Below are 57,409 nucleotides of genomic sequence, written 5' to 3'. Positions count from 1 at the left end.
GTCCAGCCCGTCAAAGAAAAAATTAAAATTAACTTATCCATTCCCGGTTGAAAAATTGTCACTAAGGTAATAAGCAGAAAAATATCCGGAATTGATAAGACTACATCAACAGCCCTCATTAATACAGCATCTACTATCCCTTTAAAATATCCTGCTAAGGCACCAACAACGGTGCCTATAGTGATGGCACCAATTACTGAAACAAAACCGACCAATAGAGACACACGAGCCCCGTACAATACCCTTGTAAATATATCGCGCCCAAACTTATCTGTCCCCATTAGATTTTTAGGACTTGGCGGCTTCAGTTTATTTAAAAGAGATTGACTCTCAGGCGAGTAAGGCGCAATAAAAGGGGCAAAGACTGCCATTAAAATGATAACTGTTAAAATGATACCTCCAACAACTGCAAGTTTATTTTTGAAGAACTTTTCAAAAAAGATCCTAGTCATTGTTTCTGGTTTTTTTCTAATATTTTCTTTTAGCTTTACCTCATTAGAGGGAGCTACAGTGTTTGGTTGTGCCATATGCGTCTCCCCCTTTTAATATTCAATACGCGGATCAACTAATGCATACAAAATATCCGCAATCAAGTTCCCCAAAACAACCAAAACAGCAGAAATAACAGTCATGGCCATAATAACCGGATAATCTCGAGAGAATGCCGAATCAATAAATAACTTCCCTAATCCCGGCCAAGTGAAAATCTGTTCAACTACGACAGCACCACCAATAAATGATGGAATCATTAATCCGAAAATTGTAATAACAGGCAGAAGACCATTTCTCAAACCATGTTTGAAAATCACTTTATTTTCTTTAAATCCTTTTGCTCGGGCTGTTCTTATATAATCCTGCTTCAATACATCGAGCATACTTGAACGTGTATATCGAGTAATACCGGCCATATCAGCAGTTGCTAAAACAAATGCAGGCAGAATTAAATGATGGAGCCTGTCAAAAATGCTAAAGTCAGCGTTTAAAGTGCTGACACCCCCCGTAGGAAACCAGCCGAGATTTACGGAAAGAACCATAATAAGAATTAATCCGAACCAGAAGTTTGGTATGGCCAGCCCTAAAAATGATGTGACAGTTATCCCATAGTCAAGTTTAGAATAAGGGCGTTTCGCGGAAAGAACTCCGAAAGGAATTGAAATCAGAAGAGCAACAAGAGTTGAAAAAACCATAAGCACCAGGGTATTCGGCAAACGTGAAAGGATTAGATCAGAAACTGGTGTACCCTTTTTCACAATAGATGTCCCAAAGTCGCCTTGGAGCATATTGCCAAGCCATTTTAAGTATTGAACAGGTTCTGGGTCATTGAGTCCATACTTCTCAATAAATTTCGCTCTGTCAGCTTGACTTATTGTCGGGTCCATCATTAGTGACATCGGGTCACCCGGCGCCGCTTTCATGATTGCAAATGATAAAATTGTAATGCCCAAAAGAATTGGCAGAGACATTAATGTTCGACGAACAATATATGTAACCATATTCTTGTCCCCTTTTCTAAAATAGGATAAAGAGGAAAGGATACTGGATCCTCACCTCTCTAGGGATTTCATTATTATTGTTCAAGCCACCATTTTTCAATATGATACAAGTCATTCTTTGGATGGAATACATAGCCGTGCATGTTTGCCGGGATTGCCCTATGATAATTGTAATAAAATAAGAATGAATAAGGCTGATCCTCTGCAATCAATTTATAGATTTCTTCGTATTTTTTCTGATATTCTTTTCTGTCTGTAATAGATTTAGCTTCTTCCAAAAGTTTATCGACTTTAGGATTCTTATACCATATGTTGTTTAGTCCGTTCTTAGATTGACTGGAGTGGAAAATCGAAAATTGATCTGGGAATGTAGCCAAGCTCCAACCAAGCAGTAAAGCATCATAATCCCAATTTGGTGAACTTGTTTGTTCAATAAGAGCGCTAAATTCAACAATTTGAGGCTTTGCTTCAATTCCTACTTCTTTAAGCTGTTGCTGAACGACAACTGCTAAATCCTCCCGAATTTTATTACCCTGGTTCGTTTTAATTGTAAATGAGAATTTCTTTCCGTCCTTATCAAGGTAGCCGTCTCCATCTGTATCCTTCCATCCTGCTTCTTTCAAGAGCTTTTTAGCCTTTTTAGGATTGTAATCAAATGTAGGTATATCACCTTTCGGATAGTTCCAAGAAAGCGGACTTTCAGGAACGTTTGCTACTTCACCATCACCGTTTAATACCTGATCCACCATTGCTTTTCGATCAAGTGCATGTGTAAGAGCTTGGCGGACTTTTTTGTCTTTAAATAATTCATTTTTCTCATTCCAACCAATATAGCTGTAGTTCAAACCAAGATCTGATTTAACTTGCACATTATCAAATGTCTTGACTGTCTCGAAATCAGTACCCGGAACAACAAAGAAATCAATATCTCCAGCCTTTAACTGGGCTACAGCTGCATTTGAATCCGGAATTGTTTTTACTGTTACTGTATCTAAATACGGTCTTCCGCCATAATAGTCATCATTGGCTTCAAGTTTTACATAATCACCTTTTTTCCATTCTACAAATTTGAATGGGCCTGAACCAATCGGATTCTTTCTATTAAATTCATTTTCGCCTAAATCTGCAACTGGCACTTTCCCTAAAATGTGTTTAGGCAGGATACCGTAACTATCTAAAACAACATTGTAAAAATACGCATCCTTTTTCTTTAATTTGAATTCAACTTCATAATCACCTTTCTTTGTAACAGATTTTAATGATTCAAAACCCGAGCCGCGTTCACCATTATAGTCCTTATTTAAAGGTATGCTATAAGTGAAAACAACGTCATCCGCTGTAAGTTCTTTTCCGTCATGAAATTTTACACCTTTTCTAATTTTGACATCATAAGTCAGGCCATCTTTGGATTCTGTTACTTTCTCAGCCAAAGCAGGCTTTACATTTAATTTTTCATCTGTTTCTAATAAAGTACTATAGATCATCCCTTCAATATCCGAACTGGAAACATCTGTAGAATAGAGTGGATTAAACAAAGTTGGCTCCCCAGTTGAACCAATAACCAAATCCCCGCCTTGCTGCGGTTTGCCTGCTGGTTTTTTCTCGCTGCTGCTCGACTTTGATCCTGAGCAGGCCGATAAAAAGATGGCCATAACCATCAATACACTTAGCATCATCAGTGCGGTTTTCCGTCTTTTCATTTAATATTCCCCCTCTTGAAATGTTCGTGCTTCTCAGCTGTTGTTTATGTAGTGTGCATACCCCCTCTCAAAGCGGTGCGGCAACTTTAGCTATAAAGGTGACAAGCCACAAAATGGCTGGGAGCAGCTTCTTTGAATTCTGGTGTTTGTTCCTTGCATATCGGTTTTGCAACAGGACATCTTGTGTGGAAAACGCAGCCTTTTGGCGGATTGGCCGGACTTGGCAGTTCTCCCTTCAGGACGATGCGTTCACGTTTGACAGATCCTTTTCTTCTGGTAACCGGAACGGACGAGAGAAGTGCTTGGGTGTAAGGATGAAGCGGATTATTGTAAAGCTCATGCTTGCCGGTCAGTTCCATCATTTTGCCAAGATACATGACCCCGACTCTGTCGCTGATATGGCGGACGACACTTAGATCATGAGAGATAAATAGATAGGTAAGATTAAATTCTTCCTGCAATTCTTCCATTAAGTTAATCACTTGGGCCTGAATGGATACATCAAGTGCAGAAACCGGCTCGTCGGCAATAATCAGCTCGGGGTTTAACGTGAGCGCTCTGGCGATGCCGATCCGCTGTCGCTGACCGCCTGAAAATTCATGGGGATAACGGCTGGCAAACGACGGGTGAAGCCCTACTCTTGCAAGCAGTTCTTCGACTTTTTCGTTTCGTTCACGCATCGTATACATGTGATGCGTATTAAATGGTTCCTTAATGATAGAACGCAGCGTCTTTCTTGGGTTTAAAGAGGCAAATGGGTCTTGGAAAACCATTTGAATATTTTTGCGGACACTTTTCCGCAGCTTCTCTTCTGACAGGTTGGAGATATCCTGCCCTTTAAAAAGGATTTGGCCTTCTGTCGGTTTGTACAGCCTGATCATCGTTCTGCCGGCAGTTGATTTTCCGCAGCCCGATTCTCCAACAATTCCGAGTGTCTCTCCTTTTTGTAACGAAAATGAAACACCGTCTACCGCTTTTACATCGCCGACTTTTCTTTGAAAAAGGCCTGAGCGGATCGGGAAGTATTTTTTCACGTCACGAAGCTCTAAGATTGTTTCTTGATTTGCTGCTGTCATGATTGTTCGGCACCCTCTTCCTCATATAAAAAGCATCTCACCGTTCTTCCGCTTTTGTGTGTTAAAAGCGAAGGCTGATGTGTCCAGCATTTATCCATGGCTTTCGGACACCTTGGGGCAAAACGGCACCCCGGCGGCAGATTATCTGGTGTCGGCACGCTGCCTTTAATCGCATTTAATTTATCAATCTCTCCATCTATGACTGGAATCGATGTAAGCAGGCCTGCTGTGTAAGGATGCAGCGGTTCTAAAAATAAGTCGTCAACGGTGGCGTTTTCTACGACTTGTCCGCAGTACATGACAATCACTCTGTCGGCTGCTTCCGACACGACACCTAAGTCGTGTGTGATCAGAAGAATCGAAGTATTGAACTTCTGACAGAGATCTTTCATGAGCTCCAGAACTTGGGCTTGTATGGTCACATCCAGCGCTGTTGTCGGTTCATCGGCAATGAGCAGTTTAGGGTTACAGCTGAGTGCGATAGCAATCATCACCCTCTGTCTCATCCCGCCGGACAGCCTGTGCGGGTATTCCTTCATGATTTGCTCGGCCCGGGAGAAACCGACCATCTGCAAGAGTTCAACAGCTCTTTGATGAGCTTCCTTTTTCTTCATATTTTTATGGTAAATCAGCACTTCGGTAATTTGTTCTCCGATTGTCAACACCGGATTAAGGGAGGTCATTGGTTCCTGAAAGATCATGGATACTTCATTTCCGCGGATTTTGCAATAGTCGTTTTCAGTGAATGAGGTGAGGTCTTTGTCTTCGAGTTTAATAGAGCCGTCCATGATTTTTCCGCCTGAGCTTTGGACAAGGCCCATAATTGATAACGAAGTAATGCTTTTTCCGGAGCCCGATTCACCTACAAGCGCGACGGTTTCGCCTTTGCTAATGTGAAAATCGACTCCGTCTACCGCAGGGATCGGCTCCTTTTTTCTAAAAAAATAAGTCTTTAAATTATTCACTTCTAAAAGTGTGCTCATGCTAGCTCCCCTTCCCCCTCTTGTTTCCAAACGTTTTCAAGAGAAAGCAATCCCTTTATTCAGAAATAATAAATAATATTGAATTATCGAAAAATTTTATAGTTGTATATTATTACAATCATTTTGCAAAATCAAGAATTTTTTAGGATAAATGTAATAATATTAATGAAATTCCATTATTTTATTCTTTTAAAGCGCTGCACTCAAAAAGGCTTCTGCAGGAATGGACAGCCCATCTGCTGTGTTTGCTTTGTTGGCTATTAAATATTTTTTTACAATATTGAATCCGACTGCGTATCCAAGCATTTTTGGCTGATATCCTTTGCCGAATAACAGCTGGGAGAATAACCGGTTATCCCGTTTGATATCCTGATAGGGGGCAATCTTTTTTTCATACAAAGCCTGTAGCTGCTCCGGGGTATACCAAGACGTCCATTCAGCCGTTTGACTTCGGCCGAACCTCTCATAAACAGCATATTCTGCAAGCCCTTCCATGATGATTGTATCAAGTAATGTGACATCCTTTTCCTCTTTTGTCAGATGATCTAACCGGCAAACGTGATGATATTCATGTGTCATCAGGGCTGATACCGATGCAAAATCCAAATCTGACGAGAGAAAGAGGAACATTTTGTCTTGAAAGGCGAGTCCAGATTTTGATCCGAATTCTAAACGAATTCTTCTGTTTCGTTCATCAACAGGCAGCGGAACAATCGGTACATCAGGACCTTGCCATTTGTTTTTCAGGTACTGTTCTTCCTTTTGAATATGCTCGTAAACCCCTTTTTCTTTCATCACTGAACCCGTATGAATCCCCTCCTTTATGTTTTTAAACATCCCATGATGCTGAAGATGCCCCAAAATGCCTTTCCAATTCTTTTTTTCCACACCTGAAAAAAGCGGAACAATGTAATCCGCCAAATCATCTATTGAACCAGCCTTTCTGAGCCAGCTATATGTTTGTTCCACACTCATGTGATCGCCTCCTCTTTTTATCCTATGCGCACATAAAAAAACCGGCTACCCTTTAAGGGCAGCCGGCTTGGCTTAATTATGATTGGTATTTCTTAAAGATTAATGTTGCGTTGTGTCCTCCGAATCCCAATGAGTTGCTGAGGACATAATTGAGATCCTGTCTGCGGGCTTCATCAGGCACATAATCTAAATCGCATTCTTCGTCAGGTGTTTGAATATTAATTGTCGGCGGAATCACGCCTTCTTTAATGGCAAGGATAGAGAAAATCGCTTCAATACCGCCAGCCGCTCCTAAGAGATGGCCTGTCATCGATTTTGTAGAGCTTACCGCAAGTTTATGCGCATGCTCGCCGAAAACGGTTTTAATCGCCATTGTTTCGTATTTGTCGTTGTAATACGTGCTTGTTCCGTGAGCATTAATATAATCGATGTCTTCAGGCGCAATGCCAGCATCTTTAATGGCTTCTTGCATCGCTCTTGCTCCGCCTTCACCATCTTGTGCCGGCGCTGTGATGTGATAAGCGTCTCCCGTTGAGCCGTAGCCGACAATTTCGCCGTAAATCTTAGCGCCGCGGGCCAGAGCGTGCTCAAGTTCTTCAAGAACGATAATTCCTGCACCTTCACCCATGACAAAGCCATCACGGTTTTTATCAAACGGGCGGCTTGCTGTTTTCGGATCTGGATTCGTAGACAGCGCTTTGTTGGCGCTGAAGCCCGCGAATGACATTCTTGTCAGTGGGGCCTCTGTTCCGCCTGTAACCATAACATCTGCATCGCCGCGCTGAATGACTTTAAACGCGTCACCGATGGAGTTCGTTCCTGTAGCACATGCTGTAACCGTACAAGAGTTAACCCCTTTTGCTCCTAAAGCAATAGAAATCTGGCCGGTCGCCATATCAGGAATCATCATTGGCACAAAAAACGGGCTTACGCGTCTTGGGCCTTTTGTTAAGAAGATTTCAAATTGAGACTCAAGTGTTTCAAGTCCTCCAATTCCGGAGCCTACCCAAACACCGACTCTCGGCGCGATCTCATCGGTAATGTTAAGATCTGCATCTTCAACTGCCATTTTGGCAGCTACAACCGCATATTGTGTAAAGCGGTCCATTTTTCTGGCTTCTTTTTTATCCATATAATCTTCAACATTGAAGTCTTTTAATTCAGCAGCTACTTTTGCCGGATATTCTTCAGCATCAACACGAGTGATCGGACCGATTCCGGACACACCGTTGATTGCGTTATTCCAACTTGTATCGACATCGTTGCCAAGCGGAGATAATGCTCCAAGTCCTGTAACAACTACTCTTTTTTTACTCATCTTGTGTGCACCTCACCTTTTTTTATCGGCCCCAGCGGATTGCAATGGCGCCCCATGTTAATCCTCCGCCGAAACCTACCATAACGACCACATCGCCGTCTTTGATTTTACCGGCTTCCAATTCTTCTACAAGAGAAATCGGAATGGATGCGGCAGAAGTATTTCCATATTTATGAACGGTTTTAGACATCTTTTCGACAGGAAGCTCTAAACGTTCGCGAGCGGCTTCCATGATGCGGATGTTCGCTTGATGCGGAATCAAAAAGTCGACATCCTCTTTTGAGAGACCGGCTTTTTCAATAACATTTACACATGATTCTCCCATTTGGCGGACTGCAAATTTGAAAACTTCTCGTCCATTCATGATTGTATGACCTTTTTCATTTAGATACAAGTGCTGACCGCCTGTGCCGTCTGCCCCTAGTTCAAATGAAAGGATTCCTCTGTCATCGCTGACTGGCCCGACTACCGCAGCACCTGCTCCGTCTCCAAACAGAACGGCTGTATTGCGGTCTTCCCAGTCTGTAATGCTTGAGAGCTTTTCTACACCGACAACAAGAACATGCTTGTAGGTTCCGGATTCAATAAATTGTTTGCCGGTTACAACCCCATACATGAAGCCCGCGCAAGCCGCGCTGATATCCATAGCACACGCTTTCTTCGCGCCGAGCTGTTCTTGAATCATACAAGAGACCGTAGGAAATGATTGATCAGGTGTAACAGTTGCAACCAGGATCATATCCAGGTCCTCAGCAGCCACTTCAGCTTGTTCCAGCGCATTTTTCGCTGCTGCAACTGCCATATGTGATGAATACACATCATCCGCGGCAATTCTTCTTTCTTCTATTCCTGTTCTGGTACGAATCCACTCATCAGAAGTTTCAACCATCTTTTCAAGATCGTGATTTGTTAAAACCTTCTCAGGAATGTAACGTCCAACACCAAGTATTCCAGCTTTCATTAGGGAAGACTCCTTTATATCGTAAATTTAGAAGATCAATCTGGTTGAGATCAATTATTAGTATCAGGTACTAATTCTATCCTATTTTTTTTCACATGGCAATATATTCGTCTAAACTATCAGTTCATCTTACTCATAGAGTATGGTATATAGAAAGGAGGCGTATGCAGTTGGATGTGTTCTCAAGGATGATGTTCGGCGATTCCGCAAAGCAAACAGCAGAGAAGGAAGAACAGCAAGAGGAGGTTTCCCAGCCAAACGAAGAAGAAACGATTAATTACATGCATATTATGGATCAAATCGGATCAATTATGAACTCTCTTGATCAAATCAAGCCCGCTTTAAAGGAGCTTGCACCGATGATTTCCGCTATTAAAAAGAAAATCATGTGAAAAGCCACTTTCAAAAAGTGGCTTCTTCTTATTCGGTTTCAGATTTTGCGTCAGATTTGCCGAGCTCATACGCTTCCGCCATCACCGTTGTGAATAGATTCATAAACGGCTGGATGGCCTCCATGGACAGCTCAATGCCCGATTTCTCAAGCTGCTCTTTCGCTTCAGGCAGATATTTCATGGCAATTTGCAAGAATTCCATTGATTTTTCGTGCTGCATGTGAAGTCACTCCATTACTCATTTTTTGGCAGTTCACCTGTTTTGTTATAGGTTTTGATCAGCTTGGCGATTCTCTGCTGAAAGTCTTTATCGACAAGCGGACTGAATGTTCCCATTTCAACAACTCCCGTTTTCAGGTCGTAGTAATGATCGCCGCCTTCAAGGGTGCCTTTGTTGAATTGCTCAGCGATGATTTCATAGGCCTTGTCCACATTTTGCACCGTGCTGGTTAATACGGTATTCTCGCCAAGGTCTGATTGATCTGTGACATAACCGATGGCATAAAGGCCGTCTTTTTTGATTTGTTGAATGACAGGAACATTATACCCGTCTCCAGCAGGATACACAACATCCGCGCCTTCGTTCTTCATTTTCTGATAAAGCTTTACTGCTGTCGAATCATCATCCCAATGATCCGTATATTTCGTGTTTACTTCTATATCAGGATTTTCATATTTGGCCCCTTTGATAAAGCCGTCAACCTCCGGCTGCCACGTAAAGGAAGCAATTACACCGACCTGATTTGTTTTCGACATATGGGCAGCTGTCATTCCCCCAAAAAAGCCCATTGCTTCTCCGCTGAAATGGACACTCGTCACATTATCACCTTTCGCTTTCGCATTAGAAATGACAAATTCCATATCCGGATAATCTTCGCTGACTAAGTTAAATACCTCTGCATATTCACTTCCATGGCCGTAGAGAAGATTGACGCCCCGCTTATGAAAATCCTCAATCGCATTTATAATATCTTCATCTGTTTTAACGCCTTCTTTATAGTAGACGTCCACATTGTATTTTGATTGAATATTCAGTAATCCTTTGTACCCTTTTGTGCCCCATACGAGGTCATTAATCGTATCAGGAAAGAGCATGCCGACCTTCTCAATTTTTCCTTTAAACGGAGTTTGTCCACATCCGCTCAATAAAAGGAGGACAGAAAAGATCATGACAAGCCTTGTGATCAAGTCATGTTCAACTCCTTTTGACAAGCTATAACATGTATTATTTTTATACGTTTATTGTATCTAGAAACCTCGAAACATGGAAGGTTTTTCTTAATATTTGTCGAAAATTGATGAAAATTGTCTTTTCCACTCGATAATTTTTGTTTTTGCTTCTTCTTTCGAGGTTTTTTGTGTGACTTGCAAATTAAAAATCTGATTATTGTTTTTATCACGGCTTGGTTCAAGCAGAAACCTCAGCAGTTCGTCTGCCACATCGTCTGTGTAAAAGCCGTCTTCCCCGGTGTCTTCTTTCCACGGCCCATACATTTTCGGCAGGATCACCGCTTTTTCTGAACCTGTCTTTTTGATTTTTTCCCATTCTGTTCGATCTTGTTCATATACCAATACATAGGGGGAATCATATCGGTCTAAGGGCAAACCGCCGAACTGGATACAAATTGTATCATATTTTCGCTCCCCAATGTGCTCAAGCTGGCGAAAGAGTTCATTTCTCCCAAGCCACATGAGTCTTTCTTCTAAGTACATTTGCCTCATTTCATCTTCTGTTTCCGCCAGAATAACGTCAACATGTATGCCTTCTTCCATCATTCGCTCGCATAATGAAAGGCCGAAAAATTCGTCCGCACCTACAATCAGTGTTGATTCCATTGCATCTGCCGCCCTTCCGGTTTCTCATTTCCAAAACAAAACAGCCTCCGCAAAAGAGAAGGCTGCTGTTATTGTATTCTCTATAACTCTTTTTCATGACTGTGAAAGAATTTACAAATTGATGCATAAATTCTGCTTGGATGCTCAAATAAGTGAAATGTCATATCTACCGGTGACCCTTGCCTTTGTTGTTTTTCCTTGAATACCTCCGCATGTACGCTGTATGGATAGGGAGCTCCGGTCATCCGCTGCCATATATGAACCGGCACACGGCTTGAATAGCTTTCAATTGTTTTGTAACGGAGCGCTTCCGCTTCTTTTTCAAAAATGCCGTAGCTTTCCGCTATCTCTTTTACAAATTGTTTATAGAAAAATTTATTCTCTTTCTCTGATTCATAATGTGCATGAAGATCGAGACAAGGATTCAACATTGCGGCTGAGCGGATATGATCCGGGGAAAAACGAAGCAGTTCATCGGCCACGAGAGCACCCATGCCTTCTGCTAAAATATGAATCTTCGGATTGAGTATTTCCTGCTTCAGCACGTAATGTATCAGCTGTTTGGCATAGGCGACCGCTTTTTCCGCGCCCCAGTGCCTTCCGAACAAATTGCTGTTAAAAAGGGTATATCCTTCATTCCTCAGCATGTTCAGAAGCTGATTTCTGCCGTAATGCTGAAGCCAAAAGCTTGAATCATTCCCGACAAAGTGGGTCCTGTCCCCTAAGATAAAGATGCCGAAGCCGTTCGGGCGATAGGGCAGATGAATGACATTATGCTCCGTTCCCAATTGAAAATACCTTTCCGTTATTCCCATCGCTTGCCCGCCTCCTTTCACACTTCATCTCACGCTATCTTATGTAAAAAGAAAAGAAACGAATAAGGTAAAGCCCTAGCCTTTTACAGTTTTGGCTATTATACCGATTGGCGATTTTTTATATTTTACCATTAAAATGTGACGAATCAGACTCTTTTGTCACCTCACTTTCTTCTAAAATTGGATTCCCCCTTCGCTTTTTGTATGGTATGATAGCTTCTAGAATAGAATGAGAAGGACGAGGTGGAAACGTGCGATTTATTATTGCTTTTATTTGGACGTTCCTTTTATCACATATGGCATGCTACTTGATTGCCAGCATGAACAGTGCTGCGTATAATGTCAAAACATCATCAGTAATCGCTGTTGTATTGTATGTCTTAATCATGGTTTTAGCGGAAATCATGCCTATGAACAAAAATGCAAGCCAGCATTAAAATGCCAAAAACCCAAAACATTTCATTGTTTTGGGTTTTTTTCGTGTTCACGGCTTTCTTTTATATGTCCATAGCCGATTGTGATTTGATGTTTCTGGAAACATATCCCCTGCTGACAGATGGATTTTTTGAGGGTTTTTAACCATGCTCCCCGTCTCGCCGATTTCAACGTAGACACCATTATTGGGCGCTTTCTGTCCCGGCCGGAATTGATGCTGCTGTCCCACTGTTTTTCCTCCTTTTCCTTTTTCGTGTAGTATGCGCCTAAGCGGCTGTGAATATGTTGCCATCAAAAAACTGCTGAGTCTGGCTCAGCAGTTTTTGATTACTACCCTTTGTATAAAATGGCCTTCAGCAGGGCTTTTTGCACATGGAGACGGTTTTCCGCCTGCTGGAATACTGCGGAATTCGGCCCGTCTATAATCTCAGCTGTCACTTCTTCCTCACGGTGCGCGGGAAGGCAATGTAAAAATGTATAATCGGGCTTGGCATGGCTGACAAGCGCCGCATTCACCTGGTAAGGCGCAAAGACAGCGAGACGCTCTTGCTCTTCCGCTTCCTGCCCCATGCTTGTAAACACATCAGAATAAATCACGTCTGCGTCTTTTACAGCTTCAATCGGATCAGCCGTCAGCGTGATAGAAGCACCGGATTGAAGTGCAGCTGATGTTGCCGCTTCAACTGCCTCATCTAACACTTCGTATCCCTTTGGCGAAGCGATCGAGATATCACAGCCCATTTTCGCGCAGCCGATCATTAATGAGTGCGCCACATTATTTCCGTCACCGATGTATGCGACTTTCACGCCTTTAAGCTTCCCTTTTATTTCCTTAATCGTCAAAAGATCCGCCAGCGCCTGGCATGGATGGTATTTATCAGTAAGACCGTTGATGACCGGAATGTCAGCCTCTTTGGCAAGCTCCTCCACCTTTTCATGCTCGAATGTCCGGATCATAATGGCATCGACATAGCCTGACAGCACTTTTGCCGTATCAGCGACAGTTTCACCGCGCCCCAGCTGCAGATCTTTCTGGCTTAAGAAGAGGGCGCTCCCGCCCAGCTGCGCCATGCCGGCTTCAAATGAAACTCGGGTCCGCGTTGATGATTTTTCAAAAATCATCGCCAAGGTTTTTCCTTGAAAAATAGGCTGGATTTTGTTTTGTTTCAGTTCACCGGCTTCTGCGAGCAATGCGTTTATATCCTGTTCATTAAGATCCTTTAACGTTAATAAGTCTTTTCCGTATAAACTGGTCTGCGTCACTGTGTGCATGATGCCACTTCCTTTTTATAGAGGTCTTTGAGAGATACAGGCTGAGGATGGCCTGAACCGCTTTGTAAAAACGCCCGCACGGTTTCTTCTTCTGTAAAGACTGGGATGCCGTGCGTCATCGCTTCCAAACGTTCTTTACGCGCTTCTTCAGAGCCGCTCAAATTGATGTGGAGCCCTTTTCCTTCCTGTTCCATCCACGAGGCAAATGTTCCTTTATGAACCGTAAAACCAGCGTTTACTGCTAGCTTTTGCAGATCTTCCGGCCCGTTCTGCAAATAAATGCTTCCTTTTTGATTCCAGACACGTGTATAGATTTTTTTCAAGGCGCTGTCGGCATCATATGCAACACACATGCCTTCTCCTGTCGATTTCATTTCCGGCCCCGGCTTAACGTCCACATCCTGAATCGCATGAGAAGAAAATACAGGGAACTTCACGGCAACGCCATGATGATTTTGAACTGAAGGGTTTACATCTTTTAAAGACGCACCCGCCAGCAGCCGTGTGGCAAGCGGAATCATCGGAACCCCCATCACTTTGCTCACAACGGGAACTGTGCGGCTCGCTCTCGGATTCACTTCAAGAACAAGAATGTTTCCATTATCAATCACAAATTGAATGTTCATAATGCCTTTAAATGAAAGCTTTCGGGCAATTTTTTGCGCGGCATCTTTTATTCCCTGCTGCAGCACGCTTGTGATGGATGGTCCAGGAAGAATGGCAAAGCTGTCTCCCGAATGGACACCAGCCCGTTCAATATGCTCAGTATAGGTCGGGATAAAGACGTCCTCACCGTCGGAAATCAAATCAATTTCGACTTCCTTTCCAGATACATACTGATCAATTAATATCGGGTACGGCATGCTGTCTTCACCGTTCAGCAGCTCAGAAAGCTGAGCTTGCGAGTCAACAATGATCATGCCCATTCCGCCAATGACGTAAGATGGGCGGATCAGCACCGGATAGCCGATCTCATCTGCTTTTTCAACGGCCTCCTCTTTTGTATAAGCGATTTCTCCTTTTGCATGGTTCAATCCAAGCTCATCAAGAAGCTGATAAAATTGATCCCGGTCCTCTAACACGTCGAGCGTTTTAAATGATGTGCCGAGAAGGGTAATGCCGGCTTTTTCGAGTGCTTCAGCAGCATTGATCGCGGTTTGGCCGCCAAATTGCACGATTGCAAAATCAATGTTTTCCTGCTCCGCCACATTTAAAATGTGCTCCGTGGTCATCGGTTCAAAATACAGGCGGTCCGCAATTTCATAGTCAGTGCTGACCGTTTCCGGGTTATTGTTAATCATGATCGTCTCGAATCCAAGCTCTTGCAGTGTCAATACACCGTGAACAGCACTGTAATCAAATTCAACGCCCTGGCCGATCCGAATCGGGCCTGATCCGATAATCAGCGCGCGTTTTTTCTCTTTGCGGCTGATGTCTCCATCGGTCTCCCCGAAATATGTGGAGTAAAAGTAGTTTGTTTTTGCATCAAACTCAGCCGCGCAGGTATCTACGATTTTAAATGAAGGGGTAATGCCCATCTCCTTGCGAAGCGTGCGCACCTCTTCTTCTGTTTTGCCGATCAGTGCGGCAATCATTGCGTCTGAAAATCCCTTTTCCTTTGCTTTTTTCAATAATTCAAAAGAGAGTTCGCTTCCCGCTTCCATCAGGCGGTTTTCCAGTGTGATGATGTTGGCAAAGGTATGCAGGAAAAACGGATCAATTTTTGTTTTTGCATGAATGTCCTCAATCGCCACGCTGCGGCTAAGCAGTTCCATGACTACGAAAAATCTGCGGTCGTCAGGAGTGACTGCCAAATCCCATAGCGCTTCAATCGACAAACCGCTGAGTTCCGGGAGGTGCGTACCGATATTTTTTAGTTCAAGTGACGCCGCTGCTTTTTGTATCGCTGCTTCTAAATTCCGTTCAATCGCCATCACTTCACCGGTGGCTTTCATTTTTGTGCCGAGCTTGCGGTCTGTGTTTTTGAATTTATCAAACGGCCAGCGCGGAAACTTGACGATGACATAGTCCAGCGCTGGTTCAAAGCTTGCGTAAGTCGATCCTGTAAGCGGATTTTTCAGCTCGTCAAGGATGTATCCGACCGCCAGTTTCGCAGCCATCTTTGCAATCGGATAACCGGTTGCTTTAGACGCGAGAGCAGATGACCGGCTTACCCGCGGATTGACTTCAATGACATAATATTGCTTGCTCAATGGATCAAGCGCGAATTGAATGTTGCAGCCGCCTACGACATCAAGCGCTGAGATGATTGTCAGACTTGCCGTCCGGAGCATTTGGTAATCTTCATCTGTTAACGTTTGTGACGGCGCCACAACGATGGAGTCACCTGTATGCACCCCGACCGGATCGATGTTCTCCATGTTGCACACGGTAATGCAGGTATTATTGCTGTCACGCATCACTTCATATTCGATTTCTTTAAAGCCGGCTATGCTTTTTTCAACAAGGCATTGATTGATCGGACTGGCTAGTAGCGCCTGCTTGATCATGGCTGTAAAGGCCGCTTTATCAGGAGCGATGCCGCCGCCCTTTCCGCCTAATGTGTAAGCGGGCCTAATGATGACAGGAAAACCGATGGATTCCGCAAAACGCAGGGCGTCAGCCTCGTTATCAACAATTTCACTCTCTGGCACCGGCTGGTTCAATTCATTCATTAACGAGCGGAATTTTTCCCGGTCTTCTCCTTTTTGTATCGTCTCAACAGATGTACCGAGAAGTTTGACGCCGTGCTCTTTTAAAACACCCGTTTCTTCAAGTTCCACTGCTAAATTCAGCGCGGTCTGCCCCCCTAAATTGGCAAGAAGTCCATCGGGCTCTTCTTTCTTAATGATGGCTGTCAGGCTTTCTGCTGTCAGCGGTTCAAAATAAATTTCATCAGCAAAGGCTTCATCGGTCATAATTGTCGCCGGATTATTGTTGACAAGGATTACCCGGTAGCCCTCCTCCTTCAGCGCGATGCATCCTTGAGTGCCTGAATAATCAAATTCCGCCGCCTGCCCGATGATGATCGGACCTGAGCCGATTACTAATATGCTTGAAATACTGGTGTCTTTAGGCATGCGCGATCTCTCTCCTTGCTGGTATCACATTCTTTAAATAATCATCAAAAATCCATTCGCTTTCCGCTGGTCCGGGATGGGCTTCCGGGTGGAATTGAACACTCATGACAGGCAGTTTTTTATGGGAAAGCCCTTCAACTGACGTATCATTGACATGATGAAACCTGATCGTGAGCTCTTCTTCATTAATCGACTGTTCATCTACCACATAGCTGTGATTTTGGCTTGTCATGAAAACACGTTTCGTTTTACGGTCGATAACCGGATGATTTGCGCCCCTGTGTCCGAATGGCAGCTTAAATGTATTCCCTCCGAACGCGAGCGCAATCAGCTGATGGCCGAGACAAATGCCGAGAGTCGGATAACGGCTTACGATGCTTTTGATCCTTCCTAAATACGGCTGAATGGCTTTCGGGTCTCCAGGCCCATTTGATAACACAATGCCGTCCGGCTTTATGTCGTATACAGATTCCATTTGCTGATACGGCACCACGGTGACCTTGCAGCCTCGTTTGACGAGTGATGATGCTATTGACTTTTTATAGCCGAAATCGATGAGGGCGATATGTTTATTTCCGTCTCCTAGGGTGCTGATTTTCTGTGCGGATGCCTGCTCTGCCACGTTCTCAGGCTGTAGGGCGATCTCAGCTGCTTCTTTAGAGACTGTGACAGTCGCTCCCATCGTTCCGTTTGCCCGGATTTTTTTCACGACAGCCCTCGTATCAACATGGGTTAACAGCGGGATGTTCCATTTCTGCAAATACTCCCTGAGGCTGTATACCGCTTCATGATGGGAAAAATGATCACACGCCTCGTAAACAACCGCGGCTTTCACTTGCGGTTTTTTGCTTTCAAAATCCTTTTCATTAATGCCGTAGTTGCCGATCAGCGGGTAGGTAAATACGATAATCTGCCCTTTGTACGATGGATCTGTCAGCACTTCCTGGTAGCCTGTCATTCCTGTAAAAAAAACAGCTTCTCCCGTGCAGCTTTCATGACCGTCCAGCTCGCCGCTGAACGCTGTTCCATCTTCTAACACTAAATAACCTTCCATCTAACAGCCCACCTCTTGATGAATAATTAATTATAAAAATGAATTTTTATGCTTTTTTACCGAAAAAAAATTACTGGTTTACTGCTGAATGCTGTGCGATTGCCTGTTTCAGCTTACTGACAGCTTCTGCCATTTCAACCTTTGTCACGGTGAGCGGCGGCAGCAGCCGAATGACGTTCGGGCCGGCCGGCAATACAAGCAAGCCTAATGTCTGCAATTCAGTAATGATGTCAGCAACAGGGCCATCACACTCAATTCCAAGCATTAATCCTTTACCGCGGATTTGTTTGACAAAAGGGCTCTTTAGTTCAGCTTCGAGCTGTTCTTTTAAAAATGACCCTTTGTCATTAGCCTCTTGCAGAAAGTCAGGCTGAAACACAGTTTGCAATGTGGCATTCACTGCAGCCATCGCCAGCATATTTCCTCCGAAGGTTGTTCCGTGAGAACCAGGGGTAAATGCTTCTCCCAGTTGTTTCTTGCCGATGACAGCGCCAACCGGAAAGCCGTTTCCCAATCCTTTTGCGACTGTGATGATATCCGGTGAGAGTCCGAAGTGCTCGTATGCGAAGCCCTTTCCTGTCCGTCCGATGCCAGTCTGAATTTCATCAATGATCAAAAGGGCATTCTTTTCCTTGCAAAACGACTGTACAGCTGTTAAAAATTCAGCGCTCGCCGGGTTGACCCCGCCTTCTCCCTGCACTGTTTCAAGCATCACCGCGGCAATATCGCCTTCCTGCCCAAAAGCCTCAAAAGCAGAAGGATCATTGTATGGAAGGTAGTGAAAGCCTTCAAGCATCGGGCCGAAGCCTGTTTTGATTTTATCCTGACCGGTCGCAGCCATCCCTGCATACGTGCGGCCATGGAAAGACTTCAGGAAAGTGATGATTTTTGTTTTTCCAGTTGCTTTTCGGGCGAGCTTTATCGCGCCTTCATTCGCTTCCGCACCGCTGTTGCAGAAAAAGACGAGATCTCCTGCACTGTGCTCCGCCAGCTTTTGTGCCGCTTGCTCCTGGAGACTGTTTTGAAACAGGTTGGAAACGTGCCATACGCTGTCGAGCTGTTTTTTGACTGCTTCTGTTACCGCTTCATGGCAGTGGCCTAAGTTTGATACTGCTATCCCCTGAATGAAATCGAGGTATGTTTTGCCGTTTTGATCCTCAACGTACGCTCCCTTTGCTTTTTTGATGTTAATATCCCAGCGTCCGTAGGTTTGAAACAAGCTGCTCATGAAACAGCCTCCTTTGCTTTAACGATTTTTGTTCCATGAAAGGTTTGGTCTGTGAAGATTGATCCTTTTCCGTTTACGATCATGACTTCAGACACCTGATCTGATAAAGCTGACAAGGCTGAATTAACCTTCGGAATCATCCCCCCTGTGATCACTTCCTGTTTGATCAGCATCTGAATCTCCTCAGGGGTCAGAACGTCAAGACGCTGCTTTTCCTTCATGATTCCATCTACATCTGTGACGAACATTAGCTTTTCAGCTTCCAGCGCTCCGGCAACTGCTGAAGCAGCAAGGTCGGCATTTACATTCAGCGTCCTGCAGTCACTCGTCATAGACAGCGGCGCAATAACAGGGATGATGCCCTTTTCCATCAGCGCGTTCACCATGGACGCATCGACTTTTTTGATTTCTCCGACTTCCCCGTATGTTCCCTGATCGAGATAATCCGCCTCCAAAAGACCGCCGTCCTTACCAGAGATGCCTGCGGCCCGCAGTCCGCGTTTGGCAAGCTCGGCAACGAAAAATTTATTAATAGAACCGGATAAAACCATTTCCGCCACTTCCAGTACCGGCTTCGTTGTTTTCCGCTGTCCGCCCGAAAACTCTGTATTGATATTTAACCGTTTCAGCATCTTTGTGATTTCCGGGCCGCCGCCGTGAACGATTGCCAGTTTCCATCCAGACGCCTTCAATTCTTTCAGGTTATGAAAAAATTCCTCCGACAGCTCACGTATGACGCTTCCCCCGCATTTAAAAACGATGGTTTTCTTCATTTCGCTCCCCTTTATTACGTGCGATAGCTCGCGTTAATTTTGACATAGTCATAGGTCAGGTCACAGCCCCACGCTCTTCCGTTCCCGTCCCCTTCATCCATCTTGATAACGATGGTGATTTCATCTCCTTCAAGGTATTCCTTGGCGAGAGATTCAGAGAATGGCTGAGGTTCGTTATGCTTAAACAGGCATTGGCCGCCGAGATAAACCTCTACTTCTTCTGCCGTCACCTGTGCTGCGCTGTGTCCGATGGCTCCGATGATCCGCCCCCAGTTGGCATCTGTTCCATAGACTGCCGTTTTCACGAGACTTGAGCCGACTATTTTCTTGGCAATCACGTTTGCATCAAGATTGTTTTTTGCGCCTCGCACTTGCGCCTCGATTAGTTTGGTCGCGCCTTCTCCGTCTCTGGCAATCTCTTTAGCCAAATCCTCGCAGGTAAGCAAGAGCGCTTTTTTAAAGACAGGCCAGTCTGGATGCTCTTCTGTCAGGCACTCATTTTCCGCGCAGCCGTTTGCCATAACCAATACCATATCGTTCGTGGATGTTTCTCCGTCAACTGTAATTTGGTTAAATGAAACGTCAGTGACCTCGCGAAGCGCCTTTTGCAGCGTTTTGTCTTCGATTGCCGCATCTGTTGTCACAAATCCCAGCATCGTGGCCATGTTCGGGTGAATCATTCCCGAGCCTTTAGCCGCTCCACCGATCGTGACTGTTTTTCCGCCAATTGTCAGCTCATAGCACGTCTGCTTGATCACCGTATCGGTTGTTAAGATCGCTTCCTCAAAATCTCCCGAGCCCGCAGGTGTTTCTTTCAGCAGCTTGATGCCCGCCTGGATTTTTTCCATATCTAAATGTTCTCCGATGACGCCGGTTGATGAAACAGCGACAAGTTCCGGCTCAATGCCAAGCTGTGAAGCAAGGCACTCCCGCATTGCGTATGCATCCTTTAAGCCCTGTTCACCCGTGCACGCATTGGCAATGGCGCTGTTGACGATGACGGCTTTCAATGCTGATCCATGCTTTAAGCTGTCCTGTGTGACTTTGATCGGAGCAGCCTGAAAGTGGCTTTGGGTATAAACTGCTGCACTGACTGCCGGTGTCTCGCTGATAATGACGCCGAGGTCTTTTTTCGAGTATCGCAGACCGCAATGCACACCCTTTGCCTGAAACCCTTTTGGCGAGGATACATCACCTGTTACTTTAACAATTTGATCTTCACTTAACTGAATCATGGTTCGATTCTCTCCCGTTCTATGGATAAATTGGCATCATGGTGAGTCCAGTCTCTTCATTCCAGCCATTCATTACATTAAAGTTTTGCACAGCCTGACCGGCGGCACCCTTCATTAAATTATCGATTACCGAGACGATTGTAACTCTGTTCGTTCTTTCGTCGAGGGTAACGGCGATATCACAGAAATTGCTGCCGTACACTTCCTTCGTTTGCGGATACTGCCCTTTTGGCCTTACTCTCACAAAATATGAATCTTGGTAAAATTCCGAATATAAATCATGCAGGTCATCTGCCGATAGATCAGAGGTTAATTGTGTATACATCGTCGCCATGATGCCCCTTGTCATCGGAACCAAGTGAGCTGAAAACGTAATAGGCCCGAGCCCCGGCTGCCATTCCTGCAGCGCCTGTTCAATTTCCGGCGTATGCTGATGTTCATTGACTTTGTAAATTTTGAAATTGTCGTTCAGCTCAGAAAAGTGAGTTCCCATGGATGCTTTTCTTCCTGCTCCGGAAACACCGGTCTTCGCGTCAACAATCACAAAGGACTCATTGAGCAGCTTCTTTTGAGCCAATGGCGCGAGGCCAAGCAAAACAGCCGTTGGAAAACAGCCCGGATTAGCGATGAGCTTTGCCTGTTGAATTTGCTTTTGATTCAGTTCTGCCAGGCCGTAAACCGCCTCTTGAATCACCGCCTTCGGTGCCGCTGTCCGTTTATACCATTTTTCATATTCAGCCGGCTCTTGTATCCTCAGATCACCTGACAGATCAATCACCGGAATTTCCGCATCTGCCAGCTGCGGAGTCAATTCACTTGATACCCCGGGCGGTGCAGCAAGAAACATGATATCTACTTCATGTTTGATCGTATTCATATCAATGGGCTTCAGCTTCTGATTCGCTAAGCCGGCAAGATGAGGATAAACCTCGCTATAGACATTTCCTCCACCACTGGATGAATAAAGTATACATTCCTCTGCATGCGGGTGGTGGGAGAGAATCCTGACAAGTTCGGTGCCTCCATAACCCGTAGCGCCTACAATTCCTATTTTCAAAACAAGTTCACCTTCTTGGTCTTTGTGAAATTATTTAACATTATAACATGAATAAAAATTAATTCAATCGTATATTTAATATTTTTATTCATTTATACATTTTCTGTTCAATGAAAAATCCGTTTCGAAAAAATGGTGCTTTTGCAGCAGAAAACGTTGATTTTCCGCTATTTTCAATCGCATAAAAAAACAGGCTGACCGCGTCAGCCTGTTTTCATCATCATCAATCCGCTCAAAAAGTATAGAATAGAGCTTGCATAAAAAATCATTTGCACCGTGAAAAAGTCAGCGAGAAAGCCGCCTAGCATAATCGCTGCCGCTGAAAAGACCGCTGTCCAAAAATGGTAATTTCCAATTTTCTTTCCGCGCTCCCCGCTGTCTGTAAAATCGGCGATCAGCACTTTTTCTCCGTGCTTCTGCATTGCTCCAAAGAGCCCTAACAGCACTTGGACAAAATACACTTGAACGACGCTTCCGATATGCGGGACATACAAAAGCAGCACGGCCATGCCCCAAGAGTTCGCAAGCAAAAAATAACGACTGTCGAGCCTTTCAGACAACCGTCCGAGCAGCGGAAAAATGAGCGCTCCGCTCAGTCCGAACAATCCGTAGGAAAAACCGAACTGCGTGTAGCTTGAGCCGATGTTTTTCACAAACAAAATATAAAACGGAAAGATTAAGCTGCTTGCGAAAAACACGCCGCTTTGTGATAATGTCAGCCATTTTAATCTGTTTTTCCCCATCATTTATACCTCTGATAAAAATAATTCATAAAGCGTTCATCCGGGTCATACGCACGTTTTTTCTGAAAAAACGCTTCGCTTTTCGGATACGCCTGTCTCATTTGCGCTTTCGTCTGATATGTCATGTACGGCAAATAATAGCTGCCGCCATGCTTAATGGCAACGTCTGTCATGCGTCTGATGATTCGGGCAGTGTCTGCCGTGTCTTCTTTTGAAAAGCCTTCATTTATTAAAAGCACGAGCGAAAACATATCATCCTTCGCGTAAGAAAGGTCGGCTTTTTCATTTTTCTGTACGTAGCGGATCGTGATGTTCAGCAGGTTTAAGTCCTCAGCCGAAAGCGTTTGTCTCAGGTCGTCAATATAGGATGCATACTCCTTTACCGGCACAAAGTATTCCTGCAGAACATCTGTGTTGTCATTGTTTTCATATTCGAGAAATTTGGATTCGGACCGCATCACGTTGTTGCGTGAGATCTCTGTGCCGTTTTGGCTCAGGAAATAGGATTGCTGCGTGTTCCACAGCCAATTCCTTCCCCATTCATACCGTCTTGACAAGCCGAGTGCAAACTTTGTGACTCCTGTATACTCGTCTTCTTTAAGTTCGCTGTATGAGGACAGCTGATCCTGATGATTAGCCAATACGTAATTCGTGACATACATGTCTTTCAAAAATCCTTTTTTCGCTGTTGAAATTCGCGCCAGATGCATCCGGACATCCGGATTGCCTTTTGCATGGTTTGTAAAATAGTCTGCATAGGTGCTGTAGTTGATTTTTTCAGTCTTCATGACATATAACTCATCATCCGTCAGCTCAAGCGTGACATCGAGAATCACGCCAAAAAGACCGTATCCTCCGATGACTGCCGTAAACAAATCATCTTTTGGAGTAACGGTGACGATTGTTCCGTCCGCTTTTAAGAGCCGAAATGATTTGACGGTATCAATCAGCGAACCATAGCGGATATCACGTCCGTGGGCATTGGCGCTGAGAGAGCCGCCAATTGTAAAAATGTTTTGTGACTGCATGACTTTTACCGCAAGCCCGTATGGATTCACGTATTTCTGAATGTCATTCCATGTGGCACCGCTTTGCACTGTGATGGTTTTCTTTTCTTGATCGAGTGACAGGATTTTGTTGTACCCTGTCATGTCGAGAACGATGCCGTCCTCATAATATGTATGGCCGCCCATGGAGTGCTGGGCCCCGGCAATTGAAATCTTTATGTTTTTTCGATTTGCTTCTTTGACCGTGTCAATGAGCGTTTCCTCTTCCTGCCCTTTCACTGTCTGCTTAATTTTCACAGGCATCAGGCGGCTGACATCCGTCATCTCGCTAGTGTCTGTATTTTGATCTGAGTGAACAGAATACGCAAACAGGGCTGCATACGCGCCTGTACAAAGCGCGAATGCAAGCAATTTCTTTTTCATGGCGCTCTCCCTGCTGTTTTTTTATGACCATTATACCATGTCTGCGCCCTCATTTTTCCAGATTATCTTCTTGCCCGTTTTTCGGCACGGCGGTCGGCGACGATAAAGCAAGCGTGAATGGCACCCGGCAGCCAAAAAATACAGGTCAATATGAGATTCAGCAATGCCTGAAACGGTCTTCCCGAAAACAAAACAGCGAGCGGCGGGCATAAGACAGCCAGCAGGTACATCATTTCCTTTCATCTCCTTTCAGCTGTAAAAAAGGACAGCCTCACATGTCAGGCTGTCCTCTTTTGTTTTGTTTTATTGAATGCCAAGCGCGATTTTTGCGTATCTGGACATTTTATCTCTTGTCCAAGGCGGATTCCATACAATGTGAACTTCTGTCTCTTTCACTTCCGGAAGGTCCGCTAACGCTTTTTTTACTTCATCCACGATAATCGGCGCTAAAGGGCATCCCATCGATGTCAGTGTCATCGTAATGTGCGTCAAGCCGTCTTCATCCATATCAACGTCGTATACCAAGCCAAGGTTCACGATATCAACGCCAAGCTCAGGATCAACAACCTGTTCCAGGGCGCCCATGATGTTTTCTTTTAATGCTTCTTCCACGTTCCCTCACTCCTTTTTTTATACAGTATAACGTAAATTCAGCCCTTGTTAATAACTTCGTGCTTTATAAGTGCGTTTCAAACCATTCAATCGTTTTTAACACTGCTGCCCGCGGGACTTTATGGTCGGCGTTTTCATCCCCGATAAATTGCAGGCGTTCCGGCTGCTCGCTGTAGTGGGATTTGATGGTGTCGTAAAATTTCCGAGTCGGCGCGTAAGGCACGACTTTATCTTTTACGCCGTGCCAAAATAATAGCGGGCGCTGGCGCAGTTTCTCCGGCTGAAGACTGAGATCACGCAATTCGAGACGCTTCATCAGCTCCTGCACCTTCTCTTTTGGCACATCAATTTCAATGCCCTGAGATTGAATATGGTCAATCTGCTGCTGAAACAGTTCCACGTAATTCGGGCTTCCCATCAGGCTGACGCCGGCTTTTATCCAATCATAAGCAGTCAATGCGCCAAGCGTTGTGATGCCGCCCATTGACGTGCCTGCCAGACCGATGCGGCCGCCATCTATCAGGCCCTCTTTTTCAAAATGGGTTTTGAGTACGCCGATTTCTTCAATCTCGTTGAGAACAATGTCCCAAAAATGGCCGGCCAGCTCTTCAACAGCCATTTGCTCTCCCCGTTCGCCATGGTGCAGAGCCTCCGGCAGTACCGCTCTAAAGCCCTTCTCCGCAAGCAGATAAGCGATATGAAGGTTATGTTCCTTCGCGCTCGTAAAACCATGTATAAAGATCACGAGAGGAACAGCGCGGTGCCTGTTCTCTTCCTTTACAATATGTAAAAACGGAATACCGGAAACGGTTTGATTTTCAATTTGAATCACAATGTGCCCCTCCTTAGGATAACCATAATCATAAGTGTAACATGTAGACAATAAAGATGGTAAAAAGCTACACTGTAAGTAAGGCAAAACAAGCAAAATCTAAGGTTAAAGGAGCTTTTCATGGAGACAAAACCCTATTTAATCGCATTAGACTTAGATGGAACGCTATTAAAGGATGATAAAACCATATCAGAAAACACCCTTCAGACCATACAGCGCCTCAAAGATGACGGGCATTATGTCTGCATCTCGACGGGCCGTCCGTATCGTTCAAGTTCCATGTACTACCAGCAGATGGGGCTGACAACGCCAATTGTCAATTTTAACGGAGCGTTTGTCCATCATCCGCAGGACGACAGCTGGGGACGTTATCATACCTCGCTGCCGCTTGATGTTGTCAAACAGCTAGTGGAGATCAGCGAGAGCTACAACGTACATAATGTGCTTGCTGAAGTCATTGATGACGTGTACTTTCATTACCATGATGAGCACCTGATTGATGCCTTTAACATGAACACAACGAATGTGACGGTTGGAGATCTGCGGGAGACTCTCGGTGAGGATGTTACGTCTGTGCTCATTCATGCAAAAGAAGAAGACGTCCCGGCTATTCGCTCCTATTTATCGGATGTGCATGCCGAGGTAATCGATCATAGAAGATGGGCCGCCCCGTGGCACGTCATTGAAATTATTAAAAGCGGCATGAACAAAGCGGTCGGCCTGCGGAAAATCAGTGATTATTACGGCGTGCCGAGGGAGCGGATCATTGCTTTCGGAGATGAGGATAACGATTTGGAAATGCTTGAATTCGCCGGCTGCGGCGTTGCAATGGGAAATGGAATTGACGCAGTCAAGCAAATTGCCAACCGAACAACGGCTGCAAATGAAGAAGACGGCGTGGCAAGGTTTTTGAAAGAATATTTCTCACTTTGAAGCCCGATTTTTCCCACTCATAAACCTTACTTCGCCCCACCATACTATTGAAGACGACTCATCTCGTCAAAGTATGGAAGGAGGCAGTCTCAAAATGGGTAAACGAAGCAAATCCAGAAGGTTTATTCACCAGGGTAAAGACTCCATCGGGCAACACGCCGCAAGATTTCCATATCGGTCTACATTAGAAGAAGCTCACCAGCATGCCGCAGCACGAGACTCGGCCGAAAGGCAGTATGAATATTAAATGAGAAATGAACTGTTTCAGCAGGCAAAATCATTTGTTCAACAGGCTGTCATGGTGACAAACGGCTTTGAGGAAGGCGATCAGGAGCAAGCGATTCTGAGAGCCAGAAATGCTGTATCTTCTGCGTATGCCAATTCGACAGATGCAGAACGTCGCCAGCTCCATCAATTTCAGGATCAGCTGGACAAACTTCAATAAAAAAAGGCTATGGCGAATCGCCATAGCCTTTTATTTGACTTCAAACTGCTGAAGAGCCTGAACCTGCTTGAGATTTTCCGCTCTGCCCTTAAATGTCACCTTCACTTCATAGGTTCCGGGCTCAGGGACTTCCTTCCACACATCAGAGAAATCATATGTTTCGCCAGATTCAAGCGTGAGGTTTTGAAAAGCCTGCGTAAACATTTTGTCTTTCGAATAACGGTATCTTTCTTTGTGCTCAGAATCATACACGACAAGTTCAAATTTTTGTCCTGTGCTGAATTGAAACTCGACAGCACGTTCGCTTTGGTTCTTCAGCGACATATTAAACTTGATTTGTTCAGGCTCCTGAATTGCGTCAATAGATAAAACAACCTCTTGATTCTCCATTCCGCCTGATACCTCCTTATCGGGTTCTGTCTGCTCATCTTTCCCGCAGCCTATCAAAAGCAGCACGGGGAGGAGCATCACAAGCAGCCGTTTCACGACTTCCACCTGCTTTCGTCAGTCTTTTCTAAAGAAACCAAAAATCCCTGTCGTTTGAACGATGTTCGTAAATGCTTTTGGATCAACTTCTTTGACGATCTTTTCTAAATCGTACAGTTCATATCTCGTGATGACGATAATCATCATTTCTTTCTGTTCGTTCGTAAAAGCTCCCTTTGCCGGAACAGTTGTGATGCCGCGCACCATTTTTCCGTAAATGGCTTCCTTGATTTCGTCCGCTTTTTTCGTCACAATCATTGCCGTAAGCTTCATGTGGCGAGTGTGAATGGCGTCGATCACCCTCGTTGTCACATATAGTGTAACCAGGGTATATAATGCTTTCTCCCAACCTTGCAATAATCCTGCCGTCAAGATGATAATCCCGTTCAGAATGAAGAAATACGTGCCGACGGGTTTATCCTTCCACTTTGCAAGTACCATGGCGACGATATCAAGCCCGCCTGTCGAAGCGCCGTATTTTAATGTTAAGCCGATACCGACTGCGGAAATGACGCCGCCGAACACCGCGTTCAGCAAAATGTCATGTGACAGGCTTGTTTCCGGCAGGATCCCCATAAACAGAGTAGTGAGTGCGACACTTAAAATGCTGTACACTGTAAACGATTTGCCGACCTTCAGCCATCCTAAAATACCGACCGGAATGTTTAAGAGGAACAAGAGCGTTCCCGTCGATATGTAAAAGGGGGCATATTGATCAACGACGCTTGATAAAAGCTGTGCCACACCCGTAAATCCGCTGGCATATACATCTGCAGGTATCAAAAATAAGTTCAGCCCGGCAGCATTGAGTAAAGCGCCGATGATGACGATGAGTAATTTTTTTGTTTGATCTAGTACCATGGCATGTTCCTCCGCTCTTTCTTCTTTATTATGTTTTCCCTTAAAACAAATATTTGAACACGATTTTGGCAAATTAATATGATATAGTTGGCTTAACTCTCATGATAACGAGCGATAACGGAAAGAAGGGAAGCAATATGACAGTTCATCTCATCGCTGACAGCGCTACTGATTTGCCTCGTTCTTATTTTGAAGAAAAAGGCATTGGCTTTATTCCGCTCAGGGTTTCTCTCGGCGATAAAGAATTCGAAGATGCAGTCACAATTCATGCGGATCAAATATTTGAAGCGATGCAAAATGGAGAAACGCCTAAGACGTCCCAAGCCTCACCGCAAACAATTAAAAATGTGTTTTTGCAATATGCCGAAACAGGTGATCCCGCTCTTTACATTGCCTTTTCCTCAGGTCTCTCCGGCACGTATCAGACAGCTGTAATGATCGCCAATGAAGTGAAGGAGGAATTCCCCGATTTCGATTTGCGGGTCATTGATTCCAAATGCGCTTCATTAGGATACGGTCTGGCTGTCCGGCATGCTGCCGATCTCTGTATCAACGGGAATACAATACAAGAAATTGAAACGTCTGTAAAGAACTTTTGCAGCCAGCTTGAACACATTTTTACCGTTGATGATTTAACATATCTCGCGAGGGGCGGCCGGATATCCAAAACGTCCGCTTTTGTCGGCGGCCTGCTGAATATTAAACCGCTGCTTCAGATGGAGGACGGCAAGCTTGTGCCTCTGGAAAAAATCCGCGGACAGAAGAAACTTTTCAAACGGATCATCGAGCTTATGAAAGAGCGCGGGGATGATTGGAGCAATCAAACCGTAGGGATCAGCTACGCCGCGAACGAAGAAAAAGCCGCTGATATGAAACACTTGATTGAGGATGCGTTCAAGCCGAAAGAGATTATCATGCATTCAATCGGTTCTGCAATCGGCTCGCACGCCGGCCCCGGCACATTGGCAATTTTCTTTTTAAAAAAATGAGCAAACAAAAACAGTCAGGCTCCAGTGTCCCGACTGTTTTTTGATTGCTATTGAATGCCGACAGCCTCATACGCTTTTTCAACTGAAGCTGATTGCTTTGAGCCTTCACCATATAAATCATTGGCGGCTTCGATCGCTGCTTGCTTCATCATGCTGAAATCTGTAGATGCCGTTACATAATACGTTAAAGCCCGATAGTAAATTTGTTCACATGCTTCACGCCCAATGCCTTCAACCTGTATATTGTGGTGTACGCCTCCTTCTGCCAGAAGGTAAGCTGCTTTATTGTGGATGGACGAATTGATATGGACTCCGCCATAATCCTCCGTTCCTGTGTAACGGTTCGAGTAATGATCTGGATTGCCCTGCTTAGACGGATCTTCTAATGACCGTAATGAATCTCCTGCAATACCCGGGGTATAGACATCCTCGCCGATTTCCCAATCATCGCGGTCTGCCATTGCCCCCATAATGTCGGAAATGGACTCGTTTAATGCACCGGGTTCTCCTTGATATAACAGGCCGGCGGAATACTGTGTGACTGCGTGTGTGATTTCATGCGCGACAATGTCGAGCGATCCAGACAGCGGCTTAAATTTCGAACCGTCTCCATCCCCGTATACCATCTGGACACCGTTCCACGCCGCGTTGTTCCATTGTTTGCCGACATGCACGGTAGACGTAATCCTTGCTCCGTTTCGATCAAAAGAATCACGGCCAAATGTCTTGCTGTAATAATCGTAAACGGCTTGCGCATTTGCGTGTGCGTCTACAGCCGCAGGTTCATTAAATACGGACGTGCCGCTGACTATTTCTTTGCCCGTATACCCGATCAGTTGAGACAAAAGCGTAAACAAGGTTTCGTTCAGGTTCTTCGCGTCAAACGTATTGATCCCTTTTCCCCTTGTTTCGTCAGCCAAATAAAAGCGCCCATTTTGTTCTGTGACGTCAAAGCTTTTTTCATCACCTGACACGCCGATTCCTGTACCTGCCGCTTCATGAATGGCATTAAAGGACTCAATGACCTTTCCGTTTTTGGCATCGATGAAATAATGCCAATAGCCAGGATCAGGTTCAGATGTCGAGAGTCTCACAAGGTAGGCGAGATCATATTCACCGTCGTGTGGATAGATATATAATTCGCCTTTTGGTTCCCCATCAAGATATTCGATTTTTCCAATGGAAGCCTCGAGCTCACGCCTTGCTGTATGTATTGCTTTTTTCTCAGAAATAGACGGTGTGACGGAGACGTCCTTGATTTGCGGATGCACCTTTCCAAAGAAACTTTTCACTTGTTTGTTTTCCTTCATCGCGACCGCTTGTTCAAAGCCGTAAATCGGAATTCCTTTGTAAACCTCCGTTAAATTAAAAAACGTTTGTTTTGTCTTTGGATCCTTTATGGTTTTCGAAACGCGAAAATGGCTGTTCGCATTCCCTTTGAGCTTAAACTGCGTTTGATGCTTGTCAAGATAGGAAAATAGCGATTCTTTCTGGGTTGTGTTTTGTACCGGCTTCTGCGATGACTTTTCGATGATGTATGAAGGGGTTTGATACGTATGGTCGTATTCGATGCTTTGATCAGCTGAGGCATGTGTTACAAAAACCATTTGGACCGCTGTGCATAAGCCGGCCAGTAATAGAGAGGTCTTGGCCAGATTGTGCAAAAAACCACTTCCTTCCTGTTTTGGAATCTATCATTTTTTCTTCATCCTATCAAAAAAACAAACACTTGTATGTGGTGCTTCGTTCTTATTTTCCCAAAAAAGAAGGGCAGAGATATTTCGCTCTGCCCTTCTTTTTCTACTCTACTAATTTTTTATTCACATAAATAATAACTCCTGCTCCATATGCCAATATAAGCGGGGGTATGAGCTGCTCCTGGCCTTGGAATGAGATAAAGCTATTCAGCAATATGAACAAACCGGAATTCAAGAAAAAGTAGCCCGCTATTCTGGCCAGCCGATCTTTATCCCGGATACGCGCCTCATTAAATCCGGCCAGCATCCAGGTTTGTTTTTTGATTCCGACAAAATAGGCAACCACAAAAAATAAAAGCGCGATGACGATTAACAGATAATTGATGCTGATTTCCATATTACAGCCTCCTACAACATTACTTGACGTTTAGAAAAAGAAAAAAAGCGGCACAGCTCCCAGCAATCAGCAGCAGGACGACGACAGCATTGAGGAACGGCTGCAACAGAAGCAGCACTGCCAAAAACAGCAGATAAGCCGCACCGACTCTCGAAATCGTGTCAATCTCCTTTTGAGAGCGCATTTTGTTTTTTCTGACGCCGGCAAACATCATCAGTTTTTTCCGCTTCCACACATATCCGGCAAGCACCGCTAAATAAACGGCCAGCGGCACATATCTGTAATCGGGCGGCAGCAGCGGCAGGGCGATCATCACGGCAATGAGAAGGACCGAAAGCCAGCTTTTCCCCAATAAAGACCTCCTCCTTTTCGTTTCTCCCCTATCACCCATCACAACTGCTGCAAGCTCCTTCGGATGAGAAAATTCGGTTTCGACAGCTTCCTGCAGCTCCTCTTTACTAAAGCCGGCTTTGATTCTGTCTTGAACGAAAGCAGTTATATGCCCCTTTAATTCGTCGATAGCGTTTTCTCTCTCTACATCAGGCATATTCGCCAGCTCTGCATTTAGTTCCTCCATGTACCGGTCAATGATATGCTGTGTATTCATAGCAAATCCTCCGATAAAGACAGTAAGGCTTGATGGGTTTCCAGGTACTTCTCCAGCCGTTCTTTTAACATTTCTTCTCCTTTTTGCGTCATTTTGTAATACTTTCTCTTCGGGCCGTCCATTGAATCCTCCCAAAAAAATTCGATCCATCCTTTCTCGGTCATTCGTTTCAGAATCGGATAAATCGCCCCCTCTGAAATAGCAAGTGCCGAGGTGGTTTTTAAGGATGACGTCAGCTCATAGCCGTACATCGGTTTAGAGCGCAGCAGGGAAAGAATGGCCAGCTCGAAAATCCCTTTTCGAAATTGAACAATCCAGCGGTCATTAACTTGATTCGTTTTCATGGTTTAAATATATCGAAAAAAACACTATATATCAATCACATATAGCTGAGTAAAATGTCCTGTTTTTCTCTTTTGGAAAAAATGGAATTTCTCATACCTTTTAACCTTTTTATTACATAAATGTTTTTATATTATGAAAAGTGAAAAAAACGATTCTAGAGGTTAAAAGGAGCAGTCGAATGCAGAAATCGATATCATTTTTTGTCATTTTTTCAGTGCTTTGGGGTTCGTTATTTCTGTTTTCTATTATTGGCAGCCTAGGGACAACCCCTATTCCGCTGACAAAGGACTCCAAATTTCTCATGTCCAGCATCCTCCCGCAGGGCTGGGGCTTTTTCAGCAAAAATCCGCGTGATACTGCAATCGGCTTATATGAGGCTGAAGATGCCAGCGCCAAGGTCAGATGGCCCAATATGAGGGCTGACAACCTCTTCGGCCTGTATCGGTACGGAAGGTCACAAGGTGTTGAAATGGGCGTGATCTACGGCCAGGTCGGCAAGGAACAGTGGACAGCATGTAAAGAAAAGGACCTTGGCGCCTGCAAAAGCACAGCCAAAACCGTGCAGTTAAAAACGCCTGCTCCCCGCCCGCTGCTTTGCGGCAGCTATTATTTGACGAAAGAGGATATTGTGCCTTGGAGCTATTCTAAATACACCCCTTCGTCTTATCAGGTAAAAAGCATAGTCAAGGTTGTGATCTCATGCTCGAAAACATAAAACAAACCATCACCGGATGGGACGAAAGAAACCCGTGGACAAATGTATACGGCCTTGCGAGAAGCATTATCGCGCTATCCAGCCTGCTGACGCTGCTCGTCAATCATCCGAGCCTCATCATGAAGCCAGCCAGCGGAATCAGCAGTTACCCTGCTTGTAAAATGAATCTCAGTCTCTTTTGCCTTGGCGAAAATAACTATATGATGTTAAATCTTTTCAGATGGGTCTGCATTGCCATTCTGGTGCTTGTCGTCATTGGCTGGCGACCCAGAATTACAGGAGTTCTCCATTGGTATGTCAGTTACAGCCTCCAGTCATCACTAATCGTCATCGACGGAGGCGAGCAGGCAGCAGCTGTCATGACCTTTTTGTTGCTTCCCATCACGCTGACTGATCCGAGAAAATGGCATTGGAGCACGAGGCCTATAGAGGGCCAAAGAACACTTGGAAAAATAACAGCTTTTATTTCTTATTTTGTAATCAGAATCCAAGTGGCGGTGCTTTATTTTCACTCTACCGTCGCTAAGCTGTCCCAGCAGGAATGGGTGGACGGAACAGCCGTCTATTATTTCGCCCAGGAAAAAACCATTGGCTTCAACGGCTTTTTTCAGGCGTTAACGAAGCCAATTGTAACAAGTCCGTTCGTGGTGATTCCGACATGGGGGACGCTGTTGGTTCAGACTGTCATCTTCGCGGCGCTGTTTGCGCCGAAAAAGCATTGGAAATTGATTTTGATCATCGCTGTTTTTATGCATGAGATTTTTGCAGTCATGCTGGGCCTCATCAGTTTCTCGCTTATCATGGCCGGCATTTTGATATTGTATCTCACTCCTATCGATTCCACGATTCAATTTACATATATTCGCAGACTGTTGTGGAATAAAAAACAAAAGAAGGGAGAGGTTTCAGTTTGAAGAAGGCGTTTCTAGTGTTTTTGTCGGTTGTATTGGTGACGACTGTGTTTTTGGTGAAGCAGCAAGAAAGTGTAGCACAGGCAAAGCAGCTTGAATACTCAGGTGAAGAGATTTTTAAAGGGTTTGTGTTTGCTCAGGGGGAAGTCGGCAAACAGCTTCCAGAGGTCTTTAATAAAGCCATGACTGACAAACTCAACACAAAAGAGGCAAAGGCATTTGCCAATCAGGTTGTCGCTGATATTAAAAAAGAGGATGCTGACTTTTTTGACAACCTGAAGAAAGCTGTGTACAGCAAAGATGCATTGAAAGTGGATGAACTGCTGAAAAAAGCGGGACAAATCGTTGAAGAAAAAGTAGAGGCTGCAAAGGAAATCGCAGCTTCCAAGGATGATACATCCAGAGTTCAGGCCGAGCTCGTCAACACGGTTGAAACCGCAAACTATTTCTATTATGTTTCCTATGTTGCTGCAGCCGGTGCCCTGATTTTGGTCATTCTTGCTATTGATATTACGCCGATCGCGATTTCAGACAATGTGGATCGCGAAATGGCAATCAGAACGCTGGTTGATGAATTAAACTAGACATCAAAAAAGGCTCGCTCCGCAGTTCTGCTGCAGGCGAGCCTTTTTCATGCTATTTTTTCTCGTATGTCCAGCCGTCTTCCTGATACACCTTTCCGTTTTTCATTAAATGGCCGAGCGCGCGTTTAAAGGCAGCTTTGCTCATGTTGAAACGTTCTCTGATATCGTCAGGCTGGCTTTTGTCGCTGTACGGCATGGCACCGTTTCTCGTTCTCATATAGGTAAGGATATACTCAGCATCGACAGACAGCGCATCCTGCTTTCTAGGGAGAAGCGACATATTGACTGAACCGTCCTCTTTCACTTGAATCACCCGGCCTGTGACTCTTGAACCGAGTCTTGGCTCCTCTTTTCTCTCTGAAGAATGGATAAAACCGCGGATCCCGTCATCCGTGATGATGAATGAGCCCGATGCGATCAGCCTGTACACCGTACCTGTCAGCTCTTTATTCATCAGATCGTCTGAAGCGTCGGTAAACAATTCGCTGATGATATCCTCTGGTGCTGGCTTCGCAAACATGCGCCCCCGGTTCGTCACCTTCAGCATACAGTAAAGCTTATCCCCTTTTTGCGGCCAGACATCCTCGTATGGCGGCAAATGCTCGGTTGCGACAAGCGCGTCCTTCGATAAGCCGACATCAACGAAAACGCCCATATCTTCCACTGTATCCACCACTTCGACCCAGCCGTACTCATCCGCGCTGATGACCGGAATTTTCATCGTGGCCGCAAGCCTTTCCTGCTGATCGACGTATATAAAGACCTCTACCTCGTCTCTGTCTTCGATATCCTCAGTTATTTCACTGTTATGTAAGAGAATCGTATCTTCTCCGTCGGTTAAAAAGTAACCGAAGTCGGTTTGGTGATCTATACTCAAGGTTAATTGCTGCCCTGGTCTCATGCTACCGTCCTTCCTTTCCGCTTATTTTCTGCGGATTTTGTTAACATTTTTTCCAATCATCACAAATTGATTCTTTGTTCTGTTGGAAGTTTCTCTTTATTCTACTATAATCAACACATAAGTTAAATGTTATGGAGGTTTTCATATGGCAAAAGAAAGTTCATTTGACATTGTATCCAAGGTGGAATTGCCTGAGGTGCAAAACGCAATCCAAATTGCACTGAAGGAAATCAGTACAAGATATGACTTTAAAGGAAGCAAAAGCGACATTTCTTTAGATAAAGAGGAGCTGGTCCTTGTTTCCGATGACGAGTTCAAATTAAGCCAGCTGAAGGATGTGCTGGTCAGTAAATTGATTAAACGAAACGTACCGACAAAAAACATTGATTACGGCAAGGTGGAAAACGCATCAGGCGGAACGGTACGCCAGCGTGCAAAGCTTGTTCAAGGCATTGACAAGGACAACGCCAAAAAAATCAATACGATCATCAAAAACTCCGGACTGAAAGTAAAGTCTCAGGTGCAGGATGATCAAGTGCGCGTCACTGGAAAAAACAAAGATGACCTGCAGCAAATTATCTCAGCTGTGCGGGGTGCGGAGCTGCCAATTGACGTTCAATTTATAAATTTCAGATAAATTTTCTGAATCCTATTGATTATTGTCTTTATTTTCGGTAAATTTGGAGAAAGGGAAAAGGCCCGGCATCTTGGCATTTCCTGAACACAAAACTTCATTTCCGTTCTTATCAAGAGAAGCAGAGGGACTGGCCCGACGAAGCTTCAGCAACCGGTGTAATGGCAATCGCCATGACCAAGGTGCTAAATCCAGCAAGCTCGAACAGCTTGGAAGATAAGAAGAGACAAAATCACTGACAAAGTCTTCTTCTTAAGAGGACTTTTTTTATTTCTCTTTTTTCCTTGCTGAATGTGAATAAAGGAGGCAGACAATGGGACTTTTAGAAGATTTACAAAAACAGGTGCTAATCGGTGATGGCGCCATGGGGACGCTCCTCTACTCCTATGGCATTGACAGGTGTTTTGAGGAGCTTAACATCTCGAAGCCGGAGGAAATTCAGCGCATACATAAAGCGTACGTTGAAGCGGGAGCCAACATTATTCAAACGAATACGTACGGCGCCAATTATATTAAATTATCCAGACACGGCCTTGAGGATGACATCAAAAAAATGAATCAAGAGGCAGTAAAAATCGCGCGGGCTTCAGCTGGCGACGCGTACGTGCTTGGGACGATGGGCGGCATCCGCACGTTTAATAAAAACGCGTACAGCCTTGACGAGATCAAACGCAGTTTTCGCGAGCAGCTGTACCTGCTGCTGCATGAAGGGCCGGATGGCTTGCTGCTAGAAACGTATTATGATTTGGAAGAAGCACGTGAAGTACTCAAAATCGCGCGGAAAGAGACTGATCTTCCGATTATGCTGAATGTGTCGATGCATGAGCAAGGTGTACTGCAGGACGGAACACCGCTTTCCGAAGCATTGCGATCGATTGCGGATCTCGGAGCTGATATCGTCGGCATTAACTGCCGCCTTGGCCCTTATCACATGATTGAAGCGCTCAGCGAAGTGCCGATTTTTGATGATGTGTTCTTATCAGTTTATCCAAACAGCAGTCTTCCGTCGCTTGAAGAGGGACGGCTCGTCTATGAAACAGACGACACGTATTTTCAAAATAGCGCGTCAGAATTCCGCAAGCAAGGCGCACGGATTATCGGCGGCTGCTGCGGCACCACGCCGAATCACATCAAAGCCATGGCCGAAGCGGTTGGCGGACTTGCTCCGATTACGGAAAAAGAAGTCAAAACCAGGGAAAAGGAATTCATTTCCGTTCAGCACGAGCGGATGGAGCCCGGATTGAATGAGATCGCGGCGGAAAAACGCTCCATCATCGTAGAACTAGACCCGCCGAAAAAACTGAGCTTTGACAAATTTCTATCAGCGGCTGCTGAATTAAAGGAAGCGGGAATTGATGCCCTGACACTCGCCGACAATTCTCTGGCGACCCCGCGGATCAGCAATGTCGCCTGCGGTGCCCTTGTGAAGCAGCAGCTCGATATGCGGTCCCTTGTCCATATTACGTGCCGGGACCGAAACATTATCGGCTTGCAGTCACATTTAATGGGCCTGGATACATTAGGGCTGAATGATGTGCTGGCCATTACGGGTGACCCATCTAAAATCGGGGATTTTCCGGGTGCAACGTCTGTGTATGATTTAACATCCTTTGATTTAATCAGGCTGATCAAACAGTTCAATGAAGGGCTGTCCCTGTCAGGAAAGCCGCTTGGCAAGAAAACGAATTTCTCAGTGGCCGCCGCATTTAATCCTAACGTCCGCCATCTGGATAAAGCCGTAAAACGGCTGGAGAAAAAAATAGATTGCGGCGCGGATTACTTTGTTTCACAGCCTGTTTATTCCGAGCAGCAGCTTGTCGATATCCATAACGAAACCAAGCATCTGAAGACACCGATCTATATCGGCATTATGCCGCTCACAAGCAGCCGGAATGCTGAATTCATCCACAATGAAATTCCGGGCATTAAGCTGTCTGACTCTATTCGCGAAAAAATGGCCCTCGCCGGCGAGGATAAAGAGAAACAAAAAGCGGAAGGCCTTGCGATTGCACGCTCTCTGTTGGATACGGCATGCGAGCTGTTTAACGGGATCTACTTGATTACGCCTTTTCTTAGATCTGACTTAACCGCCGAGCTCACTTCGTATATTCAGCAAAAGGATGAGCAGCGCCAAAATATCTATTTGCATTAATGCCTAGAAGACTGCCTGAGCCAATCGGGCGGTCTTTTTCAGCGTAATTCGTGTTACGATAAAGAAAATCAGTTTATAAGGAGGAACATCATGCTCGAAGTTAAAACCATTTCTGCGGAAGATACATACGGCATCCGGCACCGCGTCCTGCGTCCCCATCAATCCATCGAACAATGCAAATATGAACAGGATCATACAGAAGGCTCCTTTCATCTCGGTGCATTTTATGAAGGGAAGCTAATCAGCATCGCTTCTTTTTCCCCTCAAAATCAGCCTTTATTAACGGAGTCCCCTGCGTACAGGCTGAGAGGCATGGCAACGCTTGAAGGATATCGCGATCAAAAAGCTGGAAGCACACTGATCAAACACGCGGAGCAGAAACTGGCAGAGAGAGGCGTGCAGGCGGTCTGGTGCAATGCAAGAGAACATGTCAAAGGCTACTACGCAAAACTTGGCTGGGAAGAACGCGGCGAACCGTTTGAGATTCCTGGCATTGGCACTCATATCGTCATGTGCAAAAAAATCGGAACAAGCAGGTGATCTGATGAACGTAATGGATGAGCTGTTTGAGTTTCATGAAGAACATGTCCCCGGCTTATTGCGGCTTTGCAGGCAGGCCGGATGGCCGGATTATGGCGAACAAGAACTGAAACTGCTTGTCCGGCAAGGACGCTTTTTCGGTTATCAAAACATCCGCGGTGAGATCATCTCCTGTATCGGCTTATTTTTGTTTGGCCGTCTCGCTTCTATCGGCCTCGTCATCGTCGACATAGAATACAAACGGCTCGGTCTCGGGCGGCGGATGGTAAACGCGTGTATCAGCAAAACGGATGAAAGCACCGCCATCAGGATTTGCGCCACAAAAGAAGGTTTGCCGCTTTATGAAAAAGCTGGTTTTCATCACGCAGGTTCAGTCCGAAAATACAGCTGTCACAGTTTTCAGCCTTTTGCAAAGCAGCCCAACGCTGAGCTCGCCTCCTTTAAAGAACAAGACTTTCAAGACATAGCCGCAGCAGATCTGGCAGCCTTTGGCGGAGACCGATCAAACCTTCTGCAGCAACTTATTTCCAATTCAGAGGAATGTATCGTTGCCAGAAACAACAAGGGACATCTCATTGGCTACGGCCTAACTGTACAAACACCAGCCAATCTGAAATTCGGCCCCATTGTCGCCCCATCATCAGACGTTGCTGCACGATTAATCAGCAGGCTGGCCGCCGGCAAACAAAGTCCGATGCGAATCGACATACCGGCTGAACACACCTCTCTGCATGACAGCCTGATAGAAATGGGATTTCAAGCAGACGATGAGCCTCCGCTTATGCTTTACCAGAAAAAGAAGCTTCCTATCCAAAATGGACACTTATATGCTTTAATATCACAGGCCCTCGGCTAATCCTCTTTTTTACCGAACAGGTATTTTCTGTTCGGTTTTTTGCGGTCTGATCGTTGAATAAACGGAGCCATCAGGGACATTCTAAGCAGAAGAAAAGGAGTGTGCTCTGAGATGGAATCATCAAAACAAAATAACGGAATGACGATTGTTGCAATCGGTTCAATCCCTTTAATATTAACCCTAGGAAACTCAATGCTTATTCCGATTTTGCCAAAAATGAAATCTGAACTTCATTTATCACAATTTCAAGTCAGTCTCGTGATCACAGTGTTTTCCTTGATTGCGGCGTTTGCGATTCCGATTGTCGGTTATCTCGCAGACCGTTTTTCCCGGAAAGCCATCATTATCCCCTGTTTATTTCTATATGGAGCGGGCGGTTTGTTAGCCGGGTTTGCCGCAGGTTTTTTTGACAATGCATACCCTTGGGTTATGGCTGGCCGGGCGCTTCAGGGACTCGGAGCAGCCGGGACCGGCCCAATTGCCATGGCGCTGTCAGGGGATCTGTTTAAAGGCGCCCAGGAAAGCAAGGTGCTTGGCCTTGTTGAAGCTTCAAACGGCATGGGGAAAGTGCTTTCGCCGATCATTGGCTCGCTAATCGCCCTGCTTGTCTGGTATGGCGCGTTTTTCGCCTTCCCGGTGTTTTGTATCATTTCAATCGTGCTGACTTGGATTTTTATTAAGGAAAAGAAAAAGGAAAAAGAACCGCCCCCGATTGGAAAATATGCAAAAGGGCTATTAAGTGTTTTTAAACATGAGGGCAGATGGCTGTTTACTGCTTATTTAGCAGGGGCAACTTGTTTATTTACTTTATTCGGCATCCTTTTTTACCTTTCAGATGTCCTAGAAAAAACATACGATACCGACGGCGTTAAAAAAGGCTTGATTTTGGCAATTCCCCTTTTGGTCATGTGTGTGACATCTTATACAACCGGAAGCAAAATCGGCCAAAAGCAATCGCTAATGAAAAAGCTGATCGTTCTGGGATTGGCGTTTATGACCGTATCTTATGCGGCTTTATCTTTCATTGAAAATCTTGTGCTCTTTATCAGCGTTCTCGTCCTGAGCAGTATCGGTTCAGGCCTTGTACTTCCTTGTGTAAACAGCTTTATAACCGGAGCTGTCGGCAAAGAAAGACGTGGATTTGTAACCTCGCTGTACGGATCAGTTCGATTCTTAGGGGTTGCCATCGGGCCTCCGATTTTCGGACGCCTGATGGAATGGTCCAGACCCGGCATGTTTTTAAGTATTGCCGGATTGACGCTTGTTGTCGGCATACTCGTGATCATGCTGATCCATGTCAATCAAAACAAAGAAGAAACAAAAGAAAAAGAAGAAGAATCTAAAATGGCTGGCAACCGGCTACAGCCTGCTGAGGAAAGGTAGCATCCAGTTTGAAAATTGAACGGGTTGAGACCTTTCCGCTTTTGCACCAATTAGAAAATGCATACGGAGATGCAAACGGGTTTAAACGATATCGAACTTGCTATCTCATCAGAATTGTCACAGAAAGCGGGATCGACGGCTGGGGAGAATGCGTCGATTGGCTTCCGGCTCTCCATGTCGGTTTTACCAAACGGATTATCCCGTATCTTTTAGGAAAACAGGCCGGCAGCCGCCTGCCCCTGGTGCGCACGATTCAAAAATGGCACCAGCGGGCGGCCTCTGCTGTAAGCATGGCACTGACAGAAATTGCGGCCAAAGCTGCGGATTGTTCGGTTTGTGAACTATGGGGCGGGCGATTTCGAGAAGAGATCCCTGTATATGCCTCATTTCAATCATATTCAGACCAGCCGCAATGGATCAGCCGTTCAGTTTCCAACGTTGAAGCCCAGTTAAAAAAAGACTTTAAGCAAATCAAAGTCAAAATCGGCGGGACTTCATTCGAGGAAGATCTTCGGCACATCAATGCGTTGCAGCATACGGCCGGCAGCTCTATTACGATGATTCTGGACGCAAACCAAAGCTACGACGCTGCAGCCGCTTTTAAATGGGAACGCTATTTCTCAGAATGGACGAACATCGGCTGGTTTGAGGAGCCTTTGCCCTTTGATCATCCGCAGGATTACGCTTTGCTGCGCAGCCGTTTATCTGTGCCTGTTGCCGGCGGAGAAAATATGAAAGGCGCGGCTCCATTTGCGCATCTCCTTTCACAGCGCTGTTTGGATATCATTCAGCCCGATGTCATGCATGTCAACGGAATCGATGAGTTTCGGGACTGCCTCCAGCTCGCCCGTTATTTCGGCGTCAGAGCATCCGCTCATGCATATGACGGTTCCCTTTCACGGCTGTACGCTTTATTTGCGCAAGCCTGTCTCCCTCCATGGTCAAAAATGGAGAACGATCAAATTGAACCGATCGAATGGGATGTCATGGAAAATCCTTTTACCGATCTCATCAGCCTTCAGCCTTCAAAAGGAATAGTGCATCTCCCGAAAGGAAAAGGCATTGGAACAGAAATCAATATGGAGATCGTTAATTGCTACAAATGGGATGGCTCAGCATATTAAGCTGGGCCATCTTTTATTTGCAGACATAAATCATGGACAGCCTCATAAAATGGAAACAGCGGACAAGTCTTTTCATAAAGGAGCAAATGACTTAATGGCTGAACTGCTGATGAAAGCAAAACTTACGTTTATGATTATCGTAGGCGGCGTACTGCAGGGACTCGGCATGTCCTTGTTTTTATTTCCGCATGATATTCCGACAGGCGGGGCAGCAGGTATTGCGGTGCTATTGCATTATCTGTTTCAAATTCCCCATGGTTTTTCCGTGTGGGCTGTAAATGTGTCGATGCTTTTTACCGCTTTAAAATGGCTGGAGATGAGAACATTCACCGGCACCCTCGCTTCGATTACGGTCACCTCTGTATCGGTATTAATTTTTGATGCGGTTTTTCCGGATATCACATCAAACCTGTGGCTTGATCTAGGCAGCGGCGCAGTGTTATTGGGACTCGGCATTGGACTTTTATACAAATACAAAATTTCAAACGGTGGATTCGGGGCCCTTGCTCTGATGATTTCCATTTACCGCGGCGGGAATCCCGGAACGATCCTGCTCATTATGAATTGCATCATTTTTATGGTAACCGCGTCTATTATCGCTTGGGGCATCGTCATTCAAGCCCTGATATGCCAAGTGATATCAACAAGAGTCATCGACTTCATCTATAACATCCGTCTGACTTCACTCCCCTATCTCACGCCTATGTACCGCCATAAAAAATAATAGGCAGAGGCTCTCTTCATGACGAGAGCCCCGCAGCCGCGTTTTACAAATAAAAGGTATCGGAACGCAGTCCTAAACGCAGCGTCTCTAATGCAATCGCATCCTGAAATGGGATATTAGCCAGATTTACATTCGGCCCGATCCGTTGAATGAACCCTTGCTGGAGCGTTTTATTCGGCGCTTCAAAAATCAGCCGGGTGATATCAATATCCGAGGAAAGGATGTCATCGACAATTTGAAACCTGACATCGCCGCTGCTCGAGCAAATACCTCCTGTCCCGCTTTCCCTTGCCTCTGTAATCACTTTTTCCGCTCCCGCTTCCATATCCTCTACGATATATTCAAGCCAATCCTCAGAGCTTTGCCGGCTTGATAATTCCGCATCCTTGCTTCCCACCTCGCTGAGCACAAGAAATTCATCAGAAAAATCGGCTATATAAGCTGCTTTCTCTTTATTTGTCATTGGAAGCGTGCCGTTTGAAATCTCGATATATTCACAGCCGAAATAAGTGCAGTACCGATGAAATTCATTTACTTTTTTCTGGCTTACATACTTCTCAAACAATGTGCCGCCAAAGAAAAATTTAATGTCATGCTCTTTCAGCGTGCTGATTTTTTCTTCAAGATCTTTCGTAAGTAAAGATGTGCCCCAGCCGAATTTCACAAAATCAATATAGTCGGACGCTCCAGCTATCACATCTTTGAAAAACTGCAAGGGATAGCCGTTATCGATTAAAATGCTCTGCCCAGTTTCTCTCGGCTTGCTTGTTCTCACTGGCAATTCTAGTGAAAAATCATTCATATTATGACCCTCTCTATCGTTGGAACTTCTCTTTCCTGTTTCACTTTCATCACGAAATCGCCTGTCTGTTCTTTTGTACAATATGCAATGTCTTCCGGATCAAACAACGGCTGGCGGCGGTCAAAAAATTTCTCCGCAACAGAAGAGCGTTTTATTCTTTCAGCCGCCTCCGAAGCCTTTACCGCGTTTGTCCCCTCGATGATGCCTTTGATATATTCCGCACACGCCATATCGTCATCACCTGATGGATGGGAAGCGACAATGTTCAAAACACAATCCTTTGCAGCCAGCGTTTTTACATGCTCAGCTGTTGTTCTGGCGTTGGAAAATCCAGTCACGAACAGATGCTTGGCGTTCAGCGCCCCTAATGCCGCTGTGACGCCGTTTGTTGTTTTCTGAATCAGGCGTTTATCCTCCATATCCTGCTCTGCCATGCGTTTTGGCGAATTATCCAAATCAAACCCGCTGATACCGACCCCCTTTTCCTCTCCCGTCAACACATAATCCGGATACGTTTTTTTCAGCGCAAAGGCTTCTTCTGCTGTTCGGGCTAATAAAATCTCTTTCGCCCCGCCGATAAACGCATAATGGGCGACCGTAAAGGCTCTGATGACATCAATGACGATGTTAATATCCGCCGGGGCAAGCGAATGATGATGCCCCTGATAAATGGTAATCGGCATACTATCTCTCCTTGGGCATAAAAACCATTTTGCTTAAAAGCATATTCAGCCGGTCTCTTAATGGTTCCGGCCCCTTATTTTAGGCGGCGCCACACCTAAAAACCCTGAACGTTTATGTAAAAAATGAATAGTCTGCCTATAACTCGATCAATAGATAAGAAAACAGACAGATGCAAACGGGGGGAAAATCTTGAACGAACAAATCATCACATATGACACATGGAACAACACGCTGTCCGAACAGATAATGGATCAATTGATCGATGAGCTCGATGTGTTGAAATGGGCTTACCGAACGTACGGGGATAAAATAGTGTACGCATGCAGCTTTGGCGCAGAAGGGATGGTGCTTCTCGACCTCATATCAAAAATCAACAAGAACGCGCACATCATCTTTTTGGATACAGGGCTGCATTTTCAGGAAACATATGAGCTGATCGAGACTGTCAAGGAGCGATATCCGTCATTTACAATCCAGCTGCTCGAACCCGAGCTCAGCTTAAAAGAGCAGGAGACGCAATACGGCGGAGAGCTGTGGAAGCATAACCCGAACCTCTGCTGCCAGTTGCGGAAAATCGAGCCGCTGAGAAAACACCTGTCCGGCATGACAGCTTGGATTTCAGGGCTGCGCCGGGAGCAGTCTCCTACGAGAAAGCATATTCAATACGTGAATTTGGATCAGAAATTTCAGCTCATTAAAATTTGCCCGCTCATCCACTGGACATGGGATGACGTTTGGACGTATATCCGCCTTCACAATTTGCCTTATAACAAACTGCACGATCAACATTACCCGAGCATAGGCTGTGAAATGTGCACGTTGCCATCCTCAGATCCAAACGATGAGAGGGCCGGAAGATGGGCCGGACGGGAGAAAACAGAATGCGGCCTGCATCAGGATTAATGTCCGGCATCCATGCCAGGGAACGAAATGATGATGGGGCGCTGCTTTAAAGCTTTCAGCCAGCGCAGAAAAGCTAACAAAGGACACATAAAAATGGAGGTTGAACGCGTTGTATGGAAACGAGCCCCATGGAGGGGTGTTAATCAACCGCTGCGATCCCGCATGCCATTTTGAAGGGTGCATGTGCGAAGCGGAGCTGGATCAGCTTGCACTGAGCGACCTTGAACTTATCGCGATCGGCGGCTACAGCCCGTTAACTGGTTTTTTGGGAGAAAAAGATTATCATTCTGTTGTGAAAGAGATGCGGCTGGACAACGGCTTGCCATGGAGCCTGCCGATTACGCTGCCTGTCGGAGAAGAAACAGCAAAACTGCTGTCTGCCGGAGATCGCGTCAAGCTTGTGAAAAACGGCGTCACCTACGGCGTGATGACAGTCACTGATATTTACCAGCCCGATAAAACACAAGAAGCACTGTCTGTTTATAAAACAAACGACTCAGCCCACCCAGGCGTAAAAAAATTGCTGGCGCGCCCGGATTACTATATCGGCGGGCCAATCACTGTCAGCCGCCTTCCCGACAAATCCTTCGAACAGTTTTACGCAGCGCCCGCAGAAACAAGGGCGGCCTTTAAAGAACTCGGCTGGAAAACGATTGTCGGTTTTCAAACAAGGAATCCTGTTCACAGAGCGCATGAATACATTCAAAAAACAGCGTTAGAAACGGTCGACGGTCTGCTGCTTCACCCGCTTGTCGGTGAAACGAAATCAGATGATATTCCGAGCGATATCAGAATGGAAAGTTACCAGGTGTTGCTTGATCATTATTATCCAAAGGATCGGGTTATGTTATCGGTTTTCCCTGCCGCCATGCGGTATGCAGGTCCGCGGGAAGCGATTTTCCATGCGCTCGTCCGCAAAAACTACGGCTGCACCCATTTTATTGTAGGCCGTGATCACGCAGGTGTCGGCAGCTATTACGGAACGTACGACGCACAAAATATTTTTCAATCATTCACAGAAGAGGAGCTGGGCATCAAGCCGCTGTTTTTCGAGCACAGCTTTTACTGCCGAAAATGCGGAAACATGGGCACCTCGAAAACCTGCCCCCACAGCCCGAGAGACCACATCCACTTATCAGGCACAAAAGTGAGAGAACTTCTCCGCCACGGCAAAAAGCCGCCAAAAGAATTCAGCCGGCCTGAGGTCGCAAACGTACTAATCAAGGGTCTTCATCAACAGCCCGTTGCCATCGAGCAAAACAGCAGGGGATTGCAATGAGTCACAATCGGAACATCGTTTGGCATCCCGCTGCAATCTCAAAGTCTGACAGACAGTCCTTAAACGGACACAAAAGCTGCGCCCTCTGGTTTACCGGGCTGTCCGGCTCAGGAAAGTCGGTGCTGGCCAATGCTGTTGATGAAAAGCTTTACCACATGGGCATTCAGAGCTATGTGCTTGACGGCGATAATATCCGCCATGGCTTAAACAAAGATCTTGGATTTCAGACTGACGACAGGATTGAAAACATCCGCCGGATTGGTGAAGTGGCGAAGCTGTTTGTCGACAGCGGGCAAATGATTTTAACGGCTTTTATTTCTCCATTCAGAGAGGATCGGGACATGGTCAGAGCGCTCTTTCCTGAAGGAGAGTTCTTCGAAATTTATGTGAAGTGTCCGCTGCATGTGTGCGAACAGCGCGATCCGAAAGGCCTTTATAAAAAAGCGCGGAACGGAGAGATCAAGCATTTTACCGGGATCGATTCTCCGTATGAAGCGCCGCTTTCACCCGATTTCATCATTGAAACAGACCAGACATCTATTTCCGATGGAGCTGATCTGATCATTACAGAACTGCAAAACAAAGGAATCATATAAAAACCCGATTCATATCGGGTTTTTTCTTATGAGCCGGCAAACTGCGCAATCAAACGGTTGATCTTCTCTTTTTCTTCATAAAAAGCTCCGTGCCCGCTGTTTACAAACGGAACCAATTCCGACTGTTTGATGCCGCGCTTCAATTCCCTCGCAAAATCAAACGGCGCAATTTTATCCTTTCCGCCGTGCAGAATCAGTGCCGGCACCTTAATTGCCGCAAGATCCTTTCTGAGATCCTCATCTCTTAGTGCAATGCCGGAGTGGATCGTCCCATAGGAAGAAGCCTCCAGCATCAGATTGAGAAACCACTGTCTGAGCTCTGGAGACACTTTTTTCTCAAAAAACTGTTTTCCTAAATCAGCAAGCGTTTTTGGCCGATCACTTTTGAATTGTTCAATCATGTCGTCAATATCCTGCTTCCTCATCCCGTACGGATATCCCGGACGTTTTGTAAATGCGGGCGCCGCTGCAGACAGCAAAATCAGCTTACTGATATCGGCTCCCTCATGTCTTGCCATGTAACGGATTGCAATTGCGCCGCCCATCGAAAAACCGGCAAGGACCGCATTCTCAAGCTGCAGCGTATAAATAACAGCTTTGACATCATCGGCCATCGTGTCATAGTCGTAGCCTTCCCACGGGCGGTCAGATTGCCCATATCCACGTAAATCAACGCCGATAAAACGGAATCCTCTTTTCGGAAGCTCATTCATTTGATATTCAAACATCTTATGATTCAGCGGCCACCCGTGCAAAAAGATGATCGGCCTTCCATGCCCAATATCCTCTACAAACAGTGTCACATGCTCCTCTGTCTTGACGTAATGCCCCATTCCGCATTCCTCCTGTTCCCTTTTCTTTCCCGGCCTGTAAACGCCTTGACGTACAGGAATCTTTCCATTTATGCTTACAAAACAAGCAGGTTGCTGTACCAAGAAAAGGCTCTTCACGATTTACTATATGTATCAATTCCCATAACAATCTATTAAATTGATCCCGAAGGCGCCTCGTTTTTCGGGCAGTAAAGGATGTCACCACATGAATAAAACAGTGATTCAAAAACCGCACATACCGGAAAACCTGCAAACCGCAGATTTTCATGAAACCGCTGCGCAGGATGAGGTCATCAGCATGCATTTGTTTGAAGATTGTACAATCTGCGGCGAAGATATCGAACGACTTTGTGTTGAAAAAACAATATTCAGAAATGTCGTGTTTATTGACGTGTCTTTTCGGCATATTGAACTGACCGATGTGATCTTCGAAAAGTGTGATTTGTCAAACGCCGATTTCAGCGGGGCTGTCGTACACAGAACCTCCGTAAAGCAATCAAAAATGGTTGGAATGAATGCAGCGGAGTCAACGCTTCGGAATGTTTCATTCGAGGAATGCCACGGACATTTCAGCTCATTTTCATACTCAAATATGAGACAAGTTCGATTTGACCGTTGTACACTGGTGCAAAGTGAGTATACAGCAATATGGCGCTCCAGCAGACACACTTTGACGCGTGCGAACTGGAAGGCGCCAGCTTTTTTGGCACGTCCCTTCAAAACATGGATCTCAGCACATGCCGGTTTGAACAGCTTCACGTCTCCCTCGACAAATTGAAAGGCTGCAAAATCGCGCCGGAGCACGCGATTGCTTTCGCCAGGACGCTGGGAGCTGTCATTGTATAACAAACGCTTAGGACATCAGGCGGCGGGCTGTATCAGCTGCCGCTCTAATGCCTGTTTCCAAATCGGCAAGAGTTGCATAGGAATATGACAGCCTGATGCTGTTTCGATCTTCACCGTCATAAATGGAACCGGGATTCACCAGCACCTGCTGTTTCAGCAATTCATGAAAGAAACGGGCGACAGGCAGGGATCTATGAAATGTCACCCAAATATAAAAGCCTCCGGCGGGAGTTGTCCACGTCGCGATGTCCCCTGCATACTGCTCAAGAAAACGAAGCGCCGCGTCTCTCCTTTGTTTTAGCTCCCTGCGTATCCATGTCAGATGCTCTTCATAATATCCCTGTGACAGCCATTCGGCAGCCGTCCACTGAGACAGGCCGCTCGATCCGTAGTCTGTCTGCATTTTAATGTCGGCCAGCCTTTCAATGACCGGCTCCGGTCCGGCCAGCCAGCCAATTCGAAGGCCGGGACTCACTGTTTTTGAAAAAGTGCCCAGATACAGAATATTGCCTTCTTGATCCATTGCTTTTAACGGCTGCGGCGGTTTTTCTTCAAACCATAAATCACCGTACGCATCATCCTCAATGATCGGCAGCCGCTCTTTTTTTGACAGGCTGATGATCTCTTTTCTTCGCTGCTCTGAAGTGACAGCGCCTGTCGGATTAAGAAATGACGGAATCGTGTACAGCAGCTGTCCTCCGTATTGTTTTCGATAAGGAGAAACAAGCGCCGCTTCGATTCCTGCTTCATCCATCGGCAAGCCGCGAAGCCGCATCCCCGCTGATTGAACTCAGCTAAAGATCTCTTTTCTTTATAGAATGTTAGGCTTTTTAATAGGATAACGGACTCAGAGGGGTTCAGAAAAACATAAGTGTACAGTGTAACAATATGAATTTCATTTGCACGTGTTTTCAATTAAAGCCGAAGGTGAGGCTTATAAAGCCGCTCCTTCATCTGTTACTGAATTAAATCATTTGGAGTTTCATTTAGTATTTAAACATCAGATGAATAGAAGCAAAACATCAAAAGTAACTTTAACAACCCTCTGTCGTAAACATCAGATGAATTTCACAAAACAGTTATTTATCACTTAGTTGTTTAGGTACTTAAAACAAGAAAAAATTATTATTGACTGATTTTACCTTGTTATTATACACTTGATTCAAAGTTAATCATCGGATGATTATTCAAGATCTGGCAAGTAAATTGGATTTCATATGACTAATTCCAATCTATTCGCCCAGGTTAAACATCATACAAATTTGAAAGGAGAGTAGAGTAGATTAGCTTGCATACTTACGAGTTAAGGTATTGTAACCAAATTGATCTAAACAAAATCAATATTGCCTATAAGTCAGATGGTTTATCACAAATATATGGTGGTATAAAACACCAGCCCTGAATAATAAAAGCGTCTACCTAAGGAGGCACTCTAAAATGAAAGCGGTTGTAAAAACAGAGGAAAATTATGGTTTCTCTTATATAGAAGTGGAGGAACCTAGACCAAAACCTCATGAGGTTTTAATTGAAGTAGAAGCAGCAGCTATATGTGGAACGGATATAAGTTACTATAAATGGGGGCAATCCGCTAAGGATTTTGCGTCAAAATTTAATGTGAAGTTTCCTTTTATTGTTGGTCATGAGTGTTCCGGGACGATCATTGAGGTGGGTAGTGAAGTTAAGAATAGAAAGATTGGTGACAGAGTAGCTTTGGAAACTCATATTCCTTGTGAAGAGTGTTTTCAGTGTCAAACAGGCAATGCTCATAATTGTATGAATATGGGTATTTATGGAACGAGTTGTGACGGCTGTTTTGCAGACTATGCAATTGCTCCGGCAAGTGTAGCATTTAAATTACCTGACTCTGTATCCTTCGAAGAAGGTGCCCTCTTTGAGCCAGCCGGTGTAGCTATGCGAGCAGTGGAAGAATCCCAAATTCAGCCTGGTGATACAGCCCTCATCTTTGGATGTGGAGCTATAGGTCTATTGGCTATAAAAATGTTGCTGGCATGTGGGGCTTCAAGAGTTATAGCAGTTGATATAGACCAGTACAGAGTGGATATGGCCAAAAGTTTTGGTGCTATTGGGGTTAATTCACTTAAAGAAGATCTTTCAGCAATTATTAGGGAACTGACGCCTGGCAGAGGTGGTGTAGATTTTATTTTTGAAATGACGGGTTCATCAAAAGTATATGAAACGTTGTTTGATTACCTTCGTTTAGAAGGAAGAGTCGTCACTGTAGGGCACCCTGGCGGTCCAATTCCAATTAATGTAACACAAAGCATTAATCTAAAGGGTGCTACAATTAAAGGATTATTTGGAAGACGTATTTGGGAAACATGGTGGAAATTGTCATCCTTAGTTGAGTCAAAAAAAATTAATATACTTGAAGTTGTAACACATCGTTATTCATTTTCACAAGTAGATGAAGCATTTGAACAGGTAAATAAAGGTGCTGGAAAAATTATGTTCTTAAAGGATCAAAAACGTTTCTAAAAAACATAATATTCAGAACATAATTCACCAAAAAATAGCGCATTATAGCATTTAGAAAGAGTTAGCATCAATATGGAGGATCCATCCAGTACCAAGCTGAATAAACATTAGACCAAATATTGAAAGCGCTTTAAAATCCCTGCGTAACTGGGATGGGTCGTTGAAATAAATTGCACCAATGTTACTATACATTGTTTGATAACTAGAGTTGCACAAATTCTAAAACAATATCAGGAGTTGAATTTATGCAAATAAAAGCGGCAATTGATAAAATTCCTGCAGGCCTAATGCTAGTTCCTTTATTTATAGGATCTTTGATTCGCACACTCTTTCCAGAAGCATTTGAATCGCAAACATTTACACATTCTTTTACCGGGGGACTATTAACCGGCACGACAGCATTACTAGGTGGATTTTATCTATGTTTAGGCTCAACCATACGATTTAATGCAACTGGTTATGTGTTGAAAAAAGGTGGAGCCTTATGGTTTGGCAAAATAGGCACAACTTTTGCAATCGCTTTACTGATTAAATCTATTTTTCCTGATCAAAACAACTTATTTTTAGGACTATCCGCGTTAGCAATAGTTGCTGCTTTTTCTGATACAAATGGTGCTATTTATATGGCTCTTATGGGGCAATTAGGAAAGAAAAAAGAGGATATAGCTGCTTACTCCATCATGTCAATTGAATCTGGGCCATTCTTTACTATGTTAATATTAGGTATTGCTGGATTAGCAAGTTTTCCAATTTCCGCATTTGTCTTTACACTTCTTCCTCTACTTGTGGGAATGATTCTAGGAAATCTAGATGAAAAGATGCGAGATTTCTTAAGTAAAGGTGAGGACGTCTTTATTCCTCTCTTAGGTTTAGCAATTGGTGCTGGAATTAATTTAACCAATGTAGTGAAGGCAGGCTTATCTGGCATTTTTTTAGGTATAGCTGTTGTTATAATTACTGGAGTTGCTCTATTTATACTAGATCGAATTACAGGTGGAGACGGTGTGGGAGGTTTGGCGGCTTCAAACACCGCGGGGAATGCAGCTGCCGTACCATTATCCCTTGCAGCTGTTAATCCTATCTATAATGAAGTTGCTGTGAGCGCCACACTTCAAGTATCAGCGGCTGTTATCGTTACAGCGATATTATCCCCTGTACTAACCGTTTGGTATGCAAAACGAGTTGAGAAAAGAAAGGTACAGAATGTTGGAAATATTGGAATGTAAATGCTTGAACCCAAAATTGCAGCTAATTTAACTATATAATACTTGTAAGAACCAAAATTAAAAATAATAAAGGTGAATAAGAAAATGGATAACGAAATGGATTTAATTATGTCAGCTGCAGTTAATAAAGAAAAAACAAAAACAGCTGTAGATCAAGTAACGGACTACATTAAGCATAAGATCATTTATAAAGAGTTAAAGCCTAATGATAAGATTCCTACTGAAAGTGAATTAAGTGAAATTTTAGATGTTAGTAGAAGTTCAGTTCGAGAAGCATTAAAGATCTTGGAAGCTATTAATATTATCCAGATACGAAGAGGAGATGGTACGTATATTTCAGAACCGGAAGCTATATCTTTTTCTCAATCTCTATTGTTTAAAATAATCTTAAATAATATGCAACTTAAAGAATTAGTTGAGTTCCGTGAGCAGATAGAAGTAGCAGTAGTAAAATTAGCTATTACGTACGCTACTAAGGAAGATATACAAGGTTTAAAGACAATTCATAATTCTTTTTTGGAATGCATTGAAACCTATCCAGATGATTATAAACTCATTCATGAATTAGACTTGAGATTTCATAAAGCATTAGCTGCTTCAACTAAAAATAAGTTAATGGCAGAGATATATTTGTTTGCATTTGAAATTTTTTCGCCAATGATCTTAGAAAACTACGCTATTGGCCAAATAAAGGGTGAGGACAAGAAAACGACAATTGAAAATCATAGAATTCTTATTGAGGCACTAGAAAAAAAGGATCTTTATACTGGAATTTACGGTATACAAATGTCTCTTAAGTTGTGGATGAAATGGATTAAGAATAGGAATTCAGACAATACACCGAGTGAAAAAAATCAAACATTTTAAATTTTAGATGATAAATTGCCTCTTAATCTTTCTATTGTTACAATACGAAACAATTCACATTGTCAAGTGAAAGTTGCCGTCTATTTAAACAAAAATCTACTTGAAGAACCAGATAAAGAAGGATAGAAAGGAAGGTTGAGAATGACCGAAAAAAATCTATTGCTTGCTTTTTACGGGGATGATTTTACCGGTTCTACTGATGCAATGGAAGCGTTAGCTTTAAACGGCTACCGCACAATCCTATTTTTAGATATGCCTTCACCAGAGATGTTGGGAAAATTCATTGGCGTTCAATGTATTGGGATTCCAGGAACTAGCCGGGCTAAAAATCCTAATGAAATGGAACAAGAATTACGACCAATGTTCGAGTCATTATTTAAGTTGAAAACAGATGTGATTCATTATAAAACATGTTCAACATTTGATTCTAATCCAGAAATTGGCAGTATTGGGAAAGCGATTGAAATTGCGCTTGATTACACTGAACAACAAAAAGCAGTGCCGATTTTTGTTGCGGCACCACCACTAGGAAGGTATACACTATTTGGAAACCACTTTGCTAGAATGTATGATACCGTTTATCGGTTGGATCGACATCCAACGATGTCAAAACACCCGATGACACCTATGAACGAATCAGATTTACGAGTTCATTTAAACAAACAGTTTCAGACACCCAAGCAAATTGGTTTGATGGATGTGGTGGAACTCTCCGGTGATTATAGCCATGTTAAAGAAGTGTATGAGCAAAAATTAGCATCAAGTAATGACATCGTTCTTTTTGATGGAATGGATAATAGCCATTGTCAGAAGGTTGGCCGACTATTGTGGGAAAAAAGCCAAGAGGGTTTACGCTTCATAGTCGGATCATCAGGTGTTGAATATGCATTAACAGCTGAATGGAAGCGACGAGGATTGCAAGCATCAAGCAACAAAAAAGAGCAAATAAAAATTTCTGCTGTTAATCAAGTTCTTGTTGTAGCTGGTAGCTGCTCACCAATCACCAAAAACCAAATCGATTCTGCAATTGAAGCCGGTTTCGTGGGGATTCAAATTTCTCCACAAGATATTATTAATAAAGAAGAACTACCAAAAGATTTATTGGATAAGGTAATTAAACATATTAAAAACGGTAAAAGTGTCATTTTATATACAGCTCGTGGATCAGAAGATTCTGCTATTGCTGAAACCCGCAGACTCTTTGATGAAATGGGAATAAAGAAAAGAGAATCAGGAGAGTTGATCGGCAGTCAATTGGGTAAATGGACTTTGGAAATTATGAAAATTACTAGTATTCGCCGAATCATTGTTGCTGGAGGAGATACTTCGGGTTTTGTGACAAAAGAATTGAAAATCTTTGCATTGGAAATGATTCTTCCGATTGATCCAGGTGTTCCACTGTGTTGTGGCTATTCATCAGATCCAACTATAAATGGTATTGAAATCGCTTTAAAAGGTGGGCAGATGGGCAGTCCTGAATTTTTTGCGAAGATTAAGGAAGCTACTTCATCTGACGCGGAAACTTTAAATGATATGACCTTAAAATACTAAATATTAAGGAGTGTTACCATTTGAGCCAAGATCGTGTTTTTGCAACGTATCACATTGAGACGCCCTATGATTTGGAATATGCTGCAAAAGTCATGGCAGGTGAGCAATCTACCGGTACGTTTATTGCTGTTCCTGGAGAAACAGAAGAGCTTAAGGATCGCTTTGCAGCGAAAGTAGTTTCGATTGAAGAATTAGAGGTGGTTTCTTCTCCAACCTTGCCTGGTTCCAAATTGCCTCATGCATCAAATAAATCGATTTCATATCACCGAGGAAAGGTCGTGTTATCGTTCCCTTTACATAACTTTGGCCCTTCAATACCGAATTTATTGTCAGCTGTAGCAGGTAACTTGTATGAACTTCGTGAAGTTAGTGGATTAAGACTCATGGACCTGGAATTTCCAAATGCCTTTTTTGAAAAGTATCCCGGTCCAAAGTTTGGGATTGAAGGAACGAGAAAATTAGCCAATGTGTACAATCGTCCCCTTATTGGAACGATAATTAAGCCTAGTATTGGTTTAACACCAGATGAACTACGGGGAGTTGTAAGAGATTTGGCGTTAGCTGGGATAGACTTTATCAAAGATGATGAACTAAATGCTAACCCTCCATACGCTCCTTTGAAAGACCGTGTAACCGCTGCAATGGAAGAAATCGAGAGGGTTGCTGATAAAACAGGTAAAAAGTTAATGTATGCATTTAATATAACGGATGACATGGATCAGCTTGAACGTAATTATGAAACCGTTTTAAAAGCTGGTGGAAACTGCGTAATGGTCAGTATTAATAGTGTAGGGCTGGCAGGTGTTGCACATTTGAGGAAATTTAGTGAGGTTCCCATTCATGGCCACCGTAACCAGTGGGGAGCTATAACCCGTTGTCCGCAGTTAGGTATGGAATTTACGGCTTATCAAAAGTTATGCCGCCTGGTTGGAGTCGATCATTTACATTGTAACGCTATTAACAGCAAGTTCTATGAGTCTAATGAGTCCGTTATCAAATCGGTAAAAGATTGTATAACCCCAATGTTTGGCGGTTATACCGTGATGCCCGTATTGTCTTCCGGCCAATGGGCAGGAACTGCACCCATTTCCTATGAATCAATGGAAACAATTGATGTCATGCATTTAGCAGGTGGGGGCATCATTGGGCATCCAGGTGGCTCGAAAGCAGGTGTTAAAAGCATGATTCAAGCGTGGGAAGCAGCAGTTTCTGGTGTATCCCTTAATGAATATGCTGAGACTCACATTGAATTAAAGCAGGCCATCGAAAAATTTGGCAAATAAATAATAACTGCATATATTATTTTTTTCAATCTATAAAAATCGGAGGAGTACTCTGGTTTCGCAATCTATTTCAGTGACAATGATTCGGCTTAATGATCCGATAATCGCTTTCCAATCCAAATTTAAAATTAATGAAGAATGATTTTACTTTTTTATTAATAGCAGAAGGATTGTATTTAAACTATGAGGTGTATTAGTAAAGATATATAAAGCTGTTTTTTTGTCGGGAAAAGTCAAGATATTATGATTTAACAAATCTATCAACTAAAAAGGATTTACACTTAAAGAGTAGATCCTTTTTTGTATTACAGAGAACTTGCTCAGCCTGAATGCAATATTCACGGAATTCTGCTTGGCTTTGGCTTCATTTTTGCCGCTGGGGGCGCAGAATGTGTTTATTTTTCAGCAAGGAGCATGGCAAAGGCATATTTGGCTGGCACTCCCCGCCGTCATCAGCGCTTCTGTCTGCGATACCCTGCTCATTGTATTAGCCGTAGCAGGTGTATCCGTCATTGTGCAAGAGCTGCCTGTGTTTGAGAGCGTGATGATGGCCGGCGGATTTTTGTTTCTCCTCTATATGGGCTGGGTGACTTGGAACAGCCGACCGAAAGAAAACCAAACAGAGAAAAACAGGTTCACAGCGAAAAAACAAGCTGCATTTGCTGCCGCTGTTTCTCTTTTAAACCCGCACGCCATTCTGGACACGATTGGCGTCATCGGCACGAGCTCTCTTCAATATTCGGGGCTTGAGAAATGGCTCTTTATGGCTGGCTGCATCGCTGTGTCTTGGATTTGGTTTATCAGTCTTGCAATAGCGGGCCGGCTGTTTCAGTCAATAGATACGAGCGGCAGGCTTATGCTGATCGTAAACAAATGCTCTGCAGTGGTAATGTGGGCAGCAGCAGGATATTTCGGGGCATTGCTCTTCAGCAATTGAAGGAATAACAATTGAAACAGCGAATTTATTAGAAAAGGAGGCAATGCTGATGACTGATGCAAAACAGCTTTATGACTACCATTGCTGGGCGAACAAGCGAATATTGAACCATATCGAAAACCTGCCGGAGGAAACGGCTTATCAAGAAGTAAAGAGCGTATTCCCTTCTATCAGCGGCGTGCTGCTTCATATGTGCAGGGCTGACTACATTTGGCTGAACGTTCTTTCGGGAGTGGCCTACCAAGAGATTATAGACGGCGCAGGCAAATTCGAGTCCGCGCATGTCAAAATGACAGCGATTAAACAGCACACTTCCGAGTTGGAATTACAGTATCATGATTTCTTCAGCCGCCAGACGGACTTAGAACAGACCTTCTCAATGCAGCATCCGAAACTCGGTACACTGGAATCAACCTATGCAGACACCATCCTGCATGTCGTCAATCACGGCACTTATCACAGAGGGAACGTGACGGCCATGCTGAGACAGCTGGGCCATTCAGGCGTACCTACTGATTATAT

At 44.4% G+C, this 57,409-nt stretch carries 60 protein-coding genes, 3 pseudogenes and 1 riboswitch (1 of these 64 cut by a window edge); of the genes and pseudogenes, 27 read left to right on the top strand and 36 right to left on the bottom strand.

The window, feature by feature from the left end; all coding sequences use genetic code 11:
- From opp4C to fabH, 8 genes are all read right to left on the bottom strand, one after another.
- Positions 1–527, bottom strand: partial view of an oligopeptide ABC transporter permease gene (gene opp4C, locus MOB98_RS20555; protein WP_268361654.1) — the 5' portion only. The gene continues 388 nt to the left of window position 1, outside the view; only the first 527 of its 915 coding nucleotides appear in the window; its start codon is at positions 525–527; the stop codon falls past the left edge of the window.
- A gap of 15 nt (positions 528–542) precedes the next feature.
- The gene (locus tag MOB98_RS20550; RefSeq protein WP_014113363.1) at positions 543–1,493 is read right to left on the bottom strand and encodes an ABC transporter permease; all 951 of its coding nucleotides are present in this window, start codon (positions 1,491–1,493) and stop codon (positions 543–545) included.
- A gap of 74 nt (positions 1,494–1,567) precedes the next feature.
- Entirely contained in the window at positions 1,568–3,193 is a 1,626-nt protein-coding gene (locus MOB98_RS20545) for a peptide-binding protein (RefSeq protein WP_268361652.1), read from the bottom strand.
- Between the two features lie 86 nt (positions 3,194–3,279).
- A complete protein-coding gene (appF, locus tag MOB98_RS20540; protein ID WP_268361649.1) occupies positions 3,280–4,269 on the bottom strand; it encodes an oligopeptide ABC transporter ATP-binding protein AppF in 990 nt (329 codons plus the stop codon).
- Positions 4,266–5,252, bottom strand: a complete 987-nt coding sequence (appD, locus tag MOB98_RS20535) for an oligopeptide ABC transporter ATP-binding protein AppD (RefSeq protein WP_268361648.1) — start codon at positions 5,250–5,252, stop codon at positions 4,266–4,268. The genes appF and appD overlap by 4 nt, the downstream gene beginning before the upstream one ends.
- Positions 5,253–5,441: 189 nt before the next feature.
- Positions 5,442–6,227 carry a DUF2268 domain-containing protein gene (locus MOB98_RS20530; protein WP_268361645.1) on the bottom strand — a complete coding sequence of 262 codons (786 nt, stop codon included), beginning with the start codon at positions 6,225–6,227 and terminating at the stop codon, positions 5,442–5,444.
- Positions 6,228–6,303: 76 nt separating this feature from the next.
- Positions 6,304–7,545, bottom strand: a complete 1,242-nt coding sequence (fabF, locus tag MOB98_RS20525; protein WP_268361643.1) for a beta-ketoacyl-ACP synthase II — start codon at positions 7,543–7,545, stop codon at positions 6,304–6,306.
- 22 nt (positions 7,546–7,567) lie between these two features.
- Positions 7,568–8,506, bottom strand: coding sequence for a beta-ketoacyl-ACP synthase III (gene fabH, locus MOB98_RS20520; RefSeq protein ID WP_268361641.1), 939 nt, complete (start codon positions 8,504–8,506; stop codon positions 7,568–7,570).
- A gap of 164 nt (positions 8,507–8,670) precedes the next feature.
- Here fabH and MOB98_RS20515 point away from each other — a divergent pair, with 164 nt between their 5' ends.
- A complete protein-coding gene (locus MOB98_RS20515) occupies positions 8,671–8,898 on the top strand; it encodes a hypothetical protein (RefSeq protein WP_268361639.1) in 228 nt (75 codons plus the stop codon).
- 28 nt (positions 8,899–8,926) lie between these two features.
- Here MOB98_RS20515 and comZ read toward each other — a convergent pair whose 3' ends face one another.
- The 4 genes from comZ to MOB98_RS20495 all read right to left on the bottom strand — a co-directional run bounded on the left by comZ (position 8,927) and on the right by MOB98_RS20495 (position 11,549).
- Entirely contained in the window at positions 8,927–9,118 is a 192-nt protein-coding gene (gene comZ / locus MOB98_RS20510; RefSeq protein WP_010329363.1) for a ComG operon transcriptional repressor ComZ, read from the bottom strand.
- A gap of 14 nt (positions 9,119–9,132) precedes the next feature.
- Positions 9,133–10,086: a transcriptional regulator Med gene (gene med / locus MOB98_RS20505; RefSeq protein WP_268361636.1), complete on the bottom strand. Its 954-nt coding sequence runs from the start codon at positions 10,084–10,086 to the stop codon at positions 9,133–9,135.
- Positions 10,087–10,176: 90 nt separating this feature from the next.
- Positions 10,177–10,734, bottom strand: a complete 558-nt coding sequence (locus MOB98_RS20500) for a hypothetical protein (RefSeq protein ID WP_268361635.1) — start codon at positions 10,732–10,734, stop codon at positions 10,177–10,179.
- Between the two features lie 80 nt (positions 10,735–10,814).
- Positions 10,815–11,549 (bottom strand): hypothetical protein, encoded by a 735-nt coding sequence (locus MOB98_RS20495; protein ID WP_268361632.1) that lies wholly within the window; start codon positions 11,547–11,549, stop codon positions 10,815–10,817.
- Positions 11,550–11,800: 251 nt separating this feature from the next.
- On the opposite strand from MOB98_RS20495, the gene MOB98_RS20490 reads away from it, so the two are divergent.
- Entirely contained in the window at positions 11,801–11,986 is a 186-nt protein-coding gene (locus MOB98_RS20490) for a YjzD family protein (protein WP_268361629.1), read from the top strand.
- Positions 11,987–12,033: 47 nt separating this feature from the next.
- Here MOB98_RS20490 and MOB98_RS20485 read toward each other — a convergent pair whose 3' ends face one another.
- The 13 genes from MOB98_RS20485 to MOB98_RS20425 form a co-directional block, all read right to left on the bottom strand.
- Positions 12,034–12,213: a YjzC family protein gene (locus tag MOB98_RS20485; RefSeq protein ID WP_087993455.1), complete on the bottom strand. Its 180-nt coding sequence runs from the start codon at positions 12,211–12,213 to the stop codon at positions 12,034–12,036.
- Between the two features lie 101 nt (positions 12,214–12,314).
- Positions 12,315–13,256: an ornithine carbamoyltransferase gene (gene argF, locus MOB98_RS20480; protein WP_268361627.1), complete on the bottom strand. Its 942-nt coding sequence runs from the start codon at positions 13,254–13,256 to the stop codon at positions 12,315–12,317.
- Positions 13,244–16,336, bottom strand: coding sequence for a carbamoyl phosphate synthase large subunit (locus MOB98_RS20475; RefSeq protein WP_268361624.1), 3,093 nt, complete (start codon positions 16,334–16,336; stop codon positions 13,244–13,246). The genes argF and MOB98_RS20475 overlap by 13 nt, the downstream gene beginning before the upstream one ends.
- Complete coding sequence (locus MOB98_RS20470) at positions 16,329–17,390, bottom strand: carbamoyl phosphate synthase small subunit (RefSeq protein WP_268361622.1); 1,062 nt, start codon at positions 17,388–17,390, stop codon at positions 16,329–16,331. Before MOB98_RS20470 ends, MOB98_RS20475 begins: the two co-directional genes overlap by 8 nt.
- Before the next feature lie 70 nt (positions 17,391–17,460).
- Positions 17,461–18,618, bottom strand: coding sequence for an acetylornithine transaminase (locus tag MOB98_RS20465; protein WP_268361620.1), 1,158 nt, complete (start codon positions 18,616–18,618; stop codon positions 17,461–17,463).
- Entirely contained in the window at positions 18,615–19,391 is a 777-nt protein-coding gene (argB, locus tag MOB98_RS20460) for an acetylglutamate kinase (protein WP_268361617.1), read from the bottom strand. The genes MOB98_RS20465 and argB overlap by 4 nt, the downstream gene beginning before the upstream one ends.
- Positions 19,392–19,405: 14 nt before the next feature.
- The gene (argJ, locus tag MOB98_RS20455; RefSeq protein WP_268361614.1) at positions 19,406–20,626 is read right to left on the bottom strand and encodes a bifunctional ornithine acetyltransferase/N-acetylglutamate synthase; all 1,221 of its coding nucleotides are present in this window, start codon (positions 20,624–20,626) and stop codon (positions 19,406–19,408) included.
- A gap of 19 nt (positions 20,627–20,645) precedes the next feature.
- Complete coding sequence (gene argC / locus MOB98_RS20450) at positions 20,646–21,683, bottom strand: N-acetyl-gamma-glutamyl-phosphate reductase (protein WP_268361611.1); 1,038 nt, start codon at positions 21,681–21,683, stop codon at positions 20,646–20,648.
- 203 nt (positions 21,684–21,886) lie between these two features.
- The gene (locus MOB98_RS20445) at positions 21,887–22,426 is read right to left on the bottom strand and encodes an MFS transporter (RefSeq protein WP_268361609.1); all 540 of its coding nucleotides are present in this window, start codon (positions 22,424–22,426) and stop codon (positions 21,887–21,889) included.
- On the bottom strand, positions 22,426–23,856 hold the full coding sequence (locus tag MOB98_RS20440; RefSeq protein ID WP_268361606.1) for an FAD-binding protein: 1,431 nt from the start codon (positions 23,854–23,856) through the stop codon (positions 22,426–22,428). The genes MOB98_RS20445 and MOB98_RS20440 overlap by 1 nt, the downstream gene beginning before the upstream one ends.
- A gap of 62 nt (positions 23,857–23,918) precedes the next feature.
- Complete coding sequence (locus tag MOB98_RS20435; protein ID WP_268361604.1) at positions 23,919–24,089, bottom strand: YqaE/Pmp3 family membrane protein; 171 nt, start codon at positions 24,087–24,089, stop codon at positions 23,919–23,921.
- Positions 24,090–24,159: 70 nt separating this feature from the next.
- Positions 24,160–24,468: a metal-sulfur cluster assembly factor gene (locus MOB98_RS20430; RefSeq protein WP_071576496.1), complete on the bottom strand. Its 309-nt coding sequence runs from the start codon at positions 24,466–24,468 to the stop codon at positions 24,160–24,162.
- A gap of 64 nt (positions 24,469–24,532) precedes the next feature.
- Positions 24,533–25,300, bottom strand: a complete 768-nt coding sequence (locus MOB98_RS20425) for a prolyl oligopeptidase family serine peptidase (protein WP_268361602.1) — start codon at positions 25,298–25,300, stop codon at positions 24,533–24,535.
- A 120-nt stretch (positions 25,301–25,420) separates the two neighbouring features.
- Between MOB98_RS20425 and yitU the strand changes: the two genes are divergently transcribed.
- The 3 genes from yitU (at position 25,421) to MOB98_RS20410 (ending at position 26,678) form a co-directional block, all read left to right on the top strand.
- Positions 25,421–26,233, top strand: a complete 813-nt coding sequence (gene yitU / locus MOB98_RS20420) for a 5-amino-6-(5-phospho-D-ribitylamino)uracil phosphatase YitU (RefSeq protein WP_268361600.1) — start codon at positions 25,421–25,423, stop codon at positions 26,231–26,233.
- A gap of 94 nt (positions 26,234–26,327) precedes the next feature.
- The gene (locus MOB98_RS20415) at positions 26,328–26,480 is read left to right on the top strand and encodes a hypothetical protein (protein ID WP_010329347.1); all 153 of its coding nucleotides are present in this window, start codon (positions 26,328–26,330) and stop codon (positions 26,478–26,480) included.
- Complete coding sequence (locus tag MOB98_RS20410; RefSeq protein ID WP_268361598.1) at positions 26,481–26,678, top strand: DUF3813 domain-containing protein; 198 nt, start codon at positions 26,481–26,483, stop codon at positions 26,676–26,678.
- 30 nt (positions 26,679–26,708) lie between these two features.
- Here the strand turns inward: MOB98_RS20410 and MOB98_RS20405 are convergent, their stop codons facing one another.
- Together MOB98_RS20405 and MOB98_RS20400 are read right to left on the bottom strand one after the other, a co-directional pair.
- On the bottom strand, positions 26,709–27,164 hold the full coding sequence (locus MOB98_RS20405; protein WP_311766011.1) for a BsuPI-related putative proteinase inhibitor: 456 nt from the start codon (positions 27,162–27,164) through the stop codon (positions 26,709–26,711).
- Between the two features lie 18 nt (positions 27,165–27,182).
- Complete coding sequence (locus MOB98_RS20400; protein WP_003245017.1) at positions 27,183–28,025, bottom strand: YitT family protein; 843 nt, start codon at positions 28,023–28,025, stop codon at positions 27,183–27,185.
- A gap of 137 nt (positions 28,026–28,162) precedes the next feature.
- Between MOB98_RS20400 and MOB98_RS20395 the strand changes: the two genes are divergently transcribed.
- A complete protein-coding gene (locus MOB98_RS20395; RefSeq protein WP_268358717.1) occupies positions 28,163–29,014 on the top strand; it encodes a DegV family protein in 852 nt (283 codons plus the stop codon).
- Positions 29,015–29,061: 47 nt separating this feature from the next.
- Here the strand turns inward: MOB98_RS20395 and nprB are convergent, their stop codons facing one another.
- The 4 genes from nprB to MOB98_RS20375 all read right to left on the bottom strand — a co-directional run bounded on the left by nprB (position 29,062) and on the right by MOB98_RS20375 (position 32,059).
- Complete coding sequence (nprB, locus tag MOB98_RS20390) at positions 29,062–30,678, bottom strand: neutral protease NprB (protein WP_268358716.1); 1,617 nt, start codon at positions 30,676–30,678, stop codon at positions 29,062–29,064.
- Positions 30,679–30,814: 136 nt separating this feature from the next.
- Entirely contained in the window at positions 30,815–31,108 is a 294-nt protein-coding gene (locus MOB98_RS20385; protein ID WP_003233021.1) for a DUF3784 domain-containing protein, read from the bottom strand.
- 19 nt (positions 31,109–31,127) lie between these two features.
- On the bottom strand, positions 31,128–31,715 hold the full coding sequence (locus tag MOB98_RS20380; protein ID WP_268358715.1) for an HAAS signaling domain-containing protein: 588 nt from the start codon (positions 31,713–31,715) through the stop codon (positions 31,128–31,130).
- Positions 31,712–32,059, bottom strand: coding sequence for a PadR family transcriptional regulator (locus tag MOB98_RS20375; protein ID WP_268358714.1), 348 nt, complete (start codon positions 32,057–32,059; stop codon positions 31,712–31,714). The genes MOB98_RS20380 and MOB98_RS20375 overlap by 4 nt, the downstream gene beginning before the upstream one ends.
- Before the next feature lie 179 nt (positions 32,060–32,238).
- Between MOB98_RS20375 and MOB98_RS20370 the strand changes: the two genes are divergently transcribed.
- The 3 genes from MOB98_RS20370 to MOB98_RS20360 are packed head-to-tail and all read left to right on the top strand — an operon-like array spanning position 32,239 to position 34,270.
- Complete coding sequence (locus MOB98_RS20370; protein WP_268358712.1) at positions 32,239–32,775, top strand: SdpA family antimicrobial peptide system protein; 537 nt, start codon at positions 32,239–32,241, stop codon at positions 32,773–32,775.
- Positions 32,760–33,689 carry a sporulation-delaying protein SdpB family protein gene (locus MOB98_RS20365; RefSeq protein WP_268358709.1) on the top strand — a complete coding sequence of 310 codons (930 nt, stop codon included), beginning with the start codon at positions 32,760–32,762 and terminating at the stop codon, positions 33,687–33,689. Before MOB98_RS20370 ends, MOB98_RS20365 begins: the two co-directional genes overlap by 16 nt.
- Positions 33,686–34,270: a sporulation delaying protein family toxin gene (locus MOB98_RS20360; RefSeq protein ID WP_268358708.1), complete on the top strand. Its 585-nt coding sequence runs from the start codon at positions 33,686–33,688 to the stop codon at positions 34,268–34,270. Before MOB98_RS20365 ends, MOB98_RS20360 begins: the two co-directional genes overlap by 4 nt.
- Positions 34,271–34,322: 52 nt before the next feature.
- Here MOB98_RS20360 and MOB98_RS20355 read toward each other — a convergent pair.
- Positions 34,323–35,218, bottom strand: a pseudogene (locus MOB98_RS20355) (S1 RNA-binding domain-containing protein).
- Between the two features lie 98 nt (positions 35,219–35,316).
- Between MOB98_RS20355 and MOB98_RS20350 the strand changes: the two are divergent.
- The 7 genes from MOB98_RS20350 (at position 35,317) to MOB98_RS20320 (ending at position 42,584) form a co-directional block, all read left to right on the top strand.
- A complete protein-coding gene (locus MOB98_RS20350) occupies positions 35,317–35,808 on the top strand; it encodes a YajQ family cyclic di-GMP-binding protein (RefSeq protein WP_268358706.1) in 492 nt (163 codons plus the stop codon).
- Between the two features lie 103 nt (positions 35,809–35,911).
- Positions 35,912–36,028, top strand: a riboswitch (SAM riboswitch).
- Between the two features lie 90 nt (positions 36,029–36,118).
- Positions 36,119–37,957, top strand: a complete 1,839-nt coding sequence (locus tag MOB98_RS20345; protein WP_268358705.1) for a bifunctional homocysteine S-methyltransferase/methylenetetrahydrofolate reductase — start codon at positions 36,119–36,121, stop codon at positions 37,955–37,957.
- Positions 37,958–38,047: 90 nt separating this feature from the next.
- Positions 38,048–38,497: a GNAT family N-acetyltransferase gene (locus MOB98_RS20340; protein ID WP_268358704.1), complete on the top strand. Its 450-nt coding sequence runs from the start codon at positions 38,048–38,050 to the stop codon at positions 38,495–38,497.
- 4 nt (positions 38,498–38,501) lie between these two features.
- A complete protein-coding gene (locus MOB98_RS20335) occupies positions 38,502–39,353 on the top strand; it encodes a GNAT family N-acetyltransferase (protein ID WP_268367336.1) in 852 nt (283 codons plus the stop codon).
- Between the two features lie 111 nt (positions 39,354–39,464).
- Positions 39,465–40,736 (top strand): MFS transporter, encoded by a 1,272-nt coding sequence (locus MOB98_RS20330; RefSeq protein ID WP_268358700.1) that lies wholly within the window; start codon positions 39,465–39,467, stop codon positions 40,734–40,736.
- Between the two features lie 8 nt (positions 40,737–40,744).
- Positions 40,745–41,860, top strand: coding sequence for a mandelate racemase/muconate lactonizing enzyme family protein (locus MOB98_RS20325; RefSeq protein ID WP_268358699.1), 1,116 nt, complete (start codon positions 40,745–40,747; stop codon positions 41,858–41,860).
- A 94-nt stretch (positions 41,861–41,954) separates the two neighbouring features.
- A complete protein-coding gene (locus MOB98_RS20320) occupies positions 41,955–42,584 on the top strand; it encodes a YitT family protein (RefSeq protein WP_268358721.1) in 630 nt (209 codons plus the stop codon).
- 43 nt (positions 42,585–42,627) lie between these two features.
- Here MOB98_RS20320 and MOB98_RS20315 read toward each other — a convergent pair whose 3' ends face one another.
- A complete protein-coding gene (locus MOB98_RS20315; RefSeq protein WP_268358698.1) occupies positions 42,628–43,386 on the bottom strand; it encodes a phosphosulfolactate synthase in 759 nt (252 codons plus the stop codon).
- On the bottom strand, positions 43,383–44,069 hold the full coding sequence (locus tag MOB98_RS20310) for a 2-phosphosulfolactate phosphatase (protein WP_268358697.1): 687 nt from the start codon (positions 44,067–44,069) through the stop codon (positions 43,383–43,385). The genes MOB98_RS20315 and MOB98_RS20310 overlap by 4 nt, the downstream gene beginning before the upstream one ends.
- A gap of 247 nt (positions 44,070–44,316) precedes the next feature.
- Here MOB98_RS20310 and MOB98_RS20305 point away from each other — a divergent pair, with 247 nt between their 5' ends.
- The 3 genes from MOB98_RS20305 (at position 44,317) to cysC (ending at position 46,848) form a co-directional block, all read left to right on the top strand.
- Complete coding sequence (locus tag MOB98_RS20305; protein WP_419900993.1) at positions 44,317–44,973, top strand: phosphoadenylyl-sulfate reductase; 657 nt, start codon at positions 44,317–44,319, stop codon at positions 44,971–44,973.
- A gap of 109 nt (positions 44,974–45,082) precedes the next feature.
- Positions 45,083–46,252 carry a sulfate adenylyltransferase gene (gene sat / locus MOB98_RS20300; protein ID WP_268367338.1) on the top strand — a complete coding sequence of 390 codons (1,170 nt, stop codon included), beginning with the start codon at positions 45,083–45,085 and terminating at the stop codon, positions 46,250–46,252.
- Positions 46,249–46,848, top strand: a complete 600-nt coding sequence (gene cysC / locus MOB98_RS20295; protein ID WP_268367339.1) for an adenylyl-sulfate kinase — start codon at positions 46,249–46,251, stop codon at positions 46,846–46,848. The genes sat and cysC overlap by 4 nt, the downstream gene beginning before the upstream one ends.
- A gap of 26 nt (positions 46,849–46,874) precedes the next feature.
- On the opposite strand, the gene MOB98_RS20290 is transcribed toward cysC, so the two are convergent.
- Positions 46,875–47,681 carry an alpha/beta fold hydrolase gene (locus tag MOB98_RS20290; RefSeq protein ID WP_268362881.1) on the bottom strand — a complete coding sequence of 269 codons (807 nt, stop codon included), beginning with the start codon at positions 47,679–47,681 and terminating at the stop codon, positions 46,875–46,877.
- Positions 47,682–47,886: 205 nt separating this feature from the next.
- Here MOB98_RS20290 and MOB98_RS20285 point away from each other — a divergent pair.
- Positions 47,887–48,527, top strand: a pseudogene (locus tag MOB98_RS20285) (pentapeptide repeat-containing protein).
- Positions 48,528–48,534: 7 nt separating this feature from the next.
- Here the strand turns inward: MOB98_RS20285 and MOB98_RS20280 are convergent.
- Positions 48,535–49,314, bottom strand: a pseudogene (locus tag MOB98_RS20280) (PLP-dependent aminotransferase family protein); the annotation flags it as partial.
- Between the two features lie 650 nt (positions 49,315–49,964).
- Between MOB98_RS20280 and MOB98_RS20275 the strand changes: the two are divergent.
- The 7 genes from MOB98_RS20275 to MOB98_RS20245 form a co-directional block, all read left to right on the top strand.
- A complete protein-coding gene (locus MOB98_RS20275; protein WP_268357951.1) occupies positions 49,965–51,023 on the top strand; it encodes an alcohol dehydrogenase catalytic domain-containing protein in 1,059 nt (352 codons plus the stop codon).
- A gap of 245 nt (positions 51,024–51,268) precedes the next feature.
- Positions 51,269–52,249 carry a 2-keto-3-deoxygluconate permease gene (locus MOB98_RS20270; protein ID WP_187955957.1) on the top strand — a complete coding sequence of 327 codons (981 nt, stop codon included), beginning with the start codon at positions 51,269–51,271 and terminating at the stop codon, positions 52,247–52,249.
- Between the two features lie 84 nt (positions 52,250–52,333).
- The gene (locus MOB98_RS20265) at positions 52,334–53,116 is read left to right on the top strand and encodes a FadR/GntR family transcriptional regulator (RefSeq protein ID WP_268357950.1); all 783 of its coding nucleotides are present in this window, start codon (positions 52,334–52,336) and stop codon (positions 53,114–53,116) included.
- Positions 53,117–53,257: 141 nt separating this feature from the next.
- Positions 53,258–54,667 carry a four-carbon acid sugar kinase family protein gene (locus MOB98_RS20260; RefSeq protein ID WP_268357949.1) on the top strand — a complete coding sequence of 470 codons (1,410 nt, stop codon included), beginning with the start codon at positions 53,258–53,260 and terminating at the stop codon, positions 54,665–54,667.
- Between the two features lie 20 nt (positions 54,668–54,687).
- Positions 54,688–55,950 carry a ribulose-bisphosphate carboxylase large subunit family protein gene (locus MOB98_RS20255; RefSeq protein ID WP_268357947.1) on the top strand — a complete coding sequence of 421 codons (1,263 nt, stop codon included), beginning with the start codon at positions 54,688–54,690 and terminating at the stop codon, positions 55,948–55,950.
- Positions 55,951–56,242: 292 nt separating this feature from the next.
- Complete coding sequence (locus MOB98_RS20250; RefSeq protein ID WP_419901047.1) at positions 56,243–56,887, top strand: LysE family transporter; 645 nt, start codon at positions 56,243–56,245, stop codon at positions 56,885–56,887.
- 49 nt (positions 56,888–56,936) lie between these two features.
- On the top strand, positions 56,937–57,409 hold a 473-nt coding region (locus MOB98_RS20245), incomplete at its 3' end, for a DinB family protein (RefSeq protein ID WP_268367423.1).

Source organism: Bacillus sp. N13C7, from assembly GCF_026790065.1.
GTDB lineage: Bacteria > Bacillota > Bacilli > Bacillales > Bacillaceae > Bacillus.
The sequence above is the reverse complement of the archived record's forward strand: the minus strand, read 5'-3'. Positions and strand labels throughout refer to the sequence as shown.

Excerpts from the sequence above, each read along its gene's own strand:
- MOB98_RS20550 (WP_014113363.1), bottom strand. The coding sequence starts at position 1,493 with ATGGTTACATATATTGTTCGTCGAACATTAATGTCTCTGCCAATTCTT.
- MOB98_RS20545 (WP_268361652.1), bottom strand. The coding sequence starts at position 3,193 with ATGAAAAGACGGAAAACCGCACTGATGATGCTAAGTGTATTGATGGTT.
- appF (WP_268361649.1), bottom strand. The coding sequence starts at position 4,269 with ATGACAGCAGCAAATCAAGAAACAATCTTAGAGCTTCGTGACGTGAAA.
- appD (WP_268361648.1), bottom strand. The coding sequence starts at position 5,252 with ATGAGCACACTTTTAGAAGTGAATAATTTAAAGACTTATTTTTTTAGA.
- MOB98_RS20530 (WP_268361645.1), bottom strand. The coding sequence starts at position 6,227 with ATGAGTGTGGAACAAACATATAGCTGGCTCAGAAAGGCTGGTTCAATA.
- fabF (WP_268361643.1), bottom strand. The coding sequence starts at position 7,545 with ATGAGTAAAAAAAGAGTAGTTGTTACAGGACTTGGAGCATTATCTCCG.
- fabH (WP_268361641.1), bottom strand. The coding sequence starts at position 8,506 with ATGAAAGCTGGAATACTTGGTGTTGGACGTTACATTCCTGAGAAGGTT.
- MOB98_RS20515 (WP_268361639.1), top strand. The coding sequence starts at position 8,671 with ATGCAGTTGGATGTGTTCTCAAGGATGATGTTCGGCGATTCCGCAAAG.
- comZ (WP_010329363.1), bottom strand. The coding sequence starts at position 9,118 with ATGCAGCACGAAAAATCAATGGAATTCTTGCAAATTGCCATGAAATAT.
- MOB98_RS20500 (WP_268361635.1), bottom strand. The coding sequence starts at position 10,734 with ATGGAATCAACACTGATTGTAGGTGCGGACGAATTTTTCGGCCTTTCA.
- MOB98_RS20495 (WP_268361632.1), bottom strand. The coding sequence starts at position 11,549 with ATGGGAATAACGGAAAGGTATTTTCAATTGGGAACGGAGCATAATGTC.
- argF (WP_268361627.1), bottom strand. The coding sequence starts at position 13,256 with ATGCACACAGTGACGCAGACCAGTTTATACGGAAAAGACTTATTAACG.
- MOB98_RS20475 (WP_268361624.1), bottom strand. The coding sequence starts at position 16,336 with ATGCCTAAAGACACCAGTATTTCAAGCATATTAGTAATCGGCTCAGGT.
- MOB98_RS20470 (WP_268361622.1), bottom strand. The coding sequence starts at position 17,390 with ATGGAAGGTTATTTAGTGTTAGAAGATGGAACAGCGTTCAGCGGCGAG.
- MOB98_RS20465 (WP_268361620.1), bottom strand. The coding sequence starts at position 18,618 with ATGAGCAGCTTGTTTCAAACCTACGGACGCTGGGATATTAACATCAAA.
- argB (WP_268361617.1), bottom strand. The coding sequence starts at position 19,391 with ATGAAGAAAACCATCGTTTTTAAATGCGGGGGAAGCGTCATACGTGAG.
- argJ (WP_268361614.1), bottom strand. The coding sequence starts at position 20,626 with ATGATTCAGTTAAGTGAAGATCAAATTGTTAAAGTAACAGGTGATGTA.
- MOB98_RS20445 (WP_268361609.1), bottom strand. The coding sequence starts at position 22,426 with ATGGGGAAAAACAGATTAAAATGGCTGACATTATCACAAAGCGGCGTG.
- MOB98_RS20440 (WP_268361606.1), bottom strand. The coding sequence starts at position 23,856 with ATGAAAAAGAAATTGCTTGCATTCGCGCTTTGTACAGGCGCGTATGCA.
- MOB98_RS20435 (WP_268361604.1), bottom strand. The coding sequence starts at position 24,089 with ATGATGTACCTGCTGGCTGTCTTATGCCCGCCGCTCGCTGTTTTGTTT.
- yitU (WP_268361600.1), top strand. The coding sequence starts at position 25,421 with ATGGAGACAAAACCCTATTTAATCGCATTAGACTTAGATGGAACGCTA.
- MOB98_RS20415 (WP_010329347.1), top strand. The coding sequence starts at position 26,328 with ATGGGTAAACGAAGCAAATCCAGAAGGTTTATTCACCAGGGTAAAGAC.
- MOB98_RS20410 (WP_268361598.1), top strand. The coding sequence starts at position 26,481 with ATGAGAAATGAACTGTTTCAGCAGGCAAAATCATTTGTTCAACAGGCT.
- MOB98_RS20400 (WP_003245017.1), bottom strand. The coding sequence starts at position 28,025 with ATGGTACTAGATCAAACAAAAAAATTACTCATCGTCATCATCGGCGCT.
- MOB98_RS20395 (WP_268358717.1), top strand. The coding sequence starts at position 28,163 with ATGACAGTTCATCTCATCGCTGACAGCGCTACTGATTTGCCTCGTTCT.
- MOB98_RS20385 (WP_003233021.1), bottom strand. The coding sequence starts at position 31,108 with ATGGAAATCAGCATCAATTATCTGTTAATCGTCATCGCGCTTTTATTT.
- MOB98_RS20380 (WP_268358715.1), bottom strand. The coding sequence starts at position 31,715 with ATGAATACACAGCATATCATTGACCGGTACATGGAGGAACTAAATGCA.
- MOB98_RS20375 (WP_268358714.1), bottom strand. The coding sequence starts at position 32,059 with ATGAAAACGAATCAAGTTAATGACCGCTGGATTGTTCAATTTCGAAAA.
- MOB98_RS20370 (WP_268358712.1), top strand. The coding sequence starts at position 32,239 with ATGCAGAAATCGATATCATTTTTTGTCATTTTTTCAGTGCTTTGGGGT.
- MOB98_RS20365 (WP_268358709.1), top strand. The coding sequence starts at position 32,760 with ATGCTCGAAAACATAAAACAAACCATCACCGGATGGGACGAAAGAAAC.
- MOB98_RS20350 (WP_268358706.1), top strand. The coding sequence starts at position 35,317 with ATGGCAAAAGAAAGTTCATTTGACATTGTATCCAAGGTGGAATTGCCT.
- MOB98_RS20345 (WP_268358705.1), top strand. The coding sequence starts at position 36,119 with ATGGGACTTTTAGAAGATTTACAAAAACAGGTGCTAATCGGTGATGGC.
- MOB98_RS20340 (WP_268358704.1), top strand. The coding sequence starts at position 38,048 with ATGCTCGAAGTTAAAACCATTTCTGCGGAAGATACATACGGCATCCGG.
- MOB98_RS20335 (WP_268367336.1), top strand. The coding sequence starts at position 38,502 with ATGAACGTAATGGATGAGCTGTTTGAGTTTCATGAAGAACATGTCCCC.
- MOB98_RS20330 (WP_268358700.1), top strand. The coding sequence starts at position 39,465 with ATGGAATCATCAAAACAAAATAACGGAATGACGATTGTTGCAATCGGT.
- MOB98_RS20320 (WP_268358721.1), top strand. The coding sequence starts at position 41,955 with ATGGCTGAACTGCTGATGAAAGCAAAACTTACGTTTATGATTATCGTA.
- MOB98_RS20315 (WP_268358698.1), bottom strand. The coding sequence starts at position 43,386 with ATGAATGATTTTTCACTAGAATTGCCAGTGAGAACAAGCAAGCCGAGA.
- MOB98_RS20310 (WP_268358697.1), bottom strand. The coding sequence starts at position 44,069 with ATGCCGATTACCATTTATCAGGGGCATCATCATTCGCTTGCCCCGGCG.
- MOB98_RS20305 (WP_419900993.1), top strand. The coding sequence starts at position 44,317 with ATGGATCAATTGATCGATGAGCTCGATGTGTTGAAATGGGCTTACCGA.
- cysC (WP_268367339.1), top strand. The coding sequence starts at position 46,249 with ATGAGTCACAATCGGAACATCGTTTGGCATCCCGCTGCAATCTCAAAG.
- MOB98_RS20290 (WP_268362881.1), bottom strand. The coding sequence starts at position 47,681 with ATGGGGCATTACGTCAAGACAGAGGAGCATGTGACACTGTTTGTAGAG.
- MOB98_RS20275 (WP_268357951.1), top strand. The coding sequence starts at position 49,965 with ATGAAAGCGGTTGTAAAAACAGAGGAAAATTATGGTTTCTCTTATATA.
- MOB98_RS20270 (WP_187955957.1), top strand. The coding sequence starts at position 51,269 with ATGCAAATAAAAGCGGCAATTGATAAAATTCCTGCAGGCCTAATGCTA.
- MOB98_RS20265 (WP_268357950.1), top strand. The coding sequence starts at position 52,334 with ATGGATAACGAAATGGATTTAATTATGTCAGCTGCAGTTAATAAAGAA.
- MOB98_RS20260 (WP_268357949.1), top strand. The coding sequence starts at position 53,258 with ATGACCGAAAAAAATCTATTGCTTGCTTTTTACGGGGATGATTTTACC.